This window comes from Phenylobacterium sp., from assembly GCF_016124325.1.
Lineage (GTDB): Bacteria > Pseudomonadota > Alphaproteobacteria > Caulobacterales > Caulobacteraceae > Phenylobacterium.
In genome coordinates this window covers 57672-112121 of record NZ_WGNY01000030.1, presented here as the reverse complement: position 1 = coordinate 112121, position 54450 = coordinate 57672, and the positions used below count along the sequence as shown (strand labels likewise).

Sequence of the window (54450 nt, the reverse complement as noted above, 5' to 3'; positions counted from 1 at the left end):
GCGATGTGCGACGCGGCGACCCGCGGCCGCAACATCGAGGAGTCGCTGCTGAAGATCTTCGTGGCCGGCTACACCTTCTACAAGACGCGCCTGCAGCTGGCCCGCGCGGCCTTCAGCGTCTCGTGGGACAAGGACGGTGGCCCGCCGCTGCGCAACCTGTCGGCGGCCACGGCGCTCAACGACCTGTTCGCCGAGCAGCTTTCGGCGGCCGTGGAGCGGGGCGAACTGTCCCAGGAAGCCGACGTCAAGCTCCGCAGCCAGATGCTGTTCGACACCTATCTGTCGAACTTCCCGCAGGCGATCTTCGAGGGCTGGAGCCTGGACGCGCTGCAGACGCGGGCCCGCGACCAGATCCGCATCCTGCTGGCTGGCGCCCGCCGCGGCTGATCCATGGACGTGAATGTCGAACAGCAGGCGGGCGCCCTCCCGCCCCGGCAGTCGCAGAAGGCGGCGACGCGCCAGCGCGTGCTCGACGCCGCACGCGAGCTGTTCGACACCCGCGGCTACCAGGCCGCGACGATCCGCGAGATCGCCCGCCATGCGGGCGTCTCGGTCGGCAGCGTCTTCACGACCTTCGCCTCGAAGGGGGAGATCCTCTCCGAGGTGATGACGGCCCGGCTCGATTCCCTCTACGCGGAGATCGACCGGGTCATGCCGCACGTCCGGGGCTCCACGGCCGACCGGCTGCGGACGCTCTTCGCCATCCACTTCGAGTTCGAGGCCCGGCAGGTGCGGCTGTTCCTGTCGCACATCGCCGCCGCCTATGACTTCACCCTGTCGCCCGACGCCCGGCCCTACGGCCGCACGCCCCGGCTCCAGGCGATCATCCGCGAGGTCGTCGAGCAGGGCGTCGCCGACGGCGAGGTCTGCGCCGACGTCGACCTGCAGGAGGTCATCGACCTGCTGATGGCCGCCTACGCCTGGACCTATCGCCTCGTGGTGACCCGCAACGCCGACGCCAAGACGATGATCGCGGCCATGGACCGCCAGATCGGCCTGATCGCCAAGGGCTTCGCGTCCCGGGCCTAGACGGCGCCGCCGGCGCCCATCCGTGTGATCCGTGCAATCCGTGGTTCGATGGACCGCGGCTTCGCCGCAGGACGCGGCGTCAGTTGGCGCCTTCCAGCAGGCGCCGCGCGATGACCTGGGCCTGGATCTCGCCGGCGCCCTCGAAGATGTTGAGGATGCGCGCGTCGGCCAGCACGCGGCTGACCGGCGTCTCCATCGCAAACCCCGTCCCGCCGTGGATCTGCACGGCGTTGTCGGCCGCCGCCCAGGCGATGCGCGCGGCGGTGAGCTTGGCCATGCCGGCCTCCAGGTCGCAGCGGCGGCCCTCGTCCTTGGCGCGGGCGGCGAACCAGGCGAGGCGGCGGGCGCCCACCAGTTCGGCCGCCATCATCGCCAGCTTGTTGGCCACCCGCGGGAAGCGGGCCAGCGGCTCGCCGAACTGGCGGCGCGCCAGCGCATAGTCCAGCGCCAGGTCGAGCGCGTTCTGGGCCACGCCGATGGCGCGGGCGGCGGTCTGGATGCGGGCGCTCTCGAAGGTGGCCATGAGCTGGACGAAGCCCTGGCCCGGTTGGCCGCCCAGGAGGTTGGCGTGCGGGACCTCGAAACCGTCGAAGGCCAGCTCGTATTCCTTCATGCCGCGATAGCCGATCACCCCGATCTCGCCGCCGCTCATGCCTTCGGCGGGGAAGGGCGCGCCCTCGGTCCCGCGCGGCTTCCGCGCCAGGAACATGGAGAGGCCGCGGTGGTCCTTGGAGTCCGGATCGGTGCGGACCAGCAGGGTCATCAGGTCGGCGCGGGCGGCGTGGGTGATCCAGGTCTTGGCGCCGTAGACGCGCCAGACGTCGCCGTCGCGAACGGCGCGGGTCTTCAGGGAGCCCAGGTCCGAGCCGGCCTCGGGCTCGGTGAACACCGCCGTCGGGATGATGGCGCCCGAGGCGATGCCCGGGAGGAAGCGGGCCTTCTGGTCGTCGGTCCCGTTGGCCAGGATCAGCTCGGCGGCGATCTCGGAGCGGGTGCCCAGCGAGCCGGTCCCGATCCAGCCGCGCGACAGGGCCTCGGAGACCACGCACATGGCCACCTTGCCGAGGCCCGAGCCGCCCCATGCCTCGGGCGCGGTCAGGCCGAAGACGCCGAGCTGGCCCAGCTCCTCCAGCAGCGACAGCGGGATCAGCTCGTCGCGCAGGTGCCAGCCGTGGGCGTGGGGGGCGATCTTCTCGGCGGCGAAGTCGCAGAACTGGTCGCGCACCGCCTCCAGGGTCTCGTCGAGGCCGCCGGCCTCCAGCGAGGGCCGTCCGCGCGAGGCCTCCAGCAGCTCGACGATCCGCGTCTTCACGGCCTGGCTCGCGCCCGGCCGCAGCCGGCCGGTGACGTGGCTCAGCCGTTCGGCGGGGGCGAAGACGTCGGAGGGGCGGAACATCTCGCCCTGGTTCATCGGCAGGCCGCCGGCGAGCTGGCAAAGATATTCGTACGCCAGGAGCTGGGCGGGCAGGGCCTCGGCCTCGGTGAGCCGGCCCTCGGCCTCCAGCGCGCGGGCCCAGGCGGCGGTCTGGCGCAGGGTTTCGGCGTAGGCGGCGGCCCAGGCCAGGCCATGGGCGGCGTGCTGCTCGGCGTCGAGGGCGGCGCGGTCCAGCCGTCCGTCGCGGGCGACCTGGCGGCCGACGGTGCTGGCGATCGACGCGACGAGGGCCGCGGCTTCGTCGGCCGCCGTGTCCAGCAGGTTCGTGAGATCTGGGAGGATCAGGCTCATGCGGCGTCCATGCCAAGCTTGCGTTACGTCAGGCGAGGGGGCTCTGCTGTACCCAATTCTGACCCGGGAAGGCCATCATGCTCGTCGTCCATCACCTCAACGACAGCCGCTCGCAGCGGATCCTCTGGCTGCTGGAGGAGCTGGGCGTACCCTACGAGCTGAAGAAGTACGATCGCGACGCGACCACGCGGCTGGCGCCGCCCGAGCTGACCGCCATCCACCCGCTGGGCAAGAGCCCGGTGATCACCGACGAGGGGCGCACGGTCCACGAGTCGGGCGCGATCATCGACTATGTGATCCGCCGGCACGGCGGCGGTCGGCTGGCGCCGGCGATCGACAGCGACGCCTACGAGACCTACAACCAGTGGCTCCACTACGCCGAGGGCTCGGCGATGCTGCCGCTGATGCTGTTCATGTACGTGGGCCGCCTGGGCGAGGGCGGCGCGCCGCTGCATCCGCGCATCGAGAGCGAGCTGGCCAACCACCTGGGCTATGTGGACCGCGCGCTGACGGGCCGCGACTGGCTGGTGGGCGACGGCCTCACCGGCGCCGACATCAACCTGAGCTTCGTGGGCGAGGTCACCGGCGCTTTCGGCCGGCTCGACCAGTATCCGGGCATGAAGGCCTGGGTGGAACGCTTCCAGGCCCGCCCGGCCTACAAGGCGGCGCTGGAGAAGGGCGGCGCCTACAGCTTCGCGCGGGGGTAGGTTCCCGTTGACGCCTGCCGGACGGCCGAAGGCTGTCCGGGAGGTGACGGTTGATGCCTAGGCTGGTGGCTCGCACTCAACAGCAACGAACGCGAAGGTCCGCAAGGGGTGGGAAGACGACCTCAGGCAGCAAAGGCCCGTCGAAGTTCAGCGAGAGCGGCGTCGTCGAACCACCCCTTCGCCACATATCCAACCTTGGCGCCGTTCAAGCGGACGATGAGCGCCGGGAGAAAGGGCACGTCCCCAGCACGACCTTCTTCGATCCGAGCCCCTTGTCGCGGAGCGCGCCAGACGATCCGACCGTAGCGTCTGAAAGTCACGAGTTCTTCTTCGATGACGAGGCGCGCTGTGAAGTTGTAGCCGACAACGCTCGCCGCTAGCCCGACCAGCGCCAAGCCGTACGGCCAGTCCGCGGGACTTAGGATGACGCCCACGATGCCGATGGCTGCGACGGGCGCGCAGAGAACCACCAAGATTACCCACGCACTGCTTCGCGGTTTGAACGTCTTCATGCACACAGGTTGTGGCACAGCTTCAACGTCCGCAAGGGGTCGGGAGCGGAACCACCCGGCCTCTCCCCCCGAGCACAGCGAGAGAGGGGAGAGGGTAGGGAGAGGGGCGGCGCAGGCAGGTACGCCTCTGCTATGGATTCAGCCCGAACTCACAGACGTCATCCTGGCCGATCTTCCGCGTGAATCCTGGCTGCAACGCCCTGACCACGGCAAGCGGAGCGCCACCCCTCTCCCAAACCTCTCCCCTCTCGCTTCGCGGGGGGAGAGGGGACGGGTCCGCACGAATTCGGGCCTCTCACTCGAAGGGCGGGAAGTCGTCGTCGAGCAGGCCGTCGAGGAAGTCGAAGACGGTGGCCTTCAGCGAGGCGTGCGGGATGGCCGAGAAGTGGTCGCAGCCGGGCAGGCTGACCGCCTTGCCATAGGGGAAGACCTGGGCCAGCGGCTCGGGATCGCCGGCGAGGTCGTCGCGCGCGCCCGCCACGACCAGCACCGGCATCGGCAGGCGGCCCATCGCCGCGCGGTCCAGCGGGGGGCTCTCGGCGGCGGTGAAGGCGGCCAGGGCCTGGCGGTCCTCGCCCTGCTCGTCGGCGAACTGGCGGAAGCTCTTCAGCATCTCGTTGTCGATGGTCGCGGGATCGTCGGCGGCCATCGCCTTGGCCATGGCGTCGGAGGCCCCGGGCCGCGGCGGATCGAACAGCTTGCCGCCGACGCCGCCCAGGATGAGGTGGCCGATCCGGTCCGGCGCGTCGACGGCCATCTGCAGGGCCGTCCGCGTGCCCATGGAATAGCCGAACACCTCGCAGCGGCCGACGCCCAGGTGGTCGAGCAGCGCCAGGGCGTCGGCGGCCAGGGTGGGGCGGCCATAGTCGGCCGGATCGTGCGAGCGCACGCTCTCGCCGTGGCCGCGCTGGTCGAGGGCGATGACGCGGAAGCCCCGCCGCTCGAAGGCGCCGTACCAGCCGGTGCGCCGCCAGCCCTCGTTGCGGTTGGACGCGAAGCCGTGCAGCAGCAGGATCACGCCCTGCGCCGGCCCCGGCGGGGCGATGTCGTCGTAGGCGATGGAGACGCCGTTCAGGGTCGTGGTGGCCATGAGCGCGACCGTAAGATCAGCGCGGCGCGCCCGTCCACTCCCAGTGCCAGGGCTCGAAGGCGTAGTTGACGAATCCGAAGCGGGCGGCGTTGGCCACCAGCCAGCGGTAGGCGGCGGTCCGGCTCAGGAACAGCCGGCTGGGCGCGGCGGTGGAGTCGGCGTCGTAGCCCTCGGCGTGGCCGACGTAGAGGTCGACCGTCAGGCCGGTGCGATGCGACGAGCAGACGGCGCGGGCGACGCCGTCGCAATCGCCCTCGGCCCGGCAGCGGGCCGCGTCCAGCGACGGGCTTCGGTAGCCGGAGAAGATGGTCAGGGCGGCCGGGTCGGCGGCGATCTCGGGGACCTCGGCGCGGGCGGCGGCGACCATGCGGCGGTAGGCGGCCAGCGCCGCCGGCTGCAGCCAGACCGTCTTGCCGTCGAGGCCTTCGCCGGGCCGGGCCTGGGCGATCACGTCGGGCGTCTCCGGGCAGGTCCCGGGCGGGCGGCGGACGAAGGGGCGGCGCGCCTGCAGCTCGCCCTTCATCACCAGGAAGGCGGCCTCGCCCCCCACGCCGTCGGCCGCCAGGCCGTGGGCCGACTGCCAGGCGGCGAAGGCGGCGGCGAAGCCTTCGCTGCCGGGCGGGCACGTCGTGGAGGCCTCGCGGGAGATCAGCGGGACATAGGCCGCCCAGCCCTTCTCCGGCCGTCCGAAAGGCGCCCAGGCGAGCGCGCCGAGGCTCGCGGCGTTGGCCGCCGCCGCCGACGACCACGCCGCCGCGGGGCAGGCCGGCGGGGCGGCGGATTCGGCCGCGCGCGACGGTGGCGGTGTCGGAATCTCGTGTGGCGCGGGCGCAACACAGGCCGCCAAAACACCGGCCGACGCGAGCGCGCATCCCCGGCGGGCATGCCGGCCGAAAGCGTGCGCCCAAGGGGCCTTGTCCCACCAATTCCCAAATTGTGAGAACGTGTTAGGCGAAATCAGCGGGATTCTCCCTCGGAAAATCGAACGGCGTTCCCACTGTAAAGGTTTCAGTTACCTGTGGCGCATTACCCATTTTGGGGCGCCGCGAGAGGCCGCGCATCCAGGAAGGAAAGGACCCGTGACCGGCGCCGCGCCCGCCCTGATCATCGCGCCCAAGAGCCGTGTCGACCGTATCACCGACCGGTCGGTCCGCGAGGATGATCGCAAGGATCGCCAGGGCCGCCGCCGCCGGCCCACGAAGGCTGATGTCGACAAGTACGACGCCCTGATCGCAAGCCTCACCAAGGTCCACCAAGTGGCCTTCGAGCCCATCGACTGGGACGAGATCGTCGAGACCGGCCCGGTCGCGCCGAGCGTGGCCCGCGACGCGGTCTCGCAGGCCGCCCGCAGAAAACTCACCCAATACCGCCCGTCGCTGATGGACAGCCTTCTCGGCCGCGAGCAGGAGGTTCGACGGGCGCTGACGGCCAAGGTGCTGGCGGCCGGCAAGGCCGACGCGGCGCTCTACGCCGAGGCGAAGGCCTATGCGGAGGAGCACAACCGGCTCCTGAGGCTGGCGCCCGACGTGCGCGCCATGAAGCCCGGGGCGATCGCCGCCGCCGTCAAGGGCCGAGACGGCTCGTCCGAGCTGAGGGACGTGCTGGAGGGCATGGCGCTGGACGTGGTGGGCGCGCGGCTGGTGGTGCGGATCGACCTGATGGAGTTCGACGCCCTGCCGGACGAGGCCGTCGTGACCAGCGCGGTCGGGCCGTCGTTCGCGAAGCTCTCGCCCGTCGAACGGAGCGAACTGCAGCTCGCCAACGCCTGCTCGGCGGCGCTGCGGGCGGCGGTGGAGGTTCTGGAGGTCGCGCCGGCCGACACGGTCGAGCTGCTCGCGCGGGGGCTCCGTCCCAGCGGGCTCTCCGAAGCCGACATGGACCCGGTGCTCTACCTCAAGATCCCACGCGCGGCGCTGAAGAAGCTCGACCTGCGCAAGCTCGACGCGGCGCCCATCGCCACGGCCTTCGCGGCCCGGATCGACTGGGCCGCGCAGCGGGGCCTGGCGCCCATCCGGGTCGACGACCTGGGCCTCGGCGTCGTCGGCCAGCGCGCGGCGGCGGCGTGAACGTCCGCCGCTAGCTCCGCCAGCGCAGCGTCGCGGGCTCCACCGGATTGACGAAGGGCCGGCCCTCGCGCCGGCTGGCGGCCCATTCCCGCTTCAGCGCCTGGTACCACTTGGCCTGGCGGTCGGCGTCGTCGATCCACATCAGCGCGGGGTCGTGCCTGAGGCCCTGGTTCTGCAGCTCGACCATCCGCGCGTCCTGGCGCAGGAACGTCCGCGCCCAGGCGGCGACCAGGGGCCCGAGCAGGGCGAACACCGGATGGTCGGACCAGACGATCTGGGTGACCTGGGTGCGGCCCTCGTCGATGGGGGTCAGGCAGGTGAGCGACAGGAGCTGGCGCGCGCCGACGGTGACGTGCTCCCAGCGGAGCCCGGGGAGGCGGAAGGTGATCTCGGTCTGCGGCCGTCCGCCGAGCAGCGCGTAGGCGCGGCTGTTCCTCGACGGCGTGTGGCGCACCATGGCGAAGCCGGCCTCGGCCGGTTCGAAGCGCTTCTGCTTGTCGTGCTCGCTGCCCGCCGTGCGCCACCACCATTGGCGATGCACATAGGGCCCGTGGGCCGGATCCATCAGCCCGACCACGGCCTGGTCGATGTGGGCGTCGAAGACCATGCGGTCGACCAGCTTGGGCCGTCCGCCCACCACGCCGGGGAAGACGGGCGGCGGATGGTCGGGCGCGCTGGCCGGTGTCGCGCCCATCCAGACGAACACCAGCCCCTGGCTCTCGGCGGCCGGATAGCGGCGCACCTGGATCCGGCCGACGTCCATGGCCTGGTCCGCGGTCAGCGAGGGGATCGCCGCGCAGGCGCCGTCCGCGCCGAACCGCCAGCCGTGATAGGGGCACTCGATCGTGGCCACGCCCGAGGCGTCGGTCCGGAAGCGCCCGGCCGAGAGCGGCGCGGCGCGATGCGGGCAGACGTCGCGCAGGGCGAACAGGCTCCCGTCGGGCGCGCGCCCCAGCATGATGGGCTCGCCCAGCACGTCCACGCGCCGCGGCCGGCCGGGCCGGAGATCGGCGGACAGGCCCGCCAGGTACCAGATGTCGGTCAGGAATCCGTGGCCGAAGCGGGCCTCGGCGCGGGCGCCGCCCTCAGCCATGGCGGACATCGATGGCGTCGAAGTCTGTCATTCGGCGAATTCAATGCCCCTGAATTCCGGGGCGCGGTACGCCCGCCCCATGACACCTGCAACGCTCGCGGCCGCCCTCGCGCTCCTCGCGCCGGCGGCCACACCCGACGATCCCATGGCCGCCTTCTACGGCAACACGGTGACGATCTGGGTCCCCGACGCATACTACTTCGCCCGGCGCTACGTCGACGCCGACGGGACCTGGCGCGAGCCGCACGGCTCGGACTGGACCCGCGGGGTCTGGCGGTACGACGGCGGCCAGATCTGCAGCTGGCAGACCGAGCCCGTCCTCCGCAATCCGCGCCACTACTGCTATCCGCCGGAAGCCCGCGCGGTCGGCGAGACCTGGGTGACCAAGGATCCGGACACCGGCAACGAGGTGGTGCAGACGCTGGAAGCCGGCCGGAACTAGCCGAGGCGCAGGAAGGCCGCGGCGTGGGGCGACAGCCCGAGCGAGCCGCCGCGCAGGTCGGCCTCGCCTGTCCGCAAGGGCAGGAGTTCGGCCGTCGCCAGCGCCGGATCGGCGAAGACCTGCGGCTCGGTCCCGAAGTTGAAGACGCACAGGATCGTCTCGCCGCCGTGGCGGCGGGTGAAGGCGACCACCGGCTCCCGCGCCTCGAGGAAACCGATGTCGCCCAGCCGGAGCGCGGGCGTCGCCTGGCGCAGCGCGATCATCGCCCGGGAGAACGCCAGGGCGGAGTCCGGGTCGGCGTCCTGGGCGGCGACCGACAGGCCAGCGTGCTCGGCGGCCAGCGGCAGCCAGGGATCGCCCGTGGTGAAGCCCATCTGCGGCCCCTCGGTCCAGGGCATCGGCGTGCGGCAGCCGTCGCGGCCGCCATCGTAGGGCCAGTAGAGGTCGCCCACCGGATCGCGCAGCTGGTCGCGGGTCAGGCTGGCCTGCGGCAGGCCCAGCTCCTCGCCCTGGTAGATCAGGGTCGTGCCCTTCAGCGACACGAGCAGGGCGAACAGCATCCTGGCCAGTTCGGGCGAGGCGTCCTTGCCGCCGAAGCGGCTGACCGTGCGCGGCACGTCGTGGTTGGAGAAGCTGATGGTCGGCCAGTGGTCGGGGAACCGCGCCAGGGTCTCGTAGTGGCCGGTCACGAAGCCCGCCTGGAGCTTGCGCGCCAGCAGCATGACGAAGGTGTAGCCCGAATGCAGGCCTTCGGCGGGGGAGAGGTAGGCGCCGCAGCGCTCCTCCTCCTCGGAGAATTCGCCGAAGACGAAGCGGCCGGGGAAGGCGTCGACCCGCCGGCGGATGACGCCGAGCACCTCGACGTTCTCGGGCAGGTTGGAATCGTGGAGGTGCCGTTGCAGGTTGCCGGCGTGGCTCCAGTGCAGGCCGCGCCGCTCGTCCATCGGCACCGGCGGATTGGGCGTGAGGCCGGCGTCGTGCAGATAGGTGCCGGCCACGTCGAGGCGGAAGCCGTCGACCCCCTTCGCCAGCCAGAAATCCAACACCGACAGCGCCGCCTCGCGCGCGGCGTCGCTGCGCCAGTTCAGCTTGGGCTGCTGCCTGAGGAACTTGTGGTGGTAGTGCTGCCGCCGCGCCGGCTGGTAGGCCCAGGCGGGCCCGCCGAACACCGACAGCCAGTTGTTGGGCGCGGTCCCGTCGGGCTGCGGGTCGGCCCAGACGTACCAGTCGGCCTTGGGGCCGTCCTTGCCGCCGGTGAGGCTTTCCACGAACCAGGCGTGTTCGTCGGAGGTGTGGCTCAGCACCTCGTCCAGCACCACCTTCAGCCCGCGGGCGTGGGCGGCCTCGAGCAGGGCCTGGAAGTCCTCGGGCGTCCCGTAGTCGGCCTGGACGCCCTCGAAGTCGGCGATGTCGTAGCCCCAGTCGCGATTGGGCGAGGGGTGGATCGGCGACAGCCAGACGCCGTCGACGCCGAGGCTCCTGATGTAGTCCAGCTTGGCGGCGACCCCCGGGAGGTCGCCATGGCCGTCGCCGTCGCTATCGAAGAAGGAGCGGACGTAGACGTGGTAGAGGAGCGCGCCCTTCCACCAGGGTTCGGCCGTTTCGGACATTCAGATGCTCCCCCTCTGGGGGAGCTCCCGCGAAGCGGGTGAGGGGGCTGGACTGCTCCGGTCCCTCCGCCTCGGCTGGAACCCCCTCCGGCCCTCCGGGCCACCTCCCCCGAAGGGGAGGATCCTTGCCCTCAGACCTCGGACGCGTCGGTGATGATCTTGCCCACCAGGCCGTACTCGACCGCCTGCTCGGCGCTCATCCAGAAGTTCCGCTGGGTGTCCTTGACGACCTTCTCGTAGGTCTGGCCGGTTTCCTTGGCGATCAGCCGATTGACGCGTTCCTGCATCTTGATGATCTCCTCGGCCTCGATCTCGATGTCCGAGGCCTGGCCGCGCACGCCGCCGGCCGGCTGGTGCAGCAGGAAGCGGGTGTTCGGCAGGCAGAGCCGGTTTTCCTTCTTGGCGCCCAGGAAGATGTGCGCGCCCGAGCTGGCCACCCAGCCGGTGCCGATCACCTTCACGGTCGCGCCGCAGAAGCGGATCATGTCGTGGATGGTGTCGCCGCTCTCCACGTGGCCGCCGGGCGAGTTGATGATCACGCGGATCGGCTCGCTGCTCTCGGAGGCCAAGGCGGTGATCTGGGCGGTGACCCGCTCGGCCAGGCGCATGTCGATCTCGCCGAAGATCAGCACGGTGCGTGACTTGAAGAGCGCGTTCTGCACCGGCCCGGAGGTCAGCGGCATGTCGGGCTGGCGGCCCTTGTCGTCCTCGTCTTCGTCGTCGAGGTAGGAAGTCCACTTCAGCATGTTGGGCGCCTTCAAAGTCAGTCTGCTCCTTCAGGAGTTATTGGTCCGGGAGCGTTCCGGCAAGTGACGATCACCGAGGGGACCGGGCGTTCGCAGTGTCACAGGGACGCGCCCTCGGGGGGTCACCGTCATCCCAGGCCTTGTGCCTGGGATCCCTCCATCGGCCGCACGCGGGCCGCCGAAAGCCCCCGGGCCAGCGCGGAGTCGACGCCGGCCGATAGAGGGATCCTCGCCACAGGGGCGAGGATGACGGGGCCTATTGCGTCGCGGTTTCGATCAGCCGGGCGTAGAACTGCACCATGTTCTCGAGGTTTTTCAGCGTCATGTGCTCGTTGGTCCCGTGGACCATCTCGATGTCCTTCATCGCGAATTCCACGGGCTGGAAGCGGTAGACGTCCTTGGCCACAGGGGCGAGGAAGCGGCTGTCGGTGCCGGCGGTGACCAGGCTCGGCGCCACCGGGGCGTCGGCGACCGCGCCGGCGGTGGCGGCCAGGACCTTCCAGCCCCAGGACGAGGTGGAGGAGACCGGCGACGGCTCGTTGGGCGGCCGGTCCCAGGCCAGTTCGACCGGCAGGTCGCCGACCGCGGCCTTGGCGCGGGCCATCACCGTCTCGGAGGTGTCGCCGGGGGCGATGCGGTAGTTGATCCAGGCCGTGGCGTCCTGCGGCAGGACGTTCTCCTTCGGGCTGCCCTGCAGCATGGTGGGCGCGATGGTGGTGTGCAGCAGGGCCGCGCCGGCCGGCGACTTGGCGGCCTGGCCCACCAGCACCCCGCCCATCAGCCACTTGTTGGCCACCGCCATGCGCACGGGGAGGGGGGCCTGGGGCGCCACCGTCTCGATCATCGCCGCGCCGGGGCCGCGGAACGCCATGGGGAACGGCTTTTCGGCGATCGCCTGAATCGCCTTGGCGAGCGTCACCACCCCGCCCCCGTCGGCCGGCGGGGCCGAGGAGTGGCCGCCGGCGGCCTTGGCCACCACCTTCAGCGTCCCATAGCCCTTCTCGGCCGTGCCGATGACCGCGAGGCGCCCGCCCGTGACGGGATTGTCCGCCAGCACCGCCAGCCCCTCGTCGACCACGAACTCGGCCTTCACGCCCTTGGCCTTGAGGTGGTCGGCCGCCGCGCGGGCGCCCTGGCCGATCACCTCCTCGTCGCCGCCCGACACCACGATCACGGTGCGCTTCGGCTTGAAGCCGGCGTCGGCGAGCGTCTCGATGGCCTCGAAGATGCCGATGAGCGATCCCTTGTCGTCGATGGAGCCGCGGCCCCAGACCGCGTCCTCGGCGATCGCGCCGGAGAAGGGCGGGTGCTTCCAGTCGCCCTCGGTGCCGGGCGTCACCGGCACCACGTCCTGGTGCGCCATCAGGACGATCGGGGCGAGGGAGGGATCGGAGCCGGGCCAGGTGTAGACCAGGCTGCGGCTGGTCAGTTCGTCGTAGGTCATGGCCGCGTGGGCGGCGGGATAGGTCGCCTGGAGGAACTCGTGCAGCCGCGTCCACTGGGCGTCGTCGTCGTCCGCGCGGTTCTGGTGGCGCACGGTGGGGATCTGGACCGCCTGGCTCAGGTGCTGGGCGGCGCGGGCGACGTCCACCGTCACCGGCGCGGCGACCTTGATCCCGCTGAGGTCGGCCGCCGCGGGGGCCTTGAAGGTCAGGGTCCGCACGATGACCACCGCCGCCAGCACGGCGACGACCGCGACCAGGGCCAGCACGACCCGCCCGACACCACGCATGGCGCTCACCCCCAAACCCGAAGGCGGCGAGACTGTCAGGGCTTGGGCCGGAAGGCCAGCAGCACATTGCCCGGCGCCTGGCCGAACATGCCATAGCCCGACCCGGCCAGGACGAGGCCGTTGACGCCGACGATCGAGGCCGCGTCGATCGAGCCGCCGTGGCCGGGCGCGCCGTTCAGGGCGTCGAAGTCGCGCAGGGTGTCGTAGCGCCAGAGCTGCGCGCCGGTCCTGGCGTCGATCACCCGCAGGATCCCGTCCAGGCTGCCCTGCACGACGGCGCCGTCGATCACGGTGGGGGCGCCGGAGAAGCCGAACATCCGGGTGCAGCGCGGGGCCTTCTTGTCGCGTCCGTTGGCGCAGTCCGGGGTCGCGGAATAATGCCAGCGGATCTCGCCGGTGGCGGCGTCGACGCCGTAGAGGCCGGGCTGGAGCTTCGGGTCGATGGGCTCGCCGCCGGGGAGCTGCCGGCCGATCTGGGCCACCGGCACGATCACCGTGTCGTCCGTGAAGGCGATGCCCCAGTGGATGCCGCCGTTGGGCTCGCCCGTGCCGATGTCGCGCCGCCAGAGCACCTTGCCGGTATCCGGATCGAGCGCCCAGACCGAACCCGACTTCTGGCCGGCGAACAGCACGTCCCTGCCGCTCTTGAGGCGGCCCAGGATCAGCGAGGCGCCGAAGTCGACGTCGCGGTAGACGGTCTCGGACCGCTTCACGCAGTTGAGCTTGCCGGGGCCGGGATCGGGGCCGCAGCCGACGTTGAAGATGTCGTCCGGCGTCGCCTGGTGGCTCCACACCTGCTTGCCGTCGGAAAGCCGGATGGCGATCAGGGCGTCGGTGTTGGGGTGCGCGGGCGGCGAATTGCTCTCGCCGGTGCCGAAGAAGATCAGGCCGCGCGTCTCGTCCACCACCGGCGAATTCCAGATCGGCGCGCCGGACGGCCCCCACAGCATCTTGCCGTCGCCGCGATCGCGCACCGGCTGGGCCTCGGGCATGGTGTCGTAGCGCCATTGCTGGGCGCCGGTCGCCGGGTCGAGCGACAGGACGAAGCCATGGTTGGTGCAGCAGGTCAGCTTGTTGTCGGCCGCCACCATGATCTCGAACTGGCTGACCGGCACGATGATCCGGTCCTTCAGCACCCGCGGCGTGCCGGTGGTGAGCGAATAGGAGTAGCCCGCGACGTTCTTGGTCCACAGCGCCTTGCCCGTCCGCGCGTCGACCACATGGAGCGTGGAATCCTGGCCCGAGAACGCGAGCACGGGGCGGCCGTCGGCGATGACGCCGTAGGCGGCGCTGGTCCGGAGCGGCTCGGCCGCCCGGTAGACCCAGTCGATGCAGGGATGGGCCGGGTCCTTCAGGTTGAAGGCATAGAGGGCCGAGGCCTCGGCCACCGGCAGGAAGAGGTGGTCGCCCACCACCGCGCCCTGGGCGCGGATCATGGTCACGTCCGGAAAGGCGATGGCCCAGGCCAGCTCCAGCTTGGCGAGCTTCGCCCGCGTCAGGCCGGCCTGCTTCGCGGTGAGCGTGCGGGTGTTGCGCGCATCGAAGCCGAAGGTGGCGATGGTCGGCGCGCCCTTGAGGTCGAGCGGCCGGCTGGCGGCCTTGCACATCATCGCCGCGCTCCAGGCGTCGGTCGTCTCGGACGTCTTGCCTGTGAGGTAGGTGATCAGCTGTTCGCGCGTCTCGTCGGTCAGCGCGGCGGCCTGGGCCTGCATCTTGCCCCTGGTGAGCGCGAACGAGAGCACCTGGTAGCTCATCGCCGACAGCGTCGCCTTGGTCGGCGCCCGCGTCTCCTCCGGATGGTCGTGGCAGGCCGCGCAGTAGGTGCGGTAGACCGCCTGACCGGGCGGCGGCAGCAGTTCGCGCGTGCGGTCGGCCTGCGCCCAGGCCGTCAGACCCAGGCCGAGCGCGAGCGCCAGCCCCCCGAACGCCGCCAACACCTTCATGCGTCTCTTCCCCGACTCCTCGGCGGCTCGTTCGCCGGCCGCCTGAGCATTCGAAGATACGGCATCCTCCGAGGCCGTCCACCGTCGCCGCTTGACCTCGCGGCGCCCCGCGTCGCAAATGGCGCCAACTTCAAACAAATGTTCGGGAGACGCCGCAGATGGCCGTTCTGGAAGCCCCCAAGGTCAGCGCCAAGGGCCTGTTCGACTTGACCGGCAAGGTGGCCGTCATCACCGGCAGCTCGCGCGGGATCGGCCGCGCCATCGCCGAGCGCATGGCCCAGCAGGGCGCCAAGGTGGTGATCAGCTCGCGCAAGGCCGGCCCCTGCGAGGAGGTCGCCGCGGCGATCAACGAACAGAACCCGGGCCACGCCATCGCGATCCCGGCCAACATCTCCAGCCAGGAAGACCTGCAGCGCCTGGTGGACGAGACCCGCAAGACCTGGGGCCAGATCGACATCCTGGTCTGCAACGCCGCCTCGAACCCGTTCTACGGCAGCCAGCTCGACATCCCGGACGACGCCTTCCGCAAGATCCTCGACAACAACATCGTCGCCAACAACTGGCTGGTGAAGATGGTCGCGCCCGAGATGAAGGAACGGATGGACGGGGCGATCATCGTCGTGTCCTCCATCGGCGGCCTGCGCGGCTCGGAGGTGATCGGCGCCTACTGCATCTCCAAGGCGGCCGACATGCAGCTCGCCCGCAACCTCGCCAAGGAGCTGGGCCCCTTCAACATCCGGGTGAACTGCATCGCGCCGGGCCTGGTGAAGACCGACTTCGCCAAGGCGCTGTGGGACAATCCCGCGGGCGAGGAGCGCGCCAGCTCGGGCACGCCGCTGCGCCGCCTGGGCGAGCCGGACGACCTGGCCGGGGCGGCGGTCTACCTCGCCTCGCGCGCCGGCGCCTGGACCACGGGCCAGACGATCGTCGTGGATGGCGGTTCGACCTGCTGATCCGACCGTAGATGCTCCCCCTCCGGGGGGAGCTGTCCCGGAGGGACTGAGGGGGCTTCCGCTCAGACGCCCGCCGCTGGGCGCGCCCGAAGCTGCGCCTCCTGAGCGGACCCCCTCCGGCGCTTCGCGCCACCTCCCCCGAGGGGGGAGGATCGGGGCCGCCTAGCCCTTCACCACCATCTCCAGTCCGCCGTCGAAGGGCAGGGTCATGGTCGTGAGGCCGTTCTTCGGCTCCGCGACGAATTCGAAGAAATGGCGGTAGGCGTGGCGGAAGCCGGTGGTGTTGTCGGCGACGATCACAGCGCCGGGGCGCAGGTGGGGATGGACCAGCTCCAGGGCCGGTCGCGCCATCTCGGTCCAGATGTCCATCAGCACGAAGTCGATGGGGCCTTCGAGGTCCTTCAGCGTCTCGCGCAGGTCGCCTTCGCGCAGGTCGATCAGGTGGGCGACGCCGGCGGCCTCGAAGCTGGCCCGCGCGGCGGCCGCCTTGGCCGGCTCGTACTCCGTGCCGATCACCACGCCGCCGCCATTCGCCCGCACGGCGTCGGCCAGATAGAGCGTCGAGACGCCGTACGAGGTGCCGATCTCGACGACGCGGGTCGCGCGCAGCGCCCGGCAGAGCATGTGGCAGAACTCGGCCTTGATCGGCTCCAGCGCCACCAGCTTGTCGGCCATGAAGCGGTTGGCGGCCGCGTCCAGGCCGTCCCAGCTGAGGTCGCCCTTCTTCGCACGCTCGGAGAAGTAGCGGTTGGTCTCGGCTTCCTGGGCGATGCTGGCGGCCTGCAGGCCGTCGATGCGCGCTTGCAGGGCGGTGTCGGTCAGGACGCTCATTCCCAGGTCCCTTCGTCGTACTGCATGGCGCCGGCGACGTTGCCTTCGCTGTCCTGGAAGAAGATCAGGCGGCCGACGCCCTCGATGTGGAAGGGCTGCATCAGCACCTTGCCGCCGTGGGCCTCGATGGCGGCGACGGCGCTGTCGAGGTCGTCGACGCCGAAGGTCAGTTCGACGCCCGGCATGGCCCGTCCGCCGACGCTGCGGCGGTCCTGAAGGGCGCCCAGATGTCCCGCTCCGCTGGATCGCGTCTGGTAGAAGCCCGGCGGGCCCCAGGGCGTGAAGGTCCAGCCGAACACCTGCTCGTAGAAGGCGCGGGCGCGGGGGACGTCGTCGGCGTTGATGGCGAAATGGCGCAGGGTCGCGGGCATGCGGCGGGCCTCCTCGACACCGAGCTTCGCGCTTCGCCGGACGTCGTGCTTGCGCTAGTCTGACGAATTATGTCGCTTACGCGCCAGAATGCCCGCGATCCGGATGGTTTCCCCGTCCGCGGCCTGGCGGTGACCTATCCCGACGGCCACGTGCTGGACCGCCACACGCACCCCTGGGCGCAGCTCGTCTACGCCTCGTCCGGCGCCATGCGGGTCGCCACGCCCGCCGCGGCCTGGCTGGTGCCGCCGACCCGGGCGATCTGGGCGCCGGGCGGCACGCCGCACGAGATCCAGATGCGCGGCCGGGTGGCGATGCGCACGCTCTATCTCGCGCCGGTCGGCGACGACCCGCGGCTGGACGCATGCCGCGCCATCGAAGTGACGCCGCTGCTGCGCGAGCTGATCCTCCACATCGTCAGGATCGGCATGCTGGACATCGAAAATCCCGCTCACGCCCGCCTGGAAGGCTTGCTCCTCGATCTGCTGGCCGCGGCGGAGACCGCGCCGCTGGAGCTGCCGTTGCCGGTCGATCCGCGGGCGCGGGCCCTGGCCGACCGGCTGCTGGCCGAGCCGGGATCCGAGGCGGCGTTTTCCGATCTGGCGCGCGGCGCGGGGGCCAGCCTGCGCACGCTCCAGCGGCTGTTCCTGGCCCAAACCGGCCTGTCGCTCGACGCGTGGCGCGGCCGGGCGCGGATGCAGCAGGCGGTGGTGTCGTTGTCGGCCGGCGCGTCGGTGACGACGGCCGCCCTCGAGGCGGGCTATTCCAGCCCCTCGGCCTTCATCGCGGCGTTCAAGCGCGCCTTCGGCGTCACGCCGGCGAGGTGGCGGGCCGGCTAGCCCCTTCCCTCCCCTTCATGGGGAGGGTGGCCGGCGCGAAGCGGCGGACGGGTGGGGCCTGTGGCCTCCCCACCCCGCTCGCCGGTGGCGAGTCGCCCTCCCCATCAAGGGGAGGGAAAGTCAGGTCTTGCGAGCGACAGCTCCCGCGCCCTGGCCAGGCGCCGGACGCCCTCGTCCAGGGTGGCGTCGGCCTTGGAGAAGCACAGCCGCGCGATGGTGGTGACCGGCGCCGCCTCGTAGAAGGCCGAGACGGGGATGGCGGCGACGCCCGCCGCCTTCACCGCGCGCAGGCAGAAGTCGCGGTCGCCCTCGGCGATCCCTGAGCCCGGCAGGTCCACGCAGAGGAAATAGGTGCCCTGGCTGGGCAGGACGGCGAAGCCTTCGCGTCGCAGGCCCTCGGTCAGGCGGTCGCGCGAGGCCGCCAGCGCGCGCGGCATGTCGGCGAACCAGTCGCCGGCGTTCTCCAGGCCCCAGGCGACGGCGGCCTGGAGGTTGGGCGGGGTGGTGAAGGTGAGGAACTGGTGCGTGCGGGCCAGCGCATGGGTCAGCGCCGGGGCGGCGCAGAGGTAGCCCACCTTCCAGCCGGTGAGCCCGAACATCTTGCCCGCCGAGCCGATCTTCACCGTGCGCTCGCGCATGCCCGGAAATGCGATCAGCGGGCGGTGGCGGGCGTTTCCGAACACCACCTGCTCCCAGACCTCGTCGCAGACGGCGACGGCGTCGTGGGCCACGCAGAACTCGGCCAGCAGGGCGAGGTCTTCGTCGGGCAGGACCACGCCGGTGGGGTTCATGGGATCGTTCAGCACCACCAGGCGCGTGCGTTCGGTGAAGGCGGCCTCCAGCATGGCGCGGTCGAAGCGCCAGTGCGGCGGCTTGAGGTTGACCAGCTTGGGGATCCCGCCCGCCCGGCGAATGAGCGGCAGGTAGGCGTCGTAGAACGGCTGGAAGACGACGACCTCGTCGCCCTCCTCGATGAGGCCGAGGAAGCTGGCGGCCAGGGCCTCGGTGGCGCCGGAGGTGATGGTGACCTCGGTCTGCCAGTCGAGGTCGAGGCCCTGGGCGCGAGCGTAGTGGGCGGCGACGGCCTGGCGCAGCTCGGGCAAGCCCGCCATCGGCGGATACTGGTTGTAGCCGTTGAGCACGGCGTCGGCGGCCTTGGCGCGGATCGCCTCGGGCCCCGGATCGTCCGGGAATCCTTGGCCGAGATTGATGGCGCCCGTGGCGCGCGCCAGGCCCGACATCTCCTCGAAGATCGTCGTGGCCAGTCCGGAGAAAATGGCATTGGTCATCGGGGCGACTTTGGCGTCAGACTTTCCCCATGACCATCGAGATCGTCGAGTTCGAGCCCCGGCACGCCGAGGCCTTCCGCACGCTCAACGAAGCGTGGATCTCGAAGCACTTCGCCATCGAGGCCAAGGACCGCGAGGTGCTGAGCGACCCGCAGGGCAAGATCATCGACCAAGGCGGGCGCGTGTTCATGGCGATTACGGATGGCGCGGCGGTGGGCTGCGCGGCCCTGATCCGGATGGCCGACGGCGGCTACGAGGTGGCCAAGATGACCGTCAGCGAAGACCTGCGCGGCTCGGGGCTGGGGCGGATGCTGATGCAGCGCTGCATCGACGTGGGCGCCGAGTTGGGTGCGCCGCGGCTCTATCTGGAGACCAACTCGTCGCTCGGCCCGGCGCTGGGCCTCTACCGCGCCATGGGCTTCAAGGACCTCGCGCCCACCGACACGCCCTATGCGCGCGCCGACGTGTTCATGGAAAGGCGCTACTGAGGGGCGTTCTTAGTTGCGAATGACTCGCAACAGCAATAGCGTGGGCCGACCTGATCGGAGTCGGCCATGCATGTCCTCAGCCCCAGCGACAGCCTCTTCCACGGCGAGCGCCTGCTGATCCGCACGGTGCGCCTGCTGGCGCTGACCGAGCCGTGCCACGGCCTGCGCGCCCACTTCGAGGCGGCCTGCGGCTGCGCGGGCGAGACGGCCTACCGGATGCTGGAGGCCTTCGTGCAGCAGCTCGCCCTGCGGGGGCGGCGGCGGGTGGCGCTGGCGATCCCGGCCGATCCGCGGCTGACCGAGGACGAGGCGGTGATCCTCGACGCCTTCGGCGCGGCCCAGGCGGGCGACTACCGGACGCTGGACGAACGGCTGGGCGGGCTGCTCGGCGCGCCGCCGCCGGCCTCGCTGGGCGCGGCGGCCTGCATGGTGGCCGAGACCCTGGCGATCAACGGATTGATGCTGGAGCCGCGCCCGGCGCCCGACGCGATGATCCCCGCGGCGTGGACGCCGATGGCGGCCGAATAGCCGGGCTGGATCAGTGCTGGGTCGCCAGCACAACGCCCAGCAGCACGGCCACCCAATGGGCGGCGGCGGCGGCCACCACGTGGCCATGCCAGATGGCGCGGGAGAACTTCAGCCGCTTGTTCACGTAGAAGATCACGCCGGTGGAGTAGAGCACCCCGCCCGTGACCAGCAGGGCCAGGGCGTACCAGGCCAGGCTCTCTATCATCGGCTTCAGCGCGATCACCACCAGCCAGCCCAGGGCGAGATAGACGCCCACCCAGAACTTGCGGTCGATGCCGGTCAGGACCAGCTTTCCCAGCGCGCCCAGCGCCGCGATGCTCCAGACCGCCGCGGTCATCCCCCAGCCCCACGGGCCGGCGAGGTGTAGGGTGAACGGGGTGTAGGAGCCGGCGATCATCAGGAAGATGCCCGCGTGATCCAGCCGGCGCAGCATCGGGCGGTATTGCGGCTTGGCGAAATTGTAGGCGGTGGAGAACGCCAGCATGGCGATGACGCCGGCCCCATAGATCGACACGCCCACCACCTGGCTGATCGAACCCTTCAGGACCGCCAGGGTCAGCAGCACGATCCCGCCCACCAGGGCCAGGGTCAGGCCCATGACGTGGACCACCAGGTCGGCGCACTTGGCGGCGGGCGTCGGATAGTGGCGCGGCGGATAGGGCTTGGCGGGCAGGGTCATGCCTCAAAATAGCGCGCCGAGACGACATCGGTAAGGCGCCGGTGTGGCCAAGGCGGGCCCTTGACCGCGGCCGCGCCCGCATGGAACCCCACGCACCTTCGGGAGGACCCATGGCCGATCGCGACTACATCGACGGGCTGGCGGCGCTGATCGCCGAGCGCGCGGCGCGCCGGGCCGAGCCGGGCGCCTTCCTCGTGGGTGTGACGGGCGGGGTGGCCGCGGGCAAGAGCACCCTGGCGCGCCGGGTCGCCGACACGCTGGCGGCCGGCGGCGCGCCGGTCGAGATCGTGGCCACGGACGGCTTCCTGAAGCCTAACGCGGTGCTCGAGCCCGCGGGCCTGGGCAAGAAGAAGGGCTTCCCCGAGACCTACGACACCGCCGCCTTCCACGCCTTCCTCGCGGACCTCGCGTCCGGGCGGCGCGCCGAGATCCCGGTCTATTCGCATGTGACCTACGACATCGTCCCCGGGGAGGCGCGGGCGGTGGACGGCGCCGGCGTGGTGATCGTCGAGGGGATCAATGTGCTGCAGACCCCACAGGCGCGCGAGCGGTTCGGGCTGTCGGTCTACCTCGACGCCGACCCGGCCGACGCGAAGGCGTGGTATCTCGCCAGGCTGCACGGGATCATCGCCGCCGATCCCACGAGCTTCTTCGCCAGCATGGAGCCCGACCAGCGCGACGCCCTGTTCGAGTCCGCCTGGACCCACCTCAACCTGGTCAACCTGCGCGAATACATCGCGCCGACCGCGGCGTTCGCCGACGTGGTGGTCCGCAAGGGCCCGGACCACGCGATCGTGGCGCTGGAGGCGCCTACTCCTCCTTGACCCGCTTCTTGCGGAAGCTGGGGTTCAGCACCTTCTTGCGCAGGCGGATGGACTTCGGCGTCACCTCCACCAGCTCGTCCTCCTCGATGTAGGCGATGGCCTGTTCGAGGGTGAGGCGGCGCGGCGGGGTGAGGCGCACGGCCTCGTCCTTGCCCGAGGCGCGCACGTTGGTGAGCTGCTTGGCCTTCATCGGATTGACGTCGAGGTCGTCCGAGCGGGCGTTCTCGCCGATGATCATGCCCTGGTAGGTCTTCTCGCCGGCGCCCACGAACATCGTGCCGCGCTCCTCCAGGTTCCACAGGGCGTAGGCGGCGGTGTCGCCGTCGGAGTTGGAGACCAGCACGCCCTTGCGGCCGGCGTCGATGGCGCCCTTGTAGGGCTCGTAGTGGCTGAACACGCGGTTCAGCACGCCCGAGCCGCGGGTGTCGGTCAGGAACTCGCCCTGGTAGCCGATCAGCGAGCGCGACGGCGAGCTCAGGCTGATCCGCGTCTTGCCGGCGCCCGAGGGGCCCATGTCCTTCAGCTCGGCCTTCCGGGCGCTGAGCTTCTCGATGACGATGCCGGTGAACTCGTCGTCCACGTCGATCATGACGTCTTCGATGGGCTCCAGCCGCTCGCCGGTTTCCGGGTCCTGCTGGAAGACCACGCGCGGGCGGCTGATGGAGACCTCGAAGCCCTCGCGGCGCATGCTCTCGATCAGCACGCCCAGCTGCAGCTCGCCGCGGCCGGCGACTTCGTAGGCGTCCTTCTCGGCCGTCTCGGTCACCCGGATCGCGACGTTGGACTCGGCTTCCTTCTGCAGGCGCGCGGCGATGACGCGGCTCTGCACCTTGTCGCCCTCGCGGCCGGCCAGCGGGCTGTCGTTGACGCTGACGGTCATGGAGATGGTGGGCGGGTCGATCGGCTGGGCCGGCAGGGCTTCGTTGACCTCCATCGCGCAAAGCGTGTCGGCGACCGTGGCCTTGGACATGCCGGCGATGGCGACGATGTCGCCGGCCTCGGCGCCCTCGTCGATCGGCTGGCGCTTCAGCCCGCGGAAGGCCAGCACCTTGGTGATGCGGCCGCGCTCGATCTCCTTGCCGTCGCGGCTGAGCGCCTTGATCGGCAGGCCGGCGACGGCCTTGCCCGCCTCGATGCGGCCGGTCAGCAGGCGGCCGAGGAAGGGGTCGTTCTCGATCAGGACCGAGAGGATCTGGAAGGGTTCGTCCTTGCGCGCCTCGGCCTTGGGCGGCGGCACGTGGTCGACGATCAGGTCGAACAGCGGGGCCAGGTCGTCGTTGGGCTGGTTGAGGTCCATCGTCGCCCAGCCGTTCTTGCCGCTGGCGTAGATGTGCGGGAAATCGAGCTGCTCGTCGGTGGCGCCCATGGCGGCGAACAGGTCGAAGGCGTCGTTGTGCACCCGGTCCGGGTCGGCGTGCGGCCGGTCGACCTTGTTGAGGCAGAGGATCGGGCGCAGGCCCATCTTCAGCGCCTTGCCCAGCACGAACTTGGTCTGGGGCATGACGCCTTCCTCGGCGTCCACCAGCAGGACGCAGCCGTCCACCATGCCCAGGATCCGCTCAACCTCGCCGCCGAAGTCGGCGTGGCCGGGCGTGTCGATGATGTTGATCCGCGTCTCACCCGCCTTTCCATGCCACAGCACTGAGGTGCACTTGGCCAGGATGGTGATGCCGCGCTCGCGTTCCTGATCGTTGGAATCCATGGCGCGCTCCACCGTCGCCTCGTTGGCGCGGAAGACGCCCGACTGGGCGAGGAGCTGGTCCACGAGCGTGGTCTTGCCGTGGTCGACGTGGGCGATGATGGCGATGTTTCGCAGGGACATGAGGCGGGCACGGTCAGAGGAAGGGGCGCGCGCTTGTAGGGGAAGGCGGCGAAGACCGCCAGCCTGTTGTGCGGCGCACATGACGCAAGGACAGCCTCACGTAACGCGATATGCTGAAATTCCTTGAAAAACAGGGGTGGGCCACAGGGTGCGCCGAAATGTCCCTGCGAATCTCTTGCAATATTGTGCGCCGCACATTAGCTTGACTTCACGGGCGTCGCTGACGTCCCCGCCCTTCCTGGGCGTTTCCTCCCTAATGACCTGCCGCGCCCGATGGCGCGGCTTTTTTTTGGCCCGACGGGTGGCTTGCATCTCTCGTTGACGTGGTCGACACCTGCTCGGGCCTCGATCGAAAGGGCTTCGCATGCGCAAGGCGGCAAGGACGAGGGCGCTCTACGCCGGCTCGTTCGACCCGATCACCCGTGGCCACCTGGATATCATCGGCAAGGCGCTTCTGACCTTTGACGAGGTGCACGTCGCCATCGGGACCAACGTGCGCAAGACCCGCACCTTCGGCGTCGAGGAGAGCCTTCGCCTGATCGCGGGATCGGTCGCGGAGCGCTGGCCCGAGGCCGCCGCCACGCCCGGCGGGGCGCTGTTCGACGGCGCGTTGGAGGTAGGCGAGTACACCGGCCAGAGCCTGGTCGCCCACGCTCGCCGGATCGGGGCGACGCATATCGTCCGCGGCTTGCGCGAAGCCAGCGACTTCAACGAGGAATTCAACATCCACGGCGTGGCCGGGCGGATCGATCCCACCATCCCGATGGTGCACTTCATCTGCGAGGCGCAGTTCCTTCACGTCTCGTCCAGCACAGCCAAGGAACTTGACGCCGTTGGCGAGGCGATCGGCTGGTTGGTGACGCCGTGTGTCGAGGCCGCGTTCGCCGCGCGGCGCGGATGACGCCTGGATCGCCCCGCGCCAGGCGCTCCACGGCCGCGAAGTGTTCCCCTGGGCATCCCTGAGCGGGCCGCGAGACTGAGGGCCCTTCTTGACGCGCGGACCGCGCCGACGGGCGCGCCGCCGCTGGCTTTCGGCCCGGCGTCAGCCTGCCGCGCGGGGCAGGCTCGGATCGCTTTGCGCGGCGCCGGCTTCGAGCGCCTCGGCCAGGCCCGCGATGAGGCTGGCGGCCGTCACCGGCTTGGGAATGTGCAGGTCCGCGCCGGCGGCGGCGGCGTCGAGGCGGTGCTGCGCCATCGCGTTGGCGCTCAGCATGACGATCGGCGTGCGGGGGCGGTTCGGACGTTCCGCTTCGAGCCGCCGGATGAGACGGGTGGCGGCCAGGCCGTCCATCACCGGCATCTGCATGTCCATCAGCACGATGTCGAACGCCTCCGCGTGCATCAGCCGCACGGCCTCGGCGCCGTTCTCGGCGATGACGACCTCGGCGCCGAGCGGCGCAAGAATGAGCTGGACCACCTTCTGATTGGTCGGATGGTCCTCGGCCAGCAGCACGCGCAGCGCGCTCCAACCCTCGCCGAGGGCGCCCTCGGCGCCGGCGTCCGTCGGGGGCGGCGCGGCGTCGTAGTCGGCGAGCGGCCTGGCGCGCGCAAGCGGCAGGACCACGCGGAAACGGCTGCCCTCGCCCGGGGCGGACGCCGCGGCGATCTCGCCGCCCATCATCTCGACCAGCGCCTTGCAGATCGACAGGCCCAGCCCGGTGCCGCCGAACCGTCGGGTGATGGTGGTGTCGGCCTGGCTGAACCGCTGGAACAGGGTCCTGGCCGCCGCTTCGTCGAAGCCGACGCCGGTGTCGCCGATCTCGAAGACCAGCCGGCTGGGCTCGCCCGTCAGGTCGGGCTCCTGGGCGTCGACCGAAATCCAGACCTCGCCGGCGGCGGTGAACTTCACGGCGTTCGACAGCAGGTTGCCGAGCACCTGCTTGAGGCGCGTGCTGTCGCCGCGGAACACGCCGCGCGCCTGCGGACCGAAGCTGCAGCGGAAGGACAGGTTCTTCTCGTGCGCGCGCACCTGGTGCAGCTCGATCAGCCCGCCGAGCTCGTGGCCGAGGTCGAACTCCTGCTCCTCCATCTCGAGCCGCCCCGCTTCGATCTTCGAGACGTCGAGGATGTCGGAGACCAGCCGCTCCAGCGTCGCGCCTGAACTGGTGATCAGGCCCACCATCTCGCGCTGGTCGGCCGTCAGCCCGGTCTTGCTCAGCGCGTCCGCCACGCCGATCACCCCGTTGAGCGGCGTGCGGATCTCGTGGCTCATGTTGGCCAGGAAGTCGCTCTTGGCTTGGTTGGCGGCCTCGGCGGCCTGCTTGGCTGCGTTCAGCTCGGCTTCGAAGGCCAGGCGGTCGGTCACGTCGCGCGCAAGCCCGAACACCAGATCGCCGACGCGCCGCGCCCGCCATTCCAGATGGCGGTAGCCGCCGTCCCGACACCGGTAGCGGTTCACGAAGCCCATGACCTGGTCGTCGCGCTGCAGCCGATCCATGTGGCCCCGGGAGGCCGCGACGTCGTCGGGATGGATCAGGGGCAGCAGCGACGCGCCCTCCAGTTCCTCGACGCTGTATCCCAGCACCTTTTCCCAGGCGCGGTTCACCTTCACGAACCGCAGGTCCATGTCGCGGATGCAGAGCAGGTCGAGCGAGACCTCGAAGAAGGTGGTCAGCTGCCGCGCGGCCGCGCGCTCGGTCTCGGCCGCCTGCCGGGCGCGGGCCTCGCTCTCGGCCAGCCGCTCCTGGTCGCGCTGGCGCACGATGGCGATGGCCGCCAGCTCGGCCGCGGCCTCGATGAAGGCGAAATCGTCCTCGCCGGGCGCGCTGACCCGCCGGTGATAGATGGCGAAGGCGCCGAGCACCGACCCGTCGGCCGCCTGGATCGGCTGCGACCAACAGGCGCGCAGCCCCGCGGTGGCCGCGAGGTCCCGGAAATCGGCCCACAAAGGATCGGCCTGGATGTCTTCGACGACGACCCGCCGGTTGAGATACATCGCCGTCCCGCAGGAGCCGACCTTGGCTCCGATCAGCAGCCCGTCGATGGCGGCGTTGTAGTACTCGGGAAGGCTGGGCGCGGCGCCGAGCTTGAGGCGGGTCCCGGACTCGTCGAGCAGCAGGATGCTGCACAGGGTCTCCGGAGCCTCGGCTTCGACCGACCGGACGATGGCTTCCAGCACGACCCCCAACTGGTCGCCGCCCACCATGAGGGCCATGGTGCGACGGAACGCGGAATGCGCAGGGGTCTGGGTCATGGGCGATCGATCCGGGACTCGTCTAGCAAGCCAGTCTCGCCGAGATGTTAATGCCGAGGCCTGCCGCCTCGTCGGCGCCGCCTAGGCCGCCTTCAGCGCGCTCCAGTCGGCGGCGGCCAGGGCCGCGGTGAGGCGCTCGATGTGGGCCTTCAGGGCCGCGAAGCCGCGCGTGGGCGAGAGCGTGGCCTCGTCGAGGTAGAGGGCGCGGTTGATCTCGATCTGCAGGGCGTGCGCCCGGCGCGACGGTTGGCCGTAGTGCTCGGTGGTGTAGCCGCCGGCGTAGGGCGTGTTGCGCGCGACCCGATAGCCCAGCGCCTCGAACTCGCGTTCGACGCGCGCGGTGAGCACGCCGGCGCAGGCGGCGCCGAAGCGGTCGCCCAGCACGATGTCGGCCGGCCGGTCGCGCGCGCCGGCCTTGGCGGCGGCGGCGGGCATGGAGTGCCAGTCCACCAGGATCGCGAAGCCGTGGGCGGCCTGGGCCTCGGCGATCAAGGCGCGCAGCGCCTCGTGATAGGGGCGGTGCGCGCCCTCGATGCGCGTGCGGGCCTCGGCGAAGGTGAGCTTGCGGCGGTAGATCTCCTGGCCTTCTGAGACCACCCGGGCGATGGCGCCCAGGCCGGCGGCTACCCGGGCGGTGCGCGAGCGGGCGAACTCCGGAAGCTCGTCGGCGAACATCGTCGGGTCGAGCTCGAAGGGCTCGCGGTTCAGGTCGATGTAGGCGCGTGCGTAGCCGGCGGCGATGAAGGCCGCGCCGTGCGCCGGCGCCTCGGCGATCAGGTCGTCGACGAGCGCGTCCTCAGAACGGCGGATGCTGAGCGCGTCCAGCGCGGCGGCCGACATCATGTCCTCGGGATAGACCCGGCCCGAATGCGGCGAGGCGAAGACCAGGGGCGTGGGCGGCGGGCCCTCGCCGGCGCGGCGCACCCGGAAGGCCTCGAAGGGCGCCGAATCGGGCTTGGGCAAGGGGTCCAGCGCGTTCATCGCGGCCATAGAACGCCGGGCCGCCCCGCCCGTCAAAGGGGCAGGCTCCGAGGCGGGGCGGCGGCGAGGCGATCCGCCTCACTTTGCCGCTCTTCATCGCGCCTTTACCCTTCGCTAGGTAAGTTGGGGGTTCAACCGAAGCTTCGACCCATGTCACGCATCCTGCTCGCTGAAGACGACGACTCCCTGCGCGGCTTCCTGGCCCGTGCGCTCGAACGCGCCGGCCATGAGGTGACGTCCTGCGCCGACGGCGACGAAGCCGTGACCCACCTCGACGAGCCGTGGGACCTGCTGCTCACCGACATCGTCATGCCCGGCCTGGACGGGATCGAGGTGGCGCGGCAGGCCGCCGCCCGGCACCCGGGCCTGCGGATCATGTTCATCACCGGCTTCGCCGCCGTGGCGCTGGCCGCGGGGGAGAAGGCGCCCGCCGGCGCCAAGGTGCTGTCGAAGCCCATCCACCTGCGCGAGATCGTCTCCGAGGTGGAGCGGATGATCGCCGCCTGAACGTTCGCCTAAGGACGGTTGCTAAGGCCGGGGCCGATCTGTATATCCCCGCCTTCCCGAACGGTCCGGACGCGTAGCTCAGCGGGAGAGCACCTCGTTGACATCGAGGGGGTCGCTGGTTCAATCCCAGCCGCGTCCACCATTCTTTTCAGAGCAAGATCAAGGCGTTGTCAGCCCTCCGCCGGCGGCGGGCAGGGGCTGAGGCCGCCCAGCGCCACGTAGTAGGCGAGGTTGCGCGCGACGGCGGCGCGGTCGCCCGAGGCGGCGAGGCCGTCGAGCAGGGCGCCCAGGGCCGCGGGGCCGCCGCCGAGCAGCGCCTCCAGCCTCCGGACGAACGCATCCTGGAAGCGGACCTCGCCGATCGGCGCGGCGAGGTTCGCCTCGAGCGCCCGCCCCGGCGCGGCGGCGACGGTCACGGCCGCGAGGCGTTCGGCCGCCTCGCTCGGCGCGAGGCGCGCGGCGTCGCGGGAGAACACGTCGCGGCGGAACCGGCGGTTGACGGCGAAATCCATCGCGAGCCGCCGCGCGGCCTCCGTCGGCAGGGCCGCCACGGCGGCGGCCTGGCCCGCATTCACGAGCAGCGGGTCGTAGTTGTCCACGAGCGTGGCGCTGGCCTCGTAGCGCAGGCCGATGCGCGCCATCTCGGCCTGGACGTCGATCGAATAGAAGACCTCCCAGGCGCGGTTCAGGAACTCGTGGGCGAGATAGGCGGGCGGCTGGCGGGCCGCCCAGGCCGCGGCGGCTCCGGCGGCCGGCGTGTCGCGGAAGTAGCGCAGGCCCGCGCCTGCAAGCGCGTCGACGACGGCCGCGCCCTGGCCGGCTCGCTCCCCGCCCGAGCCGGACCCCGCGCCGGCGAGCTCGACCAGCAGCCGCCGCAGCGGCGCCTCGGCCGCCCATCCGGGCTGGCAGTTGTAGCTGACATAGGCCAGGCCGCCGGGGTTGAGCCGCGTGGCCAGCAGGCGGCGCACGTTGGCCCGCGCCCGGGCGTCGACCCAGCTGTAGACGCCGTGCGCGACCACGAGGTCGAAGCCGCCGATGTCGGCGTCGAGCAGGTCGGCGAACGAGGCCTCGTGGAGGCGAAGGTTGTCCAGGCCCCGCGCGCGCGCCTCGCCGCGGGCGGCCTCCACATGGGCGGCGCTGAGGTCGCAGCCATGGAACTCGGCGTGCGGGCTGGCGGCGGCGTTGGCGATCAGCGAGGCCCCAGGGCCGCAGCCGAGTTCGAGATAGCGGAAGGGACGGGCGAGGTCTGGCGCGGCGCCGCCGCCGAGGGCCGCGGCGTAGGCGATCCAGGCGGGGCCGAGCTCGCGATGGACGCGGTCCTCGTAAGGCGTGTCGAGCACATAGCCGGAGGGATCCGTCGCGTTCGCGGACCTCGGGCCGGGCGGATCTGGGCGCGCGCCCTCGTTCAAGACGGACCTCATGACGGCAGGGCAGCTCCCTGCGTCGAGCGCGAGCCGCCTGCTGTCAAGCCGGGGATTGGCGCGGGGTCCGATCCGGCGCGCCCGCGCGGGACTGCGTAAAGCTACTTAGGGAGCGATCCGAAATGGCCGGCGGCGGCCGATCGCGCGAGGTTGGGCGCACCACAGGGAGCACCAGATGCCTGCCACCGCCACCGCCGCCGCGACCCTTCCGATGCCGCCGCTCGCGCTGGTCGCGCGCCCGGACGACAGCTACCTGCGCCTGACGCCCGCCGGCGCCGCCGAATGGGTGACCGATCCCGCCAGCGCCACGGCCTTCGACACCCTGCGCGAGGCCACCCGGATGGCGATGCGCCTTCCAGCCGGACTGCGCGCCTTCGGCCTGCCCCGCGTCGGGTCTTCGGAATAGAATCCTCACCGCTCGAATGGAGCCGTCGAATGGGATCGAAGGTCTCCGAATCCGGCAGTTGAGCGCGCCCTAGTCGAGGTCGGTCCCGCCGATCGACATCTCCAGCACGAGCCGGTTGCGCCCGCGCCGACGCGCATAGGCGGCGATGCGGCTCCAGGCGCGGATCAGTTCCAGTCCAGCGCCGCCGCCGCGTTCCAGGTCGGGCCCCTCGAAGACCGCCTCGCGGGGATCGAAGGGCGACCCCGCGTCGCTCGCGGCCAGGCGGACCATCCCCTCCAGGCGTTCCAGGCGCAGGACGATGCGGCTGGCGGGCGGCGCGCCGCCGTGCTCCACCACGTTGATCACCCACTCCTCGACGATGATCGCCAGCCGGTCGGCCGCGTCCGGGCCGATGGCGGCGCGCTCGGCGAATCCGCGGGCCCACGCGAGCGCGAGCGCCACCGCGGCCGCCTCGCAGCGCAGGCGCGCCACGGCCACAGAAGAGGATTCGAACTCGGCGCCGAGCTGGGCTATGTCTTTACCCTGTGGCTGGAGGTGACGATGCGACGGACTTGGGTTGCGGGCTTGCTGGCGGTTGCGGCGTTCTCGGCGCCGGCTGCGTCGATGGCGGAGATCGGACGGATCAAGTCGGTGAGCGGCACGGCGACCGTGATGCGCGGCGAGTCCGCGACGCCGGCCGCCCCGGGGGTCCAGCTGCTGGTCAGCGACGTGCTCACGACCGGCCGCGACGGCCGCATCGGCCTGACCTTCATCGACAATTCGCGCTTCGCCATCGGGCCGAACAGCCGCGTCGCGCTCTCGCAGTTCGAGTTCGACGACACGACCCACAAGGGCAAGTCGCTGACGACGGTCGACCGCGGCTCGCTGGCGGTCGTCTCGGGCCAGATCGCCAAGGAGAACAAGGACGCCATGAAGGTGCGCACCCCCACCTCGCTGCTCGCGGCGCGGGGCACGCGGTTCGTGGTGGAGGTGAAATGAGACCGCTGGCGCTCGCCGCCCTGACGGTGCTGCTGGCCGGATGCGCCTCGACGGCGCGGGTCACTCTGCTGCCGGACGAGGGCGTCTCCACCGCCGGCGCGGTGGCCGCCTTCGACCCGGCGACGAATGAAGAGGTCGGCGACCTGACCGCGCCCAACACCCAGGCGGTGGTGGGCGGACGCGCCTTCAAGCCCAGCCCCGCGCCGGCCAACGCCTATGCCGACCTGCTGTCGGTGATGCCGTACCCGCCGAGGGTCTATGTGCTCTACTTCACCCAGGGCACGACCGATCTGACCGAGGAATCCAGGCCGATCCTCGAAGCCCTGCGGCAGGCGGTGACGGCCAGCTCCGAGGTGCAGATCGTCGGTCATACCGACACCGTGGGCAGTTCGGAGAGCAACGACGCGCTGTCGCGGGAGCGCGCGGTGGAGATCCGCGCCGCGCTGGTGCGGCAGGGCCTGCCGCTCGAGAACGCCCGGGTGACGGGCCGCGGCGAGCGGGAGCCAAGGGTGCCGACCGCCGACAACGTCGACGAGCCGGCCAATCGCCGGGTCGAGGTCATCCTGCGCTAGCCCCTTTCGGGCGCCGGCGCAGCGCCAGGACCGTGAGGTCGTCGCTGGGCTCGCCGCCGGCCTCGAACGCCCGGACACGGGCCACGATCTGGTCGATCATCTCGGTAAGGCGTTCGGCCTTCGCCCCCTCGGTGACGGCGGCCAGCACCTGCTCGCGTGCGAAGAGCGCGCCGGAGGGATCCTGCGCCTCGGTCAGCCCGTCGGTGAAAGCCACCAGGATCTCGCCCTCGCGCAGGTAGTGGGTCTCGATCGGATAGGGGAAGGTCTCGTCCACGCAGAGGGGCGGCCCGCCGTCGAGCTTCAGCTCCCGCACCTGGCCGTCCAGCCCGACCACCAGCGGGTGTTCGTGGCCGGCGCTGCAGAGGTCGAGCCGGCCGTCGTCGAGGCGCAGGACGCCCACCAGCAGCGACACGGCCATCGCCTGGCTGTTGTTGCGCGAGAGCTCGGCGTTGATGCCCTCCACGGCGGTGTCGAGGTCGGTGCGCCGGCGGGTGAGCTGGCTGCGCGACAGGGCCTTGGACAGCGCCATGAACAACGACGCCGGCACGCCCTTGCCGGTGACGTCCCCCACGAGGAAGCACAGACGCTCGGCGTCGATCATGAAGGCGTCGTAGAGGTCGCCGCCGACCGTGCGGGCCGGCTGCAGCACCGCATCCACCTCGACGGCGGGCGAGACGCGGGCCAGCTCGGCGCGGGGCAGCAGCATGCCGGTCTGGATCTCGCTGGCGGCGGCCAGTTCGCCCGACATGCGCGCCGCGCCCAGCCGCTCGTCGTCCAGCGCCGAGCGCAGCTGCGCCTGGACCCGGCGGCCCTCGACGAAGAGCAGCGCCACGGTGAGCGCCGAATTGGCGGCGCCCGGCGCCAGCATCGGGATCGGATCCAGCAGGATCGAGTGCTGGAAGGCCACGTAGCTGGCGACGAAGGCGCCCACGATCTCGACCACTGCGCCCACGATCACCAGGCCCATGTGTGCGCGCGGGACGCCGGCCACCGAGATCAGCACGAACAGCAGCCCGAGGCCCCATTCGGTCAACGGCGCCCAAAGGGGACGGCGCAGACCCCCGTCGCGCAGGATGGCGTCCACCGCCTGGGCCTGGACGAAGACGCCATAGGCCTCGGTCTCGGCCGGGGTCGCGACGACGTCCGAGGTGCCGGCGGCGGTCAGGCCGATGAGGACGATCTTGTCCTTGAAGGCGGTGGGGTCGAACCCCTGGCGCAGGATGTCGGCGGCCGAGTAGGTGGGGTAGGCCGCGATGTGGCGCCCGTTGGGGGTGGAGCGGCCGGCGAACCGCAGCTCGACGCGCCCGCCGGCGTCGACGGACACCCGGTGGCCGTCCACCTTCACCGCCCGGAGCGCGCCGGGCGAACCCTGCAGCTCGATGGTGTCGACGTCCTCGGCCACCCGGACCAGTTCGAGCGCGAAGCTCGGATTGAGCACGCCGCCGATGCGGCCGAGCAGGGGCACCCGGCGGATGAGCCCGTCGGAGTCCGGCGGGCCGTTGACCAGGCCGTGGCCCAGCGCGCGCCCGTCGAGCAGGGCATAGTTGGTCACCACGCCGCGGTAGCGCGGAATGGCGTCGGGCTGCGGTCCCGTGAACTGGGCCTCGGGCGGCAGCGGCGCGGCCGCGTCCGCGTCGGGCTGATCGAACGACTCGCTGTCGAAGCCCGCCCGGGCCATCACCACCGGACTGCGTCCGACGGCGGCGCCGAAGGTGGCGTCGGTCGCGGGCAGGGCGCGGATCTCGGCGATCGTGGCCGCCGAGAGCTCGGGATACTGCGCGGCGAAGGCGTCCGGCGTCTCCCGGTCGGCCTCCGGGAAGATGAAGTCGAAGCCGATGGCGCGCGGGCCCTGCTCGGTGATCTTCTCGGTCAGCCGCGCCAGGGTGTAGCGCGGCCAGGGCCAGCCGCCGACGGCCGCCACGCTGGGGGCGTCGACCACCACCACGGCGATCTGCGGGCTGGGCTGCGGCGCGGGGCCGATACGCTGGTAGAGGTCGAACAGGGGCTGACGCAGGGCGTCCTGGGCGAAGATCAGGCCCACCACCACCAGGATCGCCGCGACGAGCCCGCTCGCCCGGACGCGCACGCGCGCCCAGGTGTCGAGCTCAACGAGATCGTCAGACTGAAACTTCCAGTCCGTCATAAGCGCAAATGACCTCGAGCGGCGGCCGGTCGCCCCGGACAAGCTCCTCGTAGCGCACGGTCTCGGCGTGCATGCGCTGGATGTCGGCGTCGGTGTAGGTGGGTTCGTGGTGGAACAGGGCCAGCCGCCGCGCTCCGGCGGCCTGGCAGAGGTCGACCGCAACCACGTTGGACGAATGGCCCCAGTCCTGCTTGAGGCTGACCGTGTCGCCCAGCGAATACATGGTGTCGCAGACCACCAGGTCGGCGTCCCGGAAGAAGCCCTCGAACGCGGCTTCGGATTCCATGTTGTCGACCCGGTGCTCGGAGTCGGTCGAATAGACCACGGCGCGACCTTCGCGCTCGAAGCGGAAGCCGTACGAGTCGTGGGAGTGGTGCTGCCGCGCCAGCGTCACCGAGACGCCCGCCACCTCGAAGGGCTCGCCCTCCGCGTGGGTGATGAACTCGAACTTCGCGCGCAGCCAGTCGAACGGCACCGGAAACGAGATTTCCTCCTGCTGGCGGCGCAGCGCCTGCTCGGCGTCGGGATGGCCGGCGTGGATCACGATGGTCGCGCCCGGATCGAAGGCCGGCCCGAAGAACGGGAAGCCCATGATGTGGTCCCAGTGCAGGTGGGACATGAAGAAGTGATAGATGCGCGGGTGGCCCGCGGCGCAGCGGCGGAAGGCGTCGATGCCGAACTCGCGCAGGCCCGAGCCCATGTCGCAGATCAGGAACGCATCGTCTCCGCCCTCGATCTCCACGCACGAGGTCGCGCCCCCGTAGGTGCCCCAGGTGGCGAAGTCGAGATTGTCCTGGGCGAAGCGCGCGGCCTCGGCCTCGTCGGCGAACGTGCGTCCGCTGGCCGCCACGAGCGCGCGCGAAATCTTGCCCAGCGCCGCATCGGCCCGTAGCGCCACCGGCAACGAGCCGCGCGTGCCCCAGAAGCGTACCAGCATCCAGCCCCCTCCAGCCGGCGGTCAGCCGCCCGACCCCACCTCGTCCACGATCTCGAACAGCTTGTCATACCGGCTGATCGCGAGGATTTCGCGCATGCGCTCGTTGGGCGAGGCCAGCGTGATGGCGACCTGGTCGCCCGCCTCGCGCTTGGCGATGGTCAGGGCCCGCAGGCCGCGCGAGGACATGTAGTCGAGCCGGGACAAGTCGACGGTCAGCGACGATCCGATGGCCGCGGCCTCCCGCACGGCGGCGATGAGATGGCCGGAGAAGGCCTCCCAGGTTGTTTCGTCAACCCGTCCCGCCGGCTCGCCGATCAGGCGTCCGTCCTCGTTTCGAACCTGCCAGTCCATCGTCCACCCCCGAACAATGGGCCCCGCGCTACGCCGGACGCCCCCAATCGAGCCCGGTCGGCGCCTCCGCCTGAACCGGGTCCCAAACTGACGGCGCCGATCCTGACGACGCAACAGGATTCGCGCCATACGGGCTTTGCCGTGGCTCCGCACGCCCCGCCGCGGACGCCTCCGGTTCCCAGGCTCCGCCTTGGGCCGGCGAGGAATCCCTTGCCGGCCAAGGTGTTGCAATTGTGCCGCTCCTCCCGCGGACTTTTGCAGAACGCCGAAATTCGAGTAGCGGAGCGGAAACAATCGTCTTCCCATGGGGGCACTCAGGCCGGCCCAGTTCCAGAGGCTGCCGAGGGGAGGAAAATTCATGTCCAAAGGCAGATTCTTCTGCAGTTCATCCCTATTGGGCGCGCTGGCCGCGGCCGGGCTCGCGGGTTCCGCATATGCCCAGGATACGGTCCAGGAGGTGATCGTCACCGGCTCATTCATCCGCGGAACGCCCGAAGATGCGGCGCTTCCGGTCGAGGTGATCGGGAGCGACGAGCTTCAGCGCCGGGGATCGCCGAACACGATCGAACTCATCAAGAGCCTGCCCGTCAGCGGCCCGGTGCTGGGGGATTCCAACCAGTTCTCGACGGCCGCCCAAGGCCAGGTCGGCGCGGGCACGATCAACCTTCGCGGCCTCGGCAGCCTCCGCACCCTGGTGCTGGTGAACGGCCGGCGCGTGGTGTCCTCGGCGGGCGCCGGCAGCGGCGGCGTCGACACCAATCTGCTGCCGGTCTCGGCGATCGGCCGGGTCGAGGTCCTGAAGGACGGCGCGGCCGCCACCTACGGCTCCGACGCCATCGCCGGCGTGGTGAACTTCATCACCCGGACCAACTTCGAGGGCCTCGAGGTGAGCGGCGACTACCGCTTGGTCGACGGCTCCAAGGGCGACTACAACGCCAACGCCGTCTACGGCGTGAACTTCGACAACGCGAACATCCTGGTCTCGGCCGGCTACCAGCACCGGTCAGAGCTGAAGACGACGGATCGGGACTGGTCGTTCACGCCCTATCTGACCAACCCGTCGGGCTGGTCGGTGCTGGGTCAGCCGCCGGCGTTCCTGCCCCTGAGCGCGGCCGGCTCGCCGACCGCCGGCGTCACCCGAGACGCGAACTGCGCCGCCGTGGGCGGCTACGCGGGCTTCACCGGCAACACGGCGGCCTGCTACTTCAGCTACATCCCGTTCGACAACCTGATCGAGGATGAGAACCGCTACCACATCTTCGCCCAGGCCAATGTCGACCTGAACGACGACACCCATTTCCACGCCGAGGCCTATTGGGCCAAGACCGACCTGCCGCACATGCGGTTCTCGCCGGCCTTCCCGCCGATCCAAGGCCCGAACGGGCCGGGCAGCGTCGGCGTGTTCTCGACGCCGATCGCCAACCCGGGCGCGCTCGCCGCGCTGCAGCAGGCGGGGCTGTCGGCGGCGCAGATCGCCGCCACGAGCCGCATTTCGCTGACGCTGTTCCGCCCCCTCGGCGCGGGCGGCAACCCGATCTTCGACGACGGCGGCCAGATCGGCTACCGCAACTACAACCTCTACCGCGTGTCGGCGGGGCTGACGGGCAACCTGCCGTTCGGCGGCATCGGCTACGACCTGGGCGTGACCTACTCGCGCACCCAGAACCGCCAGTCGACGCCGGACGTGTTCATCAACAGGCTGCAACTGGCCCTGAACGGCCTGGGCGGTCCGAACTGCACGGGGTCCACCCCGGGCGCGAACGGATGCCTCTGGTTCAACCCGTTCTCGAACGGCTACTCGGGCAACCCGGCCCTGGGGCTTTCGAACCCCGGGTTCGTGCCCGGCAACGCCAACAGTCCTGACCTGGTGAACTGGCTGTTCGAGCGAAATTCCCAGACCCAGCAGCGGCAGGATCTGTTCGTCGTCGACCTCGTGTTCAACGGCGAGCTGGGCATCGAGCTTCCGGGCGGCGCGATCGGATGGGCGGCCGGCGGCCAGTACCGCGCGACCGACTTCGAATCGACGCTGCGCAGCCCGTTCCAGGACGCCCGCGTCACGCCCTGCCCGACCCCGGGCGTCACCACCTGCGCGTTCCCGACCGGCCCCTATATCTTCCTGGGCCAGGGCACGCCGCAGCAGCTGGATGACTCGGTGTACGCGCTGTTCGCCGAGACCAACCTGCCGATCACCGACAGCCTGAACGCGCAGGCGGCGATCCGCTACGAGGACTACGGCGGCCTGACCGGCTCGACCACCAATCCCAAGCTGGCCCTGAAGTGGCAGATCGTCGATGCGTTCGCGCTGCGGGGCTCGGTGGGCACCACGTTCCGCGGCCCGACGCCGGGCAACCGGTCGTCGAACGCGGTCACGGGCCTCAGCGGCATCCAGGCGGCCGGCAACAACTTCAAGTCGGTCGACTTCACCGGCAACCCGGCCGTCGGCCCGGAGAAGGCGTTCACCTACAATGTGGGCGCGATCTTCCAGACGGGCGGCCTGCGGGTCATCGCCGACTACTGGCACTTCAACATCAAGGACCAGATCACCACGGTTCCGGCCCAGATCGTGGCCACCGCGGTGGGCGGCGTCGGCAACGGCACCCAGTTCGTCAACTGCGGCAGCGCGCTGCGCGGCCTGATCACCTTCAACAACAACGACAGCTGCGTTCAGGGCGTGACGGTCGGCAACGACATCCAGCGGGTGCGGTCCGACACGGTGAACGGGCCGCGGATCAAGGTCTCCGGCATCGACGGCTCCATCGACTACAAGATGCGGGACGTTGCGGGCGGCGACCTCACCGTCGGCGGATCGTTCAGCCGGCTCGTGAAGTACGACATCGGCGACTTCAAGCTCAACGGGGTGTTCGTGTCGGCCGCCTACAGCGCGCTCGGCTACACCAACTACGACCGCTTCCCGGGCACGGTCTCGAAGCTGCGCGGCGCGGCCTACGCCGAGTACGCCCGTGGCGACCACAACCTCCGGCTCGACCTGACCTACATCGGCGGGGCGACGGACAACCGTGGTCCCACGACGGTCCAGACCGGCGCGTCGTCGAACTGCAACGTCGCCAACGCCCAGGCGGGCGTGGCCACCAACTGCCAGCTGACGAGCCTGGGGCTGAAGGTGAAGTCCTTCTACACCCTCGACCTGACCTACCGGCTCCAACTGCCCTGGGACACGACGGTCACGGCCACGGTCTTCAATATCTTCGACCGCGATCCGTCGGCGGCCCGTCTCGAGGCCGGCTACGACCCATTCATCGGCAACCCCTACGGCCGGACCTTCAAGGTGGGCGTCCGCAAGAAGTTCTGAGTTCATCGCCACATGGCGAGGCGCCGCCGGTCATCCGGCGGCGCTCTCCTTTATCGACGACGGCGGTTTGGCCGGAGGTCGACGGAGCTTCCCGTCGCACCGCGGCGAGGTGCGCCCATAGAGGGCGTCGCATACGCATTCTTCGGAAAGCCACATTTCGGAAGTCTGGTACGTTTTTTCGCCAAACCCTCTGGCATCAAATGGAAAGTCGGGCGATCATCGCCTCTCCAGGACCCTGAAGATCTCGCGCGCTAGACGCGAGGCGGGGGTCGATGGGGGAGGAAACACCATGATCAAGCGCAGATATTTCTGCGGCGGCTCCGCATTGGCCGTCGCCTTGACCTTCGGGCTGACCGGCCAGGCGGCGGCCCAGTCCGGCGGCTCGGACCCGTCCGAGCTCACCGAGGTCGTGGTCACCGGCTCGTTCATCGCCGGTACGCCCAAGGACGCGGCCCTGCCGGTGGACGTGATCGGCGCCCAGGACCTGCAGAAACAGGGCTCGCCCAGCGTGGTCCAGCTGGTGAAGTCGATCACCGCCTCGCAATCGGCGCTCGGCGAAAGCAACCGCTACAACGGCGGGGCGGGCACCGCCTCGATCAACCTGCGCGGCTTCGGCGCCTCGCGCACCCTCGTCCTGATGAACGGCCGGCGGCTGGCCGACACGACCGCGGCGGCCTTCCAGGGCGGCGGCCAGGACCTGAACTTCATCCCCACGGCCGCGATCGGCAGGGTCGAGATCCTCAAGGACGGCGCGGCGGCCACCTACGGCTCGGACGCGGTCGCCGGCGTGGTGAACTTCATCACCCGCAAGGACCTCGACGGCCTCGAGGTCAACGCCAACTACGCCGCCATCGACGGCTCGAAGGGCGACTACGACGCCGACGTGGCCTGGGGCAAACGGCTCGACAACGGCAACATCCTGGTGACGGCCGGCTACCGCCACCGCTCGCGGCTCGACATCCGCGACCGCGACTGGGCGCTCACGCCGTTCGAATCGGTGTTCTACGGCGGCTGGTCCGGCTCGGCGAACCCCGGCCAGTACCGGCAGCCGAACGGCGGGACCCCCGCCTTCTACGACAACGGCTGCAACGAGCTGGGCGGCCAGCTGCTGACGGCGGCCTTCGTGCCGACGACCGGCGCCGGCGGCACCCAGTGCCGCTATCAGTTCTCGCCGTTCAACGACCTCGTGAACGTCGAGAACCAGTACCAGCTCTACGCGGAAGTGAACGGCGACCTGTCGGATGACATCTCGTTCCACGCCGAGGTGGCCTGGCACCGCAACGACATCCCCAACCAGCGGATCTCACCGGCCAACCTGACCACCCAGTTCCCGACGCCGATCAGCGCCGGCGGCACTTCGGGCTCGACGGCGACGCCCGGATTCAACGGCCAGGTCCCGTTCTTCATCCCGGCCAACAACCCCGGCCTGGTGGCCCTGCGCACCGTCTGCGCCGCGCCGCTGACCGCCACCCAGTGCGCCTCGATGGTCAACGGCGTGACCGCCAGCCAGACCGCGTGGCGCGCCATCGGCGTGGCCGGCCATCCCACCAATCCGGACGGCGCTGACTATCAGGACATCCAGCGCCAGGCCTTCCGCGTGTCGGGCGAGCTGAAGGGCAAGGTGTTCGAGGACATCGGCTGGGACGTCGCCATCACCTACATGGAAAACCAGGGGACGGTGACCACCAACGACCTGCTGGTGAACCGCCTGCAGAACGCCCTGCGCGGCCTGGGCGGCCCGGGCTGCAACCCCGCCACCGGCACCCCCGGAGTGGGCGGCTGCGGCTGGTTCAACCCGTTCACCAACGCCATCCAGGTGAGCAAGGCCAATGGGGCGACCAACCCCTACTACGTGGCCTCCGCCGCCAACGACCCGGCGCTGGTCGAGTGGATGTACGGCACCTACACCAACGTGAACACCAACACCCTGTTCGTGGCCGACTTCGTCCTGAACGGCGATCTGCCGTTCGAGCTGCCGGGCGGCGCGGTCCAGTGGGCGGCCGGCGCGCAGTACCGCTACACCCGCACCCAGCAGGACTGGTCGGGCCTCGGCGACGTGAACGCCACGCCCTGCGTCGACTCGATCGACGACGGCCTGCCGCTCTGCTCCAACCCCGTGGGACCGTTCGTGTTCTTCGGCGCCCAGGAGGACTTCGACGCCGACAACCGGGTGGGCGCGGCCTTCGCCGAATTGCGCCTGCCGGTGCTCGACACCCTCGAGTTCAACCTGGCGCTCCGTCACGAGGACTTCGGCGGCCGCATCGGCACCACCACCAATCCGAAGATCGCGGCGAAGTGGCAGGCCCTCGACTGGCTGGCGTTCCGCGGCTCCGCCGGCTCGACCTTCCGGGCGCCGAACGAGGCCCAGACCTCGCCGGGCACCTCCAAGGGCGTGAGCAACATCGGCGGCAGCTACCGCGCCGTCGTGACGGCCAACAACCCCGACCTGAAGCCGGAGACCGCCAGGACGTTCAACGTCGGCGCCGTCGTCGAACGGGGCGGCCTGTTCGTCTCGGTCGACTACTACAGCTTCGACTTCAAGAAGGAGCTGGGGCTGGAAAGCAGCAGCGCCATCTATGCGGCGCTCGCCAAGACCGGGGCGGGGCTGGGCTGCAACAACGCCGCCCTCGTCGCGCGGTTCGTGTTCACCTCGGCCGGGTGCGGCCAGGCCAACGTGCTCCAGCTCACCCGCAAGATCGTCAACGGCCCGCGGACCAAGACCTCCGGCATCGACTTCCGCGCCCAGTACGATTTCGACGACTTCTTCGGGATGGAGTTCTACGACACCCGCGTCAGCGTGGGCATCGAGGCGACCAAGCTGATCAAGGTGAAGCGGGGCGTCGCGACCCTCGGCGAGGATTCGTCGGTGATCCTGGAGGACGCCGTCGATCGCGCCGGGCTCCACGACCTGGGCGGCGGGGACTTCTATTCGTACCCGAAGCTGCGGGCGAACGGGTTCATCAACTTCCGGCGCGACAACTGGAACCTGCGCTGGCAGGCGCTCTACCACGAGGGCACCCGCTACAACGGCGCCGTCTGCACCGGCGCGTTCCCGAACTACGTCCAGACCGCCGACTGCCGGTTCAACTACGACACCAACAAGTACGAGTCGGTCGGCAAGACGAAAGCCTACTGGCAGCACGACCTGATCCTGCAGGTGGACCTGCCGTGGGATACGCGGGTCACCGCCAGCGTGCTCAACGTGCTGGATAAGGACCCGTCGTTCGCGCAGAGCTTCTACAACTACGACGTCTCCAACGGGAATCCGCTGGGGCGCGTGTTCAAGTTCGGCGTGAAGAAGAGCTTCTGAGTCCTCCCGACTCGGACGTCTCGGGGGCGCCGGTTCAGACCCGGCGCCCCTCTCTTTGTCCTCAGGTCCAGGCTTGCCGCGCCGGCCTCAGGGGCGGGCGCCCTTGGGCAGGGCCTTGACCTCATCCGGCGTGAGCTTGCGGATGCTCTTCACCGGGCACCGATCGGGCCCGATCGGCGTCGGCGAGAGGATCTCGGCGTCGAGGCCGGTGCAGATGTAGTCGCTGCCGCGCGAGACCAGCGCGATCTTGTGGTTCCAGTCGACGTCCTGGCAGCGGCCCAGCATCTCGAGCTGGTAGTAGTCGTTCACGCCCACGCGCAGGTTGACGATGTGGTTGTCGCTGGACGCGAAGCTGTTCACCTGGCGGGTCCAGAAACACTGCTTGGCCGGCTTGGCGGCGGCCTCCTCGGAGGTCTTGGCCGAGGCGGCGGGTCCCAGGCTCATCAGGGTCGCGGCGGCGAGGCCCAGGGCGATCTTCCAATGCATGACGAGGCTCCTTCGAGCGCGATCGTCCCCCTTGCTCCGGAATATAGGAAAGGTCCTCGCGTTTAGGAACCGAGGCGGCGCGCCGCCCGGCGAGCAAAGCGGGCCGGATCGACCAGATCGGCGGCGGCCCGGCTGAGGGGCGAGGGGGCGTCCATGGCCAGGGCCGCGACGTGCTCGGCCAGCAACGGCGCGAGCGAGAAGCCGCGCGAACCGAAGCCGGCCAGCAGGAAGAGGCCCGGCGCGCCGGCCGGCCCCGCCAATGGCAGCCGGTCGGGCGTGACGGCGCGGACGGCGGCGCGGCCGCCCAGCGGCGCGTCGGCGAGTCGCGCGGCGAGCCGGGGCAGGGCGTGGGCGAGCAGCTCCAGATTGCGCTGGTGGTCGGTCCCGCGCAGGTCGCAGGCCTCGTCATCCCGGTCGTGGGTGGCGCCGAAGAGGACGCCGTCGCGCAGCGGCAGGACATAGCCGCCCCAGGCTGCGGCCGGGACCGGACCCGCGCCCACGGCCCAACTCGCCTGGCCGCGCACGGGCCGTAGCGGCGCGTCCGTCGCCAGGACGGCCGAACCCAGGCCCGCCGAACCCAGGGCGGCGGCCACGATCACCGCGTCGGCCCCGACGATTTCCGCCCCGGCCGCGTCCAGCAGGCGCCAGCTCCCCGCGTCGGCGTTACCGTCGGCGGCCACAGCGGCGACACGCGCCCGGCGGGGTTCGCCCGTCCAGGCCGCGAGCACGGGCGCGGGCTGGATCACCAACGCCGCCGACTGGCGCAGCGCGGCGGGCGCCGGTTCGCCCAGGCGGCCGGAGGCTTCGGCGGGCGAGAGCATCTCGAGTGTCGCCGGCGCGAACAGGTCGGAGTCCGCGATGCGGCCGAAACGTTCGGCGTCGCGTGGCCCCTGGACCAGTTGGAGGACCTCGCGCGAGACGACGGCGCCGGGGATCGCGGCGTAGAGGTCCGTCGCGCGCTCGAAGGCCTGGGCGAACAGGGCGGCGGCCTCCCCCAGCCCGGCGTCCAGGCGCGGGGTCACGAGGGCGGCCGGATTGCCCGAACCCCCGGCCCCGGCGGCCTCGGCCTCGACGACGATCGGCTCGCCGCCCAGGGCCCGCACGGCGCGGGCCGCCGCGGCGCCGGCGATCCCGGCCCCCACGACGGCGACCCGGCGGACCGGCGACCCGGCGGCCTCGCCCGGCAGCCACGCCTCCAGGCGCTCGCGCTTGCGGCCGAAGCCGGGCCGCTTCTCGACCGTAAAGCCCGCGGCGGCCAGCCCGCGCCGCACGTCGCCGGCCACGGTGAAGGTCGCCGCTCGCGCCCCGGGCGCCGAACGCGCCGCCACCAGGCCCAGCACCTGCGGCGTCCACATCCCGGGGTTCAGGGCCGGGGAGAAGCCGTCGAGGAACCAGGCGTCGGCGCGGCCCGACCAGCCTTCCAGGGCCTCGGCGACGTCGAGCATCGCCAGGTCGAGGACGGCGTCCAGTTCGGGGAATTCGACGCGGCGGCGGCCGCGGACGCGCGGCGGCCAGCGCGAGGTCATGAGGCCGGCGACCTCGGCGAGCTCGGGCCAGCGGCCCAGCGCGCGGGCCGCCTCATCGGCGGCGATCGGGAAGGCCTCGACGGAGAAGACGTGCAGGCGGCCGCCCGGGGGGCGCGTGCGCCGCCACAGGTCGAGGAGCGCGGCGACGTTCAGGCCGGTCCCGAAGCCCAGTTCGCCCACCACGAATCGGCGGCGCCCGGCCCAGGCCCGCGGCAGGCCGCAACCCTCCAGGAACACCGCCCGGGTCTCGGCCAGGCCGTCCTCGGCGGAGAAGTAGACGTCGCCGAACCGGGCCGAACGTGGCTGGCCGTCGTCGGTCCAGGTGAGCGGGCTTGTTGGCGGCGGGTCGGCGGACATGGTCTGCGTAACGAAAAAGGGCCGCCCTGGCGGGCGGCCCTTCCGTAACGCGAAAGCGCGTGAGGCGCTTACTTCTTCTCGGGCTCGGCCGGAGCAGCGGCCGGAGCCGCGGCGTCGGCGGCCGGGGCGGCGGCGTCAGCAGCCGGAGCCGCGGCGTCGGCCGGGGCGGCGGCGGCGTCGGCGCTCGCGGCGGCGGCGGCGGCGTCGGCGGCAGGAGCTTCAGCAGCCGGAGCTTCGGCGGCCGGGGCTTCTTCCTTCTTCTGGCAGGCAGCGACGCCCAGGAGGGCGACGGCGGCGCCGGCGACGAGAACGCCGCGGAGCACTTGCTTGGTCATCTGGTTAGTCCTCATGACTGTGTCAGCGCAGGGGTTCGTTCCGCCCGCCATCGGGCAGGCGTCTCCCCCGACGCGGGCGCAGCAATACGCTCGCCGGAGGTCGCTCCGCAAGCGAATTATCACGAGTTCGTGATCACATTTTTCGCCCGTCCCGAAGGGGGCGCGATCAGGCCTCGGTCGGGATGCTCGAAAGCGCCTCTTCCAGCTCCAGGAAGCTGGGCTGGGCGTCCGACGGCACGTTGCCGCGGCCGATTTCCACCGAGATCTGGGCGGCGTTGCCGTGCAGGTGGGCCACCAGCACCGCCTGGATGATGCGATAGAACGCGCTTTCCTCCTCGACCACTTCCTTCATCCGCGTGGCGAAGGGGCCGACCATGCCGTAGGCGAGGAACACGCCGAGGAAGGTGCCGACCAGAGCGCCGCCGATCATCTCGCCGAGGACTTCGGGCGGTTCGGTGATGGCGCCCATGGTCTTGATGACGCCCAGCACGGCGGCGACGATGCCGAGGGCCGGCAGGGCGTCGGCCAGGTTCTGGATGGCGTGGCTGGGCGCCAGCGCCTCGTGGTGGTGCTTCTCGAGCTGCTTCTCCATGGCGTCCTCGACCTGGTGCGGGTCTTCGAGGTTCATGGTCATCATCCGCAGCGTGTCGCAGATGAAGTCGATGGCGAAGTGGTCCTTCATCACCTTCGGGAAGCGGGTGAAGATCGAGCTCTCGCCCGGGTTCTCGATGTGGCTCTCCAGCGCGATGACGCCCTTGGACTTCATGGTCTTGGTGAGCAGGAACAGCAGGGCCAGCAGGTCGCGGTAATCGGCGGCCTTCCACTTCGGGCCCGAGAACACCTTGCCCATGCCGCCGCCGCAGCCCTTGATGACCGGCATCGAGTTGGCGACGAGGAAGCTGGCGACGCCGGCGCCGCCGATGGCCATCAGTTCGTGGGGCGCAGCGTGGAGGATCACCCCCATGTTCCCGCCGGACATGATGTAGCTGCCGAACACGAGGCCGAACAGCAGCACGAGACCGATAATCTGGAACATGGACTCCCCCGGGGCGTCCCGCCAGCATGCCGGTTAATGCTTAATGTGGCGTGAGCGGTGACGGGCTCGATTTGCCGCGGGCCCGCGTCGGGTTAAAGCCGTCGTCATGGCCAATCCAGCGCCCGTACCGAGCCTGCCCAAGAGCTCGTTCACGATCATCTTCGCGGTCTCCATGGCCACGGCGATGGGCAATACGGGCCTGATCTCGATCCTGGCGCCGATCGGCCGCTCGATCGGCATCCCGGATTTCCTGGTCTCGGGGATCTTCTCGCTCTCGGCGCTGCTCTGGGCGTTCTCCTCGCCGTTCTGGGCGCGGGCGTCGGACCGGCGCGGGCGCAAGCCGCTGATGATGGTGGGGCTGACCGGCTTCCTGGTCTCGATGACGCTGTGCGGCCTCGTCGTCAGCGCGGGGCTGCGGCACATGGCGCCGCCCCTGGTCATCTTCGGGTTCCTGCTCCTGGCGCGGGCGCTGTTCGGCCTGTTCGGGGCGGCGAGCAACCCGGCGACCCAGGCCTACATCGCCGAGCGCACGCCGATGGAGAAGCGCACCCAGGCCATGGCCAGCCTGGCGGGGGCCTTCGGGCTCGGAACGGTGATCGGGCCCTTCCTGGCGCCGCTCTTTGTCTTTCCCGTGATCGGCCTCGCCGGCCCGCTGTTCGCCTTCGCCCTGATCGCGCTGGGCGTGCTGGTGGTGGTCTGGCGCTTCCTGCCGGACCGAAAGATCGACGCCCAGGCCAAGCGCCAGCGATGGCCGGTGGAGATCGCCGCGTCGAAGGCGAGGCCGATGTGGCGAGACCCCAGGATCGTGCCGTTCCTCGTCTACGGCTTCATCGTCGCCACCTGCCAGACCGCGCAGCAGCAGACGCTGAGCTTCCTGATCATCGACAAGACCGGCGAGACGCCGATCCACGCCCAGCCGTTCATCGCCACGGCCATGATGTTTGGCGCCGTGGCGGGCCTGCTGGCCCAATGGGGCCTCATCCGGATGTTCGAGATGACGCCGCGCCAGCTCCTGCGCTGGGGCGTGGGCGTGGCGGCGGCGGGCAATCTGATCGTCGCGGCCGCGCCGGGCGGCCACAACGGATTCTATATCGTCGTCGCCGGCTACGCGCTTTCCAGCCTGGGCTTCGGCTTCGCGCGGCCCGGCTTCACGGCCGGCGCGTCGATCGCGGTGGACATGAACGAACAGGCGCGCGCGGCCGGGGCCATCGCGGCGGTCAACGGCGTGAACGTGGTCCTCGCGCCGCTGTTCGTCCTGCTCTACGAGCGCTTCGGGCCGCTGCCCTTCCTCATCAACGCCACGCTGATGGCGGGCCTGCTGCTCTACGCCTTCCGCAATGCGGCGCTGAAGAACGCCGACCCGAAGCCGGCCTCGCGCGAGCAGGCGACCATGGCCACCATCGAGAAGAGCGACGAGGGAGGCACCGCCTAGAGCCTTCATGGATCAAGCGGGACCACTTGCTCCGGACGAGAAGCCTCTGTCTTCAGGCGAGTGGAGCCCGTCCGGGCGGGCGAACCGGCATCCGCTTCACCCTGACGGGCTCTAGTTCTGGCCGGCCTCGGCCTTGAGCCGGCGCACCATGTCGGACGACAGGTAGCCGTCGGCGGTGAGGCCGCGGGCCTTCTGCCAGTCGCGCAGGGCCCCACGGGTGCGAATGCCCACCACCCCGTCGTCGCCGCCCGGATCGAAGCCCAGGGCCGCCAGGGCGCGCTGGGCGGTGCGCCGGTCGAGCAGGCTGAGCGGCTGTTCCTGCGGCCAGGCCTTCACCGGCCCGGACGCGCCGGCGAAGCGGTCGGCGAGGAAGCCCACCCCCAGCGCGTAGGCCAGGCTGTTGTTGTACCGGCGGATCGCGAAGTGGTTGGGGAACAGCAGGAAGAGCGGCCCGCTCGCTCCGGCCGGCGCGACGAGCTGGGCGGCGGCGGCCTTGTCGGCGGCCGGCCAGGGCTTGCCGTCGGCGCGCACGACGCCCTTGGCCGCCCACCAGTCCGGCGTCTCGCGCGGGCCTTCGGTGAGGCCGTAGTCGAAGCCGGCGGGGACGGTCACCTCGCGCGCCCAGGTCTGGCCGGGGACCCAGCCCGCCTTGGCTAGAAGGTTGGCCGCTGAGGCCAGGGAGTCGGCCTTGGACCCCCAGATGTCGCGGTGGCCGTCGCCGTCCTGGTCGACGGCGGTGGAGAGGTAGGTCGAGGGGATGAACTGCGTCTGGCCCATGGCGCCGGCCCACGAGCCCCGGAGGCGCGAACGCGGCTCCTCGCCCGACTGGATGATCCTGAGCGCGGCGATCAGCTCGCCCTCGGCCCAGCTGCGGCGACGGCCCTCGGCGGCGAGCGTCGCCAGCGACCGCACCGTGTCGTAGTCGCCCTGGATGGCCCCGAAGCCGCTCTCCAGCGCCCAGACGCCCAGCAGGATCTCCTTGGGCACGCCGAAGCGCTTCTCGATGGTCAGCAGTTCGGGCGTGTCGGCCAGGCGGCGCTGGCCGATGGCCACGCGGTCGGCGGTGACCACGCCGCGCAGATAGTCGCTGATCGGCCGGGAGAATTCGGGCTGGCGCTCGTCCAGGGCGGTGACGCGCGGGTCGGGCGTGAGATCGGCCATCTCGCGCCGGATCACCGCCTGATCGATCCCGGCGGCCAGGGCGCGGCCCTGGAAGTCCGAGGCCCAGGCGTCGAAGCTGGTGATCCCCGAGGCGGTGGGCGGGGTGATGCTGGGCGGCGGCGCGGCGTCGGCGGCCGGCTGGGCGGCGGCGGCGGCGTGCGGGGCCACCGCGGCCGGCGGACCGGTCATGGGCGCGGGCCCGGCGGGGCTGACGCAGCCGGCCAGAACGAGGGGGAGGACGGGCAGGACGACGAGATGGCGGCGCATCGGACTGACTCTAGGGTGCGTCGCGGTCGCGCCCAACTATGTCGGCCTTATGGCGTCGGGGCCGGTCCGGTTGACTTGGCCGGACCATCCCCGTATATGCGCCCGCTCTTGTTCGCCAACCGGCCGGTCCACGGCCCGATTGAAGATACGGTCCTATGAAGGTCAGAAGCTCGCTCAAGTCGCTCAAGACGCGTCACCGCGACTGCAAGCTCGTGCGCCGCAAGGGCCGAGTCTATGTGATCAACAAGACCGACCCGCGCTTCAAGGCCAAGCAAGGCTGAGCGGTCGCTGATGACCCAGGCGGGACCGAAGGCGGTCGTCTGGGACTTCGGCAATGTCATCGTGCGCTGGAACCCGCGCACGCTCTATTCCAAGATCTTCCCTGATCCGGCCGACTGCGACCGCTTCCTCGCGGACGTTTGCACCATGGCCTGGCACGCGCCCACCGACTGCGGCGTCACCTTCGCCGACAACTGCGCGGCGCTGATCGACAAGCACCCCCATCACGAAGCCGAGATCCGCGCCTGGCACGAGCGCTGGGACGAGATGTTCTCCGGGCCCATCGAAGAGACCGAGACGGCCATCGAGGCGTTGCACGCGCGCGGCGTGCCGCAGTTCGGCCTCTCCAACATCAGCCACGAGACCGTCGATTCCACCCTGGTGATGAGCCCGGCGTTCGGCCGGCTGGCGGACTTCGTCGCCTCGGGGCGCGAAGGGGTGATGAAGCCGGATCCGGCGATCTTCGAACTGGCCTGCGCCCGTTTCGGCCACGCACCGGCCGAGCTGCTGTTCGTCGACGACAGCGCCCGCAACATCGAGACGGCCGGGAAGATGGGCTTCCACACCCATCACTTCACCGATCCCGCCGCGCTCGCCCCCGCCCTGAGGGGCCACGGACTGCTGTAGCGCCCGGGTTGGCCCACCCCGTGCAGGGGGTGGCATGCAAGGACCTTCCCTTGTGCCAATTCCGCACGGACCTCCCTCGGGGTTCGGCGCCACAGGATGACCCAGACGATGCGCCCCCGCACCACTCTCCGCGCCCTGGTCGCGACCGCCGCCCTCGCGGGCTTCGCCGCCGTCGCCGCGCCCGCCGCCGCCGATGCGCCGGTCGTGTCGCTTTCGAACCTCGGCGACCCCGACACCCTGCCGATCGACCAGATCCTGGTCGCCGACTTCAACGACGCCGGCGACCCCACCGCCGTGGTCGCGCCCGGCTTCACCCTGACGCTCAACGGCGCCACCGTGGGCGTCAACGAAGGCGTCGGCGGCTACAGCGGCACCCTGCCGAACGACCCCACGCACTACCTGACCGTGCCGGGCGGCAAGTCGGCCGAGCTGACCTCGGTGAAGCTGCTGAAGAGCTTCAGCCTCTACATGGGCTCGCCCGACACCTACAATTCGATCCGCTTCATCGGCGACAACTACGACTTCACCCTGACCGGCGGCCAGATCACGGCCGGCTACACCGGCCAGAGCTGGGGTTGGGGCCAGCGGATCAACTTCGACTTCGGCGGCTACAACGTGAACCGCATCGTCCTGAGCTCGAGCTCGAACTCGTTCGAAGTGGACAATTTCGCCGCCCAGGCCGCCGTGCCCGAGCCGGCCACCTGGATCGCGATGATCCTGGGCTTCGGCCTGCTGGGCGCCGAGATGCGCCGCCGGCGCGTGGCGGGCGCGGTCGCCTAGACCCTTCTCCAGCTGAGCAGCAACGAACTTCAGGCCCCTCGCCTCGCGGCGGGGGGCTTTTTCTTGGCTCAGTCGGCGCTGCGCACGAGGTCGAAGAACTCCTGGCGGGTGCGCGGATCGTCGCGGATTTCGCCGAGCAGGTGGCTGGTGGTGAGGCGCGAGCCGGGCGTGTTGACGCCGCGCATGGTCATGCAGCTGTGCTCGGAGACGATCACCACGCCCACGCCCTTGGGCCGCAGCACATCCTGGATCGCCTCGGCGATCTCGGCGGTGAGCTTCTCCTGGATCTGCAGGCGCCGCGCGAAGCCGTGGACCACGCGCGCCAGCTTGGAGATGCCGACCACCCGGTCGGTCGGCAGATAGCCCACATGCGCGCGGCCCAGGAACGGCAGCATGTGGTGCTCGCAGAAGCTGACGACGCGGATGTCCTTGAGCAGCACCAGCTCGTCGTAGCCGCCGACCTCCTCGAAGGTGCGGGCCAGGTACTCGCGCGGATCGGTCTCGTAGCCGGCGAACAGCTCGCGGTAGGCCTTGGCCACCCGCCGCGGCGTGTCGCGCAGACCCTCGCGGTCGGGGTCGTCGCCGGCCCATTCGATGAGGGTGCGCACGGCCGCATGCGCGTCCGCCTCGGTGGGTTTCGCCTTGGGCGTCTTGGCCATCGCGTCCTCCGCGTGCATCGGTCCCGACCATATGGCTGTAGCGCAGGTCCGGGGGCGGATGACAGGGCGCGAGTCGATCGATAGGGTCCGCGCCTTTCCGACCCACCCCTTCCAGTTTAAAGGCTAGGCCATGGCCGACGACGCTACCGCCCACTCCGACGTCCTGAACGCGACCGCCCAGGGCCAGCTCAAGAGCATCATCGAACGCGTCGAGCGCCTCGAGCAGGAAAAGTCCGAGATCGCCGAGCAGATCAAGGAGGTCTTCGCCGAGGCCAAGGGCAACGGTTTCGACGTGAAGATCCTTCGCAAGGTGGTGCGCCTGCGCAAGCAGGACCGGGCCAAGCGCCAGGAGGAAGAGGCCATCCTCGACCTCTACCTCTCCGCCATCGGAGAGATTTGAAGCGCAAGGCGCCAGACCCGAAGGCGGCGGCCAAGCGCGCCGCCCTCAACGCGCTGCGCCGCGCCCGGCGCATGGCCGACAAGTCGGGCGTCGAGCTCTCCGAGTGGGAGGGCGAGTTCCTGGGCAGCGTGTCCGACCGGGTGAAGACCTACGGCCGCGCGTTCGGCGACCCCGAGAAGGGCGCGCCCGGCCAGGCCCTGTCGGCGATGCAGCACGTGAAGCTCAAGGAGATCGCCGCCAAAGCGAAGGGCGAGAAGAAGGGCCTGCAGCGCCGGCCGTTCAAGCGCAGGAAGGCCGACGGCTAGCGCGCGGGGCCGTCGCGATTCACCATTCGACTTCACGATGTCTTGGCCTCGGCCGGCGTCTATTCCGGTCGTGTTCGGATCACGATCCATCCCTGATGTCGCACGTCCGCTGGCCGCCGCCGCGGCGCTGTGCCTGCTGGCGGCCCCGGCGTCGGCCCAGGAGATGACCCAGGCCCGGTTCGCCCAGATCATGGACGCCGCGTTCGGCCAGGGCGTCTGGCGAATGACCGGCGGCTACCGCACCCCGCAGCGCGAGGACCAGCTGCGCGCCCAGGGGGCGATGACCGTGCGCCCCGGCGGGACGTCGCGACATTCGCTGGGCAGCGCCGACGCGCCGGGCGCCTTCGACCTCGTGGTCGACGGGATGAGTCCCTACGACGCCGCCGATCGCCTGCGCCGCGCGGGGGCGCCGTTCGCGCGGTACCAGCCCAAGGGCGCGCACGGGACCCAGGGGCCGCACCTGCACCTCGAGCCCTACGGCTTCGGCTCGGCCGGCGTGCAGGTGGCCGCGTTCGCGCGGCCGGCCCCCGAGGTGAGCCGAATGCGCCCGCTCACGCTTTCCATGCCGGCGGTGAGCGCGCGCGGCGCCGCCGACATCCGCGAGAAGCTCGCGCGCCTGCGCGCCGACGCGAGCCGACGCCAGCCCGGCGCGCAGCTCGAGCTCGGCCGCGCCTATGCGGCGGGCTACATCGTGCCGCGCGACTTCGAAACCGCGCAGGAATGGCTGCAGGCCGCGGCGGACAACCCCGACGCCGACCCGCAGACCCGGGGCGAAGCCGCCCAGGCCCTCGCCGAAGTCTCCGACCTCCTCGCGGCGCAGCGCGCCCAGGCGCCCGCGCGGCTGGCCCAACTGGGAACGCGCGCCTTGGGCCGATAGCGCCCATCCGCGCCAAAAGCGCAACTTGGGACAACAGGTCACATTGGTCGGACTCCGTTGTTCGGAGATCATGTTCATTCGCGCCCGGCTTTAGCCGGGTTGGGCGGATCGGGGAGAGCGGACGTGTCGGAGGCGGGGGCCCACGGCGGACCTTTTCGGCGGCGCAGGCGGCCGACATCGATCTCGCGGCAGCAGATCGCGGACGCCTATACGCCGGTGGTTCGCGGCTTCATGATCGCCGCGGCGGCGTACTACGCCATCGTCGCGGTCTCCCATCCGTTCTTCGAAACCGGCGCGGCCCTGGTGGTGCTCGACAGCCTGGCCGTCGTGACGGCGGCGGCGGCGGCCGGCTTCTGGCTCCGGCTTGGCCGGGGGAAGATGTCGGCCGGAGGCGTCGAGGCGATCTCGGGCCTGGTCTATCTTCTCTTCCTGATCAACATCGTCGCCTACCACGCCTTCCATTTCGAAGAGCAGAAGCTGATCTATTTCTCGCTGCTGGCGCTGGTCTGCGGCACCACCGCTTCGACCGATCGACTGGCGTACCTCAGCGTGGGCGCCAGTCTGGCCTGCCTCGTCTTCCTGGGCGCGCGCTACGACCCGGGCTTCATCAACAATTTCGGCTACATCGGCCTTGCTTCGGGCTTCGCGGCCCTAGGCATGGCCACCCTGATGCGCGGGGCGGTCATCCGGGAGCTCGAGGCGCGGGTCGCTTCGGAGGCCCTGGCCCGCGACGCCCAGGCCGCCAGCCGCGCCAAGTCGGCGTTCCTGGCGACGATGAGCCACGAGATCCGCACGCCGCTCAATGGCGTGCTCGGCATGGTCCAGGCGATGGATGCGGGGCGCCTCGAGATCGACCAGCGCGACCGGCTCCACGTGATCCAGGAGTCGGCGCAGGCGCTGCTGGGCGTGCTGAACGACGTGCTCGACATGGCCCAGATCGAGAGCGGGCGCGCCGAGATAAGGCCCAACGCCTTCCGGCTCGACGTGCTCGCCGACAGCCTCCGGAGGCTCTACGAACCGCTGGCGGCGGAGAAGGGCCTGGGCTTCCAGCTCGACCTGGAGGGCGAGGGCGCGGCGTGGCGCTGGGGCGACGCCGGGCGCCTGCGCCAGATTGTATCCAACCTGATCTCGAACGCGCTGAAGTTCACCGAGCAGGGTGAGATCCGCGTGGTCCTCAGGCTGGAAGGCGAGCACCTCACCGGCGCGGTGGAGGACACCGGCGTCGGCATGTCGCCCGAGGCGCAGGCCTCGATCTTCGAGCGGTTCGTGCAGGTGGACGACACCATCACGCGCCGGATCGGCGGGACCGGCCTGGGCCTGGCGATCTCCCGCGATCTGGCCCAGCTGATGGGTGGCGACATCTGGTGCCGGTCGGAGCCGGGGCGTGGTTCGACCTTCACGCTGCGCCTGCCGCTGCCGGCGGCCGAAGGCGCGGCCGATCCCGATGCGGGCGCCGAGCCGGAGGTGGTCGCAACGGGCCGCGTGCTGGTGGTGGACGACAATCCGACCAACCGGCTGGTCCTCGGCGCCCTGCTCGGCGGCCTGGGCATGTCGCACGGCGTGGCCTGCGACGGCGTGGAGGCGCTGGAGTCGTTCGCGTCCGAGACCTGGGACGCGATCCTGATGGACGTCCACATGCCGCACATGGACGGCCTGGCGGCGGCGCGCGCGATCCGGGCGCGGGAGGAGGTCTCCGGCCGCCTGCGCACGCCGATCGTCGCGGTCACGGCGAGCGTCCTCTCGCACGAGGTCGACGGCTATCTCGAAGCCGGGATGGACGCTGTGCTGGCCAAGCCGATCCAGCTGTCGGCGCTGGCCGAATGCCTGGGTCGGCTGGAGACGGCGCAGACCGAGCGCGAGGCCGATCGCCTCAGGGCCTAGCGGCCCTAGGCGGCTTCCTCGGCGTCGCCGTCGGCTTCGCCTACGCCCTTGACCAGGCCGTCGAGGCCCTGCTCGCGGACCTTGCGGTAGAGCGTGGAGCGGCCGATGCCGAGGCGGCGGGCCACCTCGCTCATGTGGCCGGCGTAGACCTCGATGGCGAGCTGGATCAGGTCGCGCTCGATCTCCTCCAGCGTGCGCAGGTGACCCCGCGCGTCGAGGATGCGGACCGGCGAGTCGGCGGCCGGAGCGGAGGCCGCCTGCGCCTGGGGCGCCACCACGGCCTGGGCCTCGGCCGGCAGTTCCGGCGGCGGCGCCGCGATCCCGGAGATCGCCGGGAAGTCGTAGGGCTGGAGGTAGGGCGCGTCGGCCAGCACGATGGCGCGATAGACCGCGTTCTCCAGCTGGCGGACGTTGCCGGGCCAGTCGAACGCCGCCAGGCAGGCCACCGTCTCGGGCGCGGCGCCCACGACCGACTTGCCTTCCTCCACGTTGAACCGGCGGATGAAGTGCTCGACCAGGGCCGGGATGTCGTCCTTGCGGTCGCGCAGGCTGGGCGCTTCCACCGGGAAGACGTTCAGGCGGTAGAACAGGTCCTCGCGGAACCGGCCCTCGGCC

General features: G+C 70.8%; 53 protein-coding genes and 1 tRNA gene (2 of these 54 running past the window's edge). 26 read left to right on the top strand and 28 right to left on the bottom strand.

Annotated elements, in window-relative coordinates; translation table 11 throughout:
* Positions 1–387, top strand: the 3' portion of a protein-coding gene (locus GC203_RS17500) for a TetR/AcrR family transcriptional regulator (protein ID WP_293457290.1). The gene continues 264 nt to the left of window position 1, outside the view; the window shows 387 of its 651 coding nt (coding positions 265–651); the start codon falls outside the window, past its left edge; the stop codon is at positions 385–387.
* Between the two features lie 3 nt (positions 388–390).
* A complete protein-coding gene (locus GC203_RS17495; protein WP_293457287.1) occupies positions 391–1029 on the top strand; it encodes a TetR/AcrR family transcriptional regulator in 639 nt (212 codons plus the stop codon).
* 79 nt (positions 1030–1108) lie between these two features.
* Here the strand turns inward: GC203_RS17495 and GC203_RS17490 are convergent, their stop codons facing one another.
* Positions 1109–2755 carry an acyl-CoA dehydrogenase family protein gene (locus tag GC203_RS17490; protein ID WP_293457284.1) on the bottom strand — a complete coding sequence of 549 codons (1647 nt, stop codon included), beginning with the start codon at positions 2753–2755 and terminating at the stop codon, positions 1109–1111.
* A 77-nt stretch (positions 2756–2832) separates the two neighbouring features.
* On the opposite strand from GC203_RS17490, the gene GC203_RS17485 reads away from it, so the two are divergent.
* Positions 2833–3462, top strand: a complete 630-nt coding sequence (locus GC203_RS17485; RefSeq protein WP_293457281.1) for a glutathione S-transferase family protein — start codon at positions 2833–2835, stop codon at positions 3460–3462.
* A 122-nt stretch (positions 3463–3584) separates the two neighbouring features.
* Here the strand turns inward: GC203_RS17485 and GC203_RS17480 are convergent, their stop codons facing one another.
* The 3 genes from GC203_RS17480 to GC203_RS17470 all read right to left on the bottom strand — a co-directional run bounded on the left by GC203_RS17480 (position 3585) and on the right by GC203_RS17470 (position 5911).
* Positions 3585–3974, bottom strand: coding sequence for a hypothetical protein (locus tag GC203_RS17480; protein ID WP_293457278.1), 390 nt, complete (start codon positions 3972–3974; stop codon positions 3585–3587).
* A 295-nt stretch (positions 3975–4269) separates the two neighbouring features.
* Positions 4270–5064, bottom strand: coding sequence for an alpha/beta hydrolase (locus GC203_RS17475; RefSeq protein WP_293457275.1), 795 nt, complete (start codon positions 5062–5064; stop codon positions 4270–4272).
* Between the two features lie 16 nt (positions 5065–5080).
* Positions 5081–5911, bottom strand: a complete 831-nt coding sequence (locus GC203_RS17470) for a D-alanyl-D-alanine carboxypeptidase family protein (protein WP_293457272.1) — start codon at positions 5909–5911, stop codon at positions 5081–5083.
* A gap of 232 nt (positions 5912–6143) precedes the next feature.
* Between GC203_RS17470 and GC203_RS17465 the strand changes: the two genes are divergently transcribed.
* The gene (locus GC203_RS17465) at positions 6144–7130 is read left to right on the top strand and encodes a hypothetical protein (RefSeq protein WP_293457269.1); all 987 of its coding nucleotides are present in this window, start codon (positions 6144–6146) and stop codon (positions 7128–7130) included.
* A 10-nt stretch (positions 7131–7140) separates the two neighbouring features.
* Here GC203_RS17465 and GC203_RS17460 read toward each other — a convergent pair whose 3' ends face one another.
* Positions 7141–8232: an aromatic ring-hydroxylating dioxygenase subunit alpha gene (locus tag GC203_RS17460; RefSeq protein ID WP_293457266.1), complete on the bottom strand. Its 1092-nt coding sequence runs from the start codon at positions 8230–8232 to the stop codon at positions 7141–7143.
* Positions 8233–8302: 70 nt separating this feature from the next.
* Between GC203_RS17460 and GC203_RS17455 the strand changes: the two genes are divergently transcribed.
* Positions 8303–8665, top strand: a complete 363-nt coding sequence (locus GC203_RS17455) for a hypothetical protein (protein ID WP_293457262.1) — start codon at positions 8303–8305, stop codon at positions 8663–8665.
* Here the strand turns inward: GC203_RS17455 and GC203_RS17450 are convergent.
* From GC203_RS17450 to GC203_RS17435, 4 genes are all read right to left on the bottom strand, one after another.
* Positions 8662–10275, bottom strand: coding sequence for an alpha-glucosidase family protein (locus GC203_RS17450; RefSeq protein WP_293457259.1), 1614 nt, complete (start codon positions 10273–10275; stop codon positions 8662–8664). The genes GC203_RS17455 and GC203_RS17450 overlap by 4 nt on opposite strands.
* Before the next feature lie 131 nt (positions 10276–10406).
* Complete coding sequence (locus GC203_RS17445) at positions 10407–11021, bottom strand: ATP-dependent Clp protease proteolytic subunit (RefSeq protein WP_293457256.1); 615 nt, start codon at positions 11019–11021, stop codon at positions 10407–10409.
* Between the two features lie 256 nt (positions 11022–11277).
* On the bottom strand, positions 11278–12753 hold the full coding sequence (locus GC203_RS17440; protein WP_293457253.1) for a M20 family peptidase: 1476 nt from the start codon (positions 12751–12753) through the stop codon (positions 11278–11280).
* 35 nt (positions 12754–12788) lie between these two features.
* Positions 12789–14696, bottom strand: a complete 1908-nt coding sequence (locus GC203_RS17435; RefSeq protein WP_293457250.1) for a PQQ-binding-like beta-propeller repeat protein — start codon at positions 14694–14696, stop codon at positions 12789–12791.
* A gap of 158 nt (positions 14697–14854) precedes the next feature.
* Here GC203_RS17435 and GC203_RS17430 point away from each other — a divergent pair, with 158 nt between their 5' ends.
* A complete protein-coding gene (locus tag GC203_RS17430) occupies positions 14855–15649 on the top strand; it encodes an SDR family oxidoreductase (RefSeq protein ID WP_293457247.1) in 795 nt (264 codons plus the stop codon).
* 162 nt (positions 15650–15811) lie between these two features.
* On the opposite strand, the gene GC203_RS17425 is transcribed toward GC203_RS17430, so the two are convergent.
* Both GC203_RS17425 and GC203_RS17420 read right to left on the bottom strand, forming a co-directional pair.
* On the bottom strand, positions 15812–16480 hold the full coding sequence (locus GC203_RS17425) for a class I SAM-dependent methyltransferase (protein WP_293457244.1): 669 nt from the start codon (positions 16478–16480) through the stop codon (positions 15812–15814).
* Positions 16477–16851 (bottom strand): VOC family protein, encoded by a 375-nt coding sequence (locus tag GC203_RS17420; RefSeq protein WP_293457241.1) that lies wholly within the window; start codon positions 16849–16851, stop codon positions 16477–16479. The genes GC203_RS17425 and GC203_RS17420 overlap by 4 nt, the downstream gene beginning before the upstream one ends.
* A 69-nt stretch (positions 16852–16920) precedes the next feature.
* On the opposite strand from GC203_RS17420, the gene GC203_RS17415 reads away from it, so the two are divergent.
* Entirely contained in the window at positions 16921–17688 is a 768-nt protein-coding gene (locus tag GC203_RS17415; protein ID WP_293457238.1) for a helix-turn-helix transcriptional regulator, read from the top strand.
* A gap of 104 nt (positions 17689–17792) precedes the next feature.
* Here the strand turns inward: GC203_RS17415 and GC203_RS17410 are convergent, their stop codons facing one another.
* Positions 17793–18977, bottom strand: coding sequence for an aminotransferase (locus tag GC203_RS17410; protein WP_293457235.1), 1185 nt, complete (start codon positions 18975–18977; stop codon positions 17793–17795).
* A 29-nt stretch (positions 18978–19006) separates the two neighbouring features.
* Here GC203_RS17410 and GC203_RS17405 point away from each other — a divergent pair, with 29 nt between their 5' ends.
* Together GC203_RS17405 and GC203_RS17400 are read left to right on the top strand one after the other, a co-directional pair.
* Entirely contained in the window at positions 19007–19465 is a 459-nt protein-coding gene (locus GC203_RS17405) for a GNAT family N-acetyltransferase (protein WP_293457232.1), read from the top strand.
* A gap of 66 nt (positions 19466–19531) precedes the next feature.
* On the top strand, positions 19532–19993 hold the full coding sequence (locus GC203_RS17400) for a hypothetical protein (RefSeq protein ID WP_293457229.1): 462 nt from the start codon (positions 19532–19534) through the stop codon (positions 19991–19993).
* A 10-nt stretch (positions 19994–20003) separates the two neighbouring features.
* On the opposite strand, the gene GC203_RS17395 is transcribed toward GC203_RS17400, so the two are convergent.
* On the bottom strand, positions 20004–20672 hold the full coding sequence (locus GC203_RS17395; protein ID WP_293457226.1) for a hemolysin III family protein: 669 nt from the start codon (positions 20670–20672) through the stop codon (positions 20004–20006).
* A 110-nt stretch (positions 20673–20782) separates the two neighbouring features.
* Here GC203_RS17395 and GC203_RS17390 point away from each other — a divergent pair, with 110 nt between their 5' ends.
* On the top strand, positions 20783–21496 hold the full coding sequence (locus GC203_RS17390; protein WP_293457223.1) for a hypothetical protein: 714 nt from the start codon (positions 20783–20785) through the stop codon (positions 21494–21496).
* Here GC203_RS17390 and typA read toward each other — a convergent pair.
* Positions 21483–23318, bottom strand: coding sequence for a translational GTPase TypA (typA, locus tag GC203_RS17385; protein ID WP_293457220.1), 1836 nt, complete (start codon positions 23316–23318; stop codon positions 21483–21485). The two genes, GC203_RS17390 and typA, sit on opposite strands and share 14 nt — an antisense overlap.
* A 364-nt stretch (positions 23319–23682) precedes the next feature.
* Here typA and coaD point away from each other — a divergent pair, with 364 nt between their 5' ends.
* Positions 23683–24219 carry a pantetheine-phosphate adenylyltransferase gene (gene coaD / locus GC203_RS17380; protein ID WP_293457217.1) on the top strand — a complete coding sequence of 179 codons (537 nt, stop codon included), beginning with the start codon at positions 23683–23685 and terminating at the stop codon, positions 24217–24219.
* Between the two features lie 141 nt (positions 24220–24360).
* Here the strand turns inward: coaD and GC203_RS17375 are convergent, their stop codons facing one another.
* Together GC203_RS17375 and GC203_RS17370 are read right to left on the bottom strand one after the other, a co-directional pair.
* Entirely contained in the window at positions 24361–26511 is a 2151-nt protein-coding gene (locus GC203_RS17375; protein WP_293457214.1) for an ATP-binding protein, read from the bottom strand.
* An 81-nt stretch (positions 26512–26592) separates the two neighbouring features.
* Positions 26593–27492, bottom strand: coding sequence for an N-formylglutamate amidohydrolase (locus GC203_RS17370; protein WP_293457475.1), 900 nt, complete (start codon positions 27490–27492; stop codon positions 26593–26595).
* 150 nt (positions 27493–27642) lie between these two features.
* Here GC203_RS17370 and cpdR point away from each other — a divergent pair, with 150 nt between their 5' ends.
* Positions 27643–27999, top strand: coding sequence for a cell cycle two-component system response regulator CpdR (gene cpdR / locus GC203_RS17365; protein WP_293457211.1), 357 nt, complete (start codon positions 27643–27645; stop codon positions 27997–27999).
* A 67-nt stretch (positions 28000–28066) separates the two neighbouring features.
* Positions 28067–28141, top strand: a tRNA-Val gene (locus GC203_RS17360).
* Positions 28142–28169: 28 nt separating this feature from the next.
* Here the strand turns inward: GC203_RS17360 and GC203_RS17355 are convergent.
* Complete coding sequence (locus tag GC203_RS17355; RefSeq protein ID WP_293457208.1) at positions 28170–29339, bottom strand: class I SAM-dependent methyltransferase; 1170 nt, start codon at positions 29337–29339, stop codon at positions 28170–28172.
* Between the two features lie 256 nt (positions 29340–29595).
* Here GC203_RS17355 and GC203_RS17350 point away from each other — a divergent pair, with 256 nt between their 5' ends.
* A complete protein-coding gene (locus GC203_RS17350) occupies positions 29596–29826 on the top strand; it encodes a hypothetical protein (RefSeq protein WP_293457205.1) in 231 nt (76 codons plus the stop codon).
* Positions 29827–29895: 69 nt separating this feature from the next.
* Here GC203_RS17350 and GC203_RS17345 read toward each other — a convergent pair whose 3' ends face one another.
* A complete protein-coding gene (locus tag GC203_RS17345; RefSeq protein WP_293457202.1) occupies positions 29896–30303 on the bottom strand; it encodes an ATP-binding protein in 408 nt (135 codons plus the stop codon).
* Between the two features lie 63 nt (positions 30304–30366).
* On the opposite strand from GC203_RS17345, the gene GC203_RS17340 reads away from it, so the two are divergent.
* Together GC203_RS17340 and GC203_RS17335 are read left to right on the top strand one after the other, a co-directional pair.
* Positions 30367–30804, top strand: a complete 438-nt coding sequence (locus tag GC203_RS17340; RefSeq protein WP_293457201.1) for a FecR domain-containing protein — start codon at positions 30367–30369, stop codon at positions 30802–30804.
* Complete coding sequence (locus GC203_RS17335) at positions 30801–31376, top strand: OmpA family protein (protein ID WP_293457200.1); 576 nt, start codon at positions 30801–30803, stop codon at positions 31374–31376. The genes GC203_RS17340 and GC203_RS17335 overlap by 4 nt, the downstream gene beginning before the upstream one ends.
* Here the strand turns inward: GC203_RS17335 and GC203_RS17330 are convergent.
* Genes GC203_RS17330 through GC203_RS17320 form a run of 3 tightly spaced genes read right to left on the bottom strand, consistent with a single transcriptional unit; the run spans position 31363 to position 34807 of the window.
* Positions 31363–33519 (bottom strand): CHASE2 domain-containing protein, encoded by a 2157-nt coding sequence (locus GC203_RS17330; protein WP_293457199.1) that lies wholly within the window; start codon positions 33517–33519, stop codon positions 31363–31365. The two genes, GC203_RS17335 and GC203_RS17330, sit on opposite strands and share 14 nt — an antisense overlap.
* Positions 33494–34456 (bottom strand): MBL fold metallo-hydrolase, encoded by a 963-nt coding sequence (locus tag GC203_RS17325; protein ID WP_293457195.1) that lies wholly within the window; start codon positions 34454–34456, stop codon positions 33494–33496. Before GC203_RS17325 ends, GC203_RS17330 begins: the two co-directional genes overlap by 26 nt.
* 21 nt (positions 34457–34477) lie before the next feature.
* The gene (locus tag GC203_RS17320) at positions 34478–34807 is read right to left on the bottom strand and encodes an STAS domain-containing protein (RefSeq protein ID WP_293457192.1); all 330 of its coding nucleotides are present in this window, start codon (positions 34805–34807) and stop codon (positions 34478–34480) included.
* Between the two features lie 358 nt (positions 34808–35165).
* Here GC203_RS17320 and GC203_RS17315 point away from each other — a divergent pair, with 358 nt between their 5' ends.
* Positions 35166–38117: a TonB-dependent receptor gene (locus tag GC203_RS17315; RefSeq protein ID WP_293457189.1), complete on the top strand. Its 2952-nt coding sequence runs from the start codon at positions 35166–35168 to the stop codon at positions 38115–38117.
* 289 nt (positions 38118–38406) lie between these two features.
* Entirely contained in the window at positions 38407–41427 is a 3021-nt protein-coding gene (locus tag GC203_RS17310; RefSeq protein ID WP_293457187.1) for a TonB-dependent receptor, read from the top strand.
* Positions 41428–41514: 87 nt separating this feature from the next.
* Here GC203_RS17310 and GC203_RS17305 read toward each other — a convergent pair whose 3' ends face one another.
* The 4 genes from GC203_RS17305 to motA form a co-directional block, all read right to left on the bottom strand.
* Positions 41515–41913 (bottom strand): DUF6491 family protein, encoded by a 399-nt coding sequence (locus GC203_RS17305; RefSeq protein ID WP_293457184.1) that lies wholly within the window; start codon positions 41911–41913, stop codon positions 41515–41517.
* A 62-nt stretch (positions 41914–41975) separates the two neighbouring features.
* Entirely contained in the window at positions 41976–43796 is a 1821-nt protein-coding gene (gene mnmD / locus GC203_RS17300) for a tRNA (5-methylaminomethyl-2-thiouridine)(34)-methyltransferase MnmD (protein ID WP_293457181.1), read from the bottom strand.
* Positions 43797–43864: 68 nt separating this feature from the next.
* Positions 43865–44131 (bottom strand): hypothetical protein, encoded by a 267-nt coding sequence (locus tag GC203_RS17295; RefSeq protein WP_293457178.1) that lies wholly within the window; start codon positions 44129–44131, stop codon positions 43865–43867.
* A gap of 166 nt (positions 44132–44297) precedes the next feature.
* Positions 44298–45167 (bottom strand): flagellar motor stator protein MotA, encoded by an 870-nt coding sequence (gene motA / locus GC203_RS17290; protein WP_293457175.1) that lies wholly within the window; start codon positions 45165–45167, stop codon positions 44298–44300.
* Positions 45168–45273: 106 nt separating this feature from the next.
* Between motA and GC203_RS17285 the strand changes: the two genes are divergently transcribed.
* Positions 45274–46599: an MFS transporter gene (locus GC203_RS17285; RefSeq protein WP_293457172.1), complete on the top strand. Its 1326-nt coding sequence runs from the start codon at positions 45274–45276 to the stop codon at positions 46597–46599.
* Positions 46600–46710: 111 nt separating this feature from the next.
* On the opposite strand, the gene GC203_RS17280 is transcribed toward GC203_RS17285, so the two are convergent.
* Positions 46711–48027, bottom strand: coding sequence for a lytic murein transglycosylase (locus tag GC203_RS17280; RefSeq protein WP_293457170.1), 1317 nt, complete (start codon positions 48025–48027; stop codon positions 46711–46713).
* Between the two features lie 155 nt (positions 48028–48182).
* Between GC203_RS17280 and ykgO the strand changes: the two genes are divergently transcribed.
* The 3 genes from ykgO to GC203_RS17265 all read left to right on the top strand — a co-directional run bounded on the left by ykgO (position 48183) and on the right by GC203_RS17265 (position 49713).
* The gene (ykgO, locus tag GC203_RS17275; protein WP_012523667.1) at positions 48183–48308 is read left to right on the top strand and encodes a type B 50S ribosomal protein L36; all 126 of its coding nucleotides are present in this window, start codon (positions 48183–48185) and stop codon (positions 48306–48308) included.
* A 10-nt stretch (positions 48309–48318) separates the two neighbouring features.
* A complete protein-coding gene (locus tag GC203_RS17270; RefSeq protein ID WP_293457155.1) occupies positions 48319–48933 on the top strand; it encodes an HAD family phosphatase in 615 nt (204 codons plus the stop codon).
* A gap of 96 nt (positions 48934–49029) precedes the next feature.
* Positions 49030–49713: a PEPxxWA-CTERM sorting domain-containing protein gene (locus GC203_RS17265; protein ID WP_293457153.1), complete on the top strand. Its 684-nt coding sequence runs from the start codon at positions 49030–49032 to the stop codon at positions 49711–49713.
* A gap of 68 nt (positions 49714–49781) precedes the next feature.
* Here the strand turns inward: GC203_RS17265 and folE are convergent, their stop codons facing one another.
* A complete protein-coding gene (gene folE, locus GC203_RS17260) occupies positions 49782–50372 on the bottom strand; it encodes a GTP cyclohydrolase I FolE (protein WP_293457152.1) in 591 nt (196 codons plus the stop codon).
* A gap of 130 nt (positions 50373–50502) precedes the next feature.
* On the opposite strand from folE, the gene GC203_RS17255 reads away from it, so the two are divergent.
* From GC203_RS17255 to GC203_RS17240, 4 genes are all read left to right on the top strand, one after another.
* On the top strand, positions 50503–50772 hold the full coding sequence (locus GC203_RS17255) for a DUF2312 domain-containing protein (RefSeq protein WP_293457149.1): 270 nt from the start codon (positions 50503–50505) through the stop codon (positions 50770–50772).
* Positions 50769–51077 (top strand): hypothetical protein, encoded by a 309-nt coding sequence (locus GC203_RS17250; protein ID WP_293457147.1) that lies wholly within the window; start codon positions 50769–50771, stop codon positions 51075–51077. The genes GC203_RS17255 and GC203_RS17250 overlap by 4 nt, the downstream gene beginning before the upstream one ends.
* 70 nt (positions 51078–51147) lie before the next feature.
* Positions 51148–51954: a hypothetical protein gene (locus GC203_RS17245; protein ID WP_293457145.1), complete on the top strand. Its 807-nt coding sequence runs from the start codon at positions 51148–51150 to the stop codon at positions 51952–51954.
* A gap of 123 nt (positions 51955–52077) precedes the next feature.
* Complete coding sequence (locus GC203_RS17240; protein WP_293457143.1) at positions 52078–53835, top strand: ATP-binding protein; 1758 nt, start codon at positions 52078–52080, stop codon at positions 53833–53835.
* A 5-nt stretch (positions 53836–53840) separates the two neighbouring features.
* On the opposite strand, the gene GC203_RS17235 is transcribed toward GC203_RS17240, so the two are convergent.
* Positions 53841–54450, bottom strand: partial view of a sigma-54 dependent transcriptional regulator gene (locus tag GC203_RS17235; protein ID WP_293457141.1) — the 3' end only. The gene runs 875 nt beyond the window's last position; the window shows 610 of its 1485 coding nt (coding positions 876–1485); its start codon lies beyond the right edge, outside the window; it ends in the stop codon at positions 53841–53843.

Bases quoted from the DNA above. Each gene is read 5' to 3' on its own strand.
- GC203_RS17460 (WP_293457266.1), bottom strand. From the start codon at position 8,232: ATGTCCGCCATGGCTGAGGGCGGCGCCCGCGCCGAGGCCCGCTTCGGC.
- GC203_RS17480 (WP_293457278.1), bottom strand. From the start codon at position 3,974: ATGAAGACGTTCAAACCGCGAAGCAGTGCGTGGGTAATCTTGGTGGTT.
- GC203_RS17285 (WP_293457172.1), top strand. From the start codon at position 45,274: ATGGCCAATCCAGCGCCCGTACCGAGCCTGCCCAAGAGCTCGTTCACG.
- GC203_RS17455 (WP_293457262.1), top strand. From the start codon at position 8,303: ATGACACCTGCAACGCTCGCGGCCGCCCTCGCGCTCCTCGCGCCGGCG.
- GC203_RS17425 (WP_293457244.1), bottom strand. From the start codon at position 16,480: ATGAGCGTCCTGACCGACACCGCCCTGCAAGCGCGCATCGACGGCCTG.
- GC203_RS17490 (WP_293457284.1), bottom strand. From the start codon at position 2,755: ATGAGCCTGATCCTCCCAGATCTCACGAACCTGCTGGACACGGCGGCC.
- GC203_RS17305 (WP_293457184.1), bottom strand. From the start codon at position 41,913: ATGCATTGGAAGATCGCCCTGGGCCTCGCCGCCGCGACCCTGATGAGC.
- GC203_RS17265 (WP_293457153.1), top strand. From the start codon at position 49,030: ATGACCCAGACGATGCGCCCCCGCACCACTCTCCGCGCCCTGGTCGCG.
- GC203_RS17295 (WP_293457178.1), bottom strand. From the start codon at position 44,131: ATGACCAAGCAAGTGCTCCGCGGCGTTCTCGTCGCCGGCGCCGCCGTC.
- GC203_RS17335 (WP_293457200.1), top strand. From the start codon at position 30,801: ATGAGACCGCTGGCGCTCGCCGCCCTGACGGTGCTGCTGGCCGGATGC.
- GC203_RS17310 (WP_293457187.1), top strand. From the start codon at position 38,407: ATGATCAAGCGCAGATATTTCTGCGGCGGCTCCGCATTGGCCGTCGCC.
- GC203_RS17430 (WP_293457247.1), top strand. From the start codon at position 14,855: ATGGCCGTTCTGGAAGCCCCCAAGGTCAGCGCCAAGGGCCTGTTCGAC.
- GC203_RS17450 (WP_293457259.1), bottom strand. From the start codon at position 10,275: ATGTCCGAAACGGCCGAACCCTGGTGGAAGGGCGCGCTCCTCTACCAC.
- GC203_RS17395 (WP_293457226.1), bottom strand. From the start codon at position 20,672: ATGACCCTGCCCGCCAAGCCCTATCCGCCGCGCCACTATCCGACGCCC.
- GC203_RS17415 (WP_293457238.1), top strand. From the start codon at position 16,921: ATGTCGCTTACGCGCCAGAATGCCCGCGATCCGGATGGTTTCCCCGTC.
- GC203_RS17435 (WP_293457250.1), bottom strand. From the start codon at position 14,696: ATGAAGGTGTTGGCGGCGTTCGGGGGGCTGGCGCTCGCGCTCGGCCTG.
- GC203_RS17325 (WP_293457195.1), bottom strand. From the start codon at position 34,456: ATGCTGGTACGCTTCTGGGGCACGCGCGGCTCGTTGCCGGTGGCGCTA.
- coaD (WP_293457217.1), top strand. From the start codon at position 23,683: ATGCGCAAGGCGGCAAGGACGAGGGCGCTCTACGCCGGCTCGTTCGAC.
- GC203_RS17350 (WP_293457205.1), top strand. From the start codon at position 29,596: ATGCCTGCCACCGCCACCGCCGCCGCGACCCTTCCGATGCCGCCGCTC.
- GC203_RS17420 (WP_293457241.1), bottom strand. From the start codon at position 16,851: ATGCCCGCGACCCTGCGCCATTTCGCCATCAACGCCGACGACGTCCCC.
- GC203_RS17495 (WP_293457287.1), top strand. From the start codon at position 391: ATGGACGTGAATGTCGAACAGCAGGCGGGCGCCCTCCCGCCCCGGCAG.
- GC203_RS17475 (WP_293457275.1), bottom strand. From the start codon at position 5,064: ATGGCCACCACGACCCTGAACGGCGTCTCCATCGCCTACGACGACATC.
- GC203_RS17410 (WP_293457235.1), bottom strand. From the start codon at position 18,977: ATGACCAATGCCATTTTCTCCGGACTGGCCACGACGATCTTCGAGGAG.
- GC203_RS17255 (WP_293457149.1), top strand. From the start codon at position 50,503: ATGGCCGACGACGCTACCGCCCACTCCGACGTCCTGAACGCGACCGCC.
- GC203_RS17445 (WP_293457256.1), bottom strand. From the start codon at position 11,021: ATGCTGAAGTGGACTTCCTACCTCGACGACGAAGACGAGGACGACAAG.
- GC203_RS17390 (WP_293457223.1), top strand. From the start codon at position 20,783: ATGGCCGATCGCGACTACATCGACGGGCTGGCGGCGCTGATCGCCGAG.
- cpdR (WP_293457211.1), top strand. From the start codon at position 27,643: ATGTCACGCATCCTGCTCGCTGAAGACGACGACTCCCTGCGCGGCTTC.
- GC203_RS17375 (WP_293457214.1), bottom strand. From the start codon at position 26,511: ATGACCCAGACCCCTGCGCATTCCGCGTTCCGTCGCACCATGGCCCTC.
- GC203_RS17405 (WP_293457232.1), top strand. From the start codon at position 19,007: ATGACCATCGAGATCGTCGAGTTCGAGCCCCGGCACGCCGAGGCCTTC.
- motA (WP_293457175.1), bottom strand. From the start codon at position 45,167: ATGTTCCAGATTATCGGTCTCGTGCTGCTGTTCGGCCTCGTGTTCGGC.
- GC203_RS17315 (WP_293457189.1), top strand. From the start codon at position 35,166: ATGTCCAAAGGCAGATTCTTCTGCAGTTCATCCCTATTGGGCGCGCTG.
- GC203_RS17485 (WP_293457281.1), top strand. From the start codon at position 2,833: ATGCTCGTCGTCCATCACCTCAACGACAGCCGCTCGCAGCGGATCCTC.
- GC203_RS17340 (WP_293457201.1), top strand. From the start codon at position 30,367: ATGCGACGGACTTGGGTTGCGGGCTTGCTGGCGGTTGCGGCGTTCTCG.
- folE (WP_293457152.1), bottom strand. From the start codon at position 50,372: ATGGCCAAGACGCCCAAGGCGAAACCCACCGAGGCGGACGCGCATGCG.
- GC203_RS17370 (WP_293457475.1), bottom strand. From the start codon at position 27,492: ATGAACGCGCTGGACCCCTTGCCCAAGCCCGATTCGGCGCCCTTCGAG.
- typA (WP_293457220.1), bottom strand. From the start codon at position 23,318: ATGTCCCTGCGAAACATCGCCATCATCGCCCACGTCGACCACGGCAAG.
- GC203_RS17440 (WP_293457253.1), bottom strand. From the start codon at position 12,753: ATGCGTGGTGTCGGGCGGGTCGTGCTGGCCCTGGTCGCGGTCGTCGCC.
- GC203_RS17280 (WP_293457170.1), bottom strand. From the start codon at position 48,027: ATGCGCCGCCATCTCGTCGTCCTGCCCGTCCTCCCCCTCGTTCTGGCC.
- GC203_RS17320 (WP_293457192.1), bottom strand. From the start codon at position 34,807: ATGGACTGGCAGGTTCGAAACGAGGACGGACGCCTGATCGGCGAGCCG.
- ykgO (WP_012523667.1), top strand. From the start codon at position 48,183: ATGAAGGTCAGAAGCTCGCTCAAGTCGCTCAAGACGCGTCACCGCGAC.
- mnmD (WP_293457181.1), bottom strand. From the start codon at position 43,796: ATGTCCGCCGACCCGCCGCCAACAAGCCCGCTCACCTGGACCGACGAC.
- GC203_RS17330 (WP_293457199.1), bottom strand. From the start codon at position 33,519: ATGACGGACTGGAAGTTTCAGTCTGACGATCTCGTTGAGCTCGACACC.
- GC203_RS17270 (WP_293457155.1), top strand. From the start codon at position 48,319: ATGACCCAGGCGGGACCGAAGGCGGTCGTCTGGGACTTCGGCAATGTC.
- GC203_RS17400 (WP_293457229.1), top strand. From the start codon at position 19,532: ATGCATGTCCTCAGCCCCAGCGACAGCCTCTTCCACGGCGAGCGCCTG.